A 57,671-nucleotide genomic window follows, 5' to 3' on the forward strand; every position below is an offset into this window, starting at 1 on the left:
ATGAATGGGATACAGAATCGAAATTAATCAGAGTTACCTGTTCGAGTTGTGGCTATAAAGTTACTTTGAAACCAATGCCTAAGAAACCTTAAAAATTGTAGAGTTTTTCTAAGCGGGTTTTTGCTTCTTTTTCTTCTTGGTCTTTTCTCTTTTTGAGTTCTGCATCCATTGGGATTATGTGATATTGTTTATCAGGTGGTTCTACATTGGCAAGAATCCACTGCTTTTCTGAATTTTTCAAACTTAACACCGTGCACAGGCTATAGCAGTATTTGCCGTTTTCCCACCAATGCTTATCCTCAATCTCCACAAATTCAAAGGTCGATTGCTTTGTCTGCACCGGTTTTACTTTCTTTTGGAAAGGATTAGGATTAAATAATTTGTGCTTAAAGACTTCTACGGGTTGTTTGGTTATAGGGTGAGGTATTGTTTTTGTGGGTGGTTTTTTTATTAATCGGCGATTTTCATAGTAGCAATCGTCCCATTTGTGGAAGCGAAAGCGTTTTTGGCTTGTTCCCGCGATGGTTGGCAAGTCGCTATTTTTCATTTTTTTATCCCAAACCTCAAGAACACGCTTCCAAGGAGTAATTTTTGGGAGTTCGTAGGGGTCATTTTTAGGTTGACGCATAGACCCGTAAATTTCTGCTATGTGATTGAAGGATTTTTTAAAGCCCTGATAAACCCATTGCCGACCATAACTCATGCGAATAACGGGCTGTTTAGCATAGTATTGTCCGACCATGTACATTGACAGACCGCGAGCGCTTGTTATGGGCACGTCTTTGATGTTGACTCGGGGCGAGTTCCATAGTTCATCCCACTGTTCTTGAAGCCACTTAAACGGGATTGGGGGTACGTTGTGGGCTTTTCTGAAAATAACGTGCAGTACCCCGCCACCCTCGGCAGTTTTCACCTTGAAATAGCGGAATTTGAATTTGAACATGGCAAAATCAAGCGGATATTTAACGGCTAATTTGTCTCCGTGTAGCTCATAGCCGTATATGACGGTGCCTTTTTTGTTGCGGTAGAACTCTTTGGCAGAGTAGTTTTTTCTGCAAAATTGCATGTACATTCTTTTTTGTAGGAAGCGTTCTATGCGCTTTCTTAGCACAATAAAGGCGTTATTGAGCATTTTAACTTTAGCAAAGCGGTTTTTGCGATTTGTTTTGTCGTAGCGGGTTGTTAGGGTCATAAAGGTTAGGCGTTCTTTTCGTGATGATGCCAGCTTCATACCACTGTGTAGGCGCATGTAGTGGCGTTTTTGTTTTTTAGTAAATCTGCCCTTCCGATAGTATTCTCCCGTGTCAACACAAAATAGTCTGCCGTTTGGAGCTACTATGTAGCGTTGATTATCGGGCATAAGGAAGGTTTCGGGTAATCCGACAGGTGCAGAATGGGTACTTTCCCACTTAATTGTCAATTTTTAGGCTAAAGAACGCTACTTTAAAGGAAAAAGGGAAGCTAATCGGTGAAGTAGTCACTTGTTTGAAGTTCAAACCCTGCTCTTGGCACCACACCATACTTTTGGCATAAGCTTAAGACAGGTTTCTTTTCTATTTTTAAGAATGTTATTTTCTATTGTGATGCAATAGTAGAGCAGACTGAAATTGGAGTCAGAGTCAGATTAATTGAACCTATGTGCAATTTTTTCGGCATTTTTGAAACCAAAAGACGTAACATACCCTAATTATAAACAAATAAATACTGTAAACGCTATAGAGCAATAGATAAGAGATGAGGGTTGGATTATTTGGCTTTGGCAGAGCAGGTAAAGCAGTTGCAACTGTTCTGCTGCAAAGTGAAGAAGTGTATCTTTGCTGGGTTATAAGAAAATCAAAAGGTCTACAGCATCGTTCAGTTTCAGAATTCCTAGGCATTAAAAAAGATGAAATGCTACAATGTGATGGACAAGGATTAATTTTTCCTAAAGACGAATGGACGCCCCAGCGGCTATTTGATGTACATCCCGTGGATGTTATAATCGATTTCTCCTCTTCAAACGCTATCTTAGCTTACGGTGAGGAAGCCGCTAAAAGAGGCATAGCCATCGTCACAGCAATATCGGCGTATCCCCCTGAAACCATTGCGTATCTAAAAAAATTGGCGTGTCAAACAAAAATCCTTTGGTCACCCAACATAACCATAGGCATCAACTTTTTGATGCTGGCAGGTAAAATCCTCAAAAACATTGCACCCTACACTGACATTGAGCTTATTGAAGAGCATTTCAAAAACAAAAAAGAGGTTTCAGGAACCGCCATAAAAATTTCAGAAACCCTTGCTTTGCCACCTGCTGACATCAAATCCGTAAGGGTAGGAGGAGTTGTGGGTCGCCACGAAATCATCTTTGGTTTTCCCTTCCAGACTGTGCGTTTAATTCATGAATCTATCCAGCGAGAAGCATTTGGTAACGGTGCATTGTTTGCTGCTAAGAATCTTGTCGATAAAAAGAAGGGTTTGTACTCCATGGAGAATCTGCTTATACCCTATTTCAACTTGGAATAGCCTCTTTTTTTCACCCTGACACTTTCTTGAATTATCGGCTGATTTGGATAGAAAAATATTTAACAATATGCTGTTTTCTAGCCTTGTTCTCAAATAATTCACTTCCAAGTGGGGGAGGACATGTTAGTATGATTGATAATCCAGACCGAGCAGTTATTCGTGGACTTAAAGATGTTGCCGCAGCAGAAACACGCATTAGTTACGTGGATTTCAACGGTGCACTTTACTATTTAGGCTACAACATTGATGATCTTGTTGGGAAAGTAACTTACGCAGAAGTGGCCTACTTGCTTTTGCACAAGGAACTACCCAACCGCCAAGAATTAAACAATTTCACAACTGAACTCGTTTCAAACATGATTCTCCCAAGCGCCGTTGTTGACAGTATAAAAGCCAGCCCAAAAAACTGTCACCCAATGGATATTTTACGTACTGAAGTTTCACATCTTGGCGAATTTGACTCTGACGGACAAAACCTCTCTGACACAGTCAACATGAAACGTGCAATGCGCCTAATCGCTCAAGTACCGGTTATAGTTGCCACAATTTACAGAAGCCGCCAAGGGCTTGAAACTCCTGAACCTGAAAAAGAGTTCAGCTTCACCAAAAACTATCTCTACCTCATCAGAGGCGAAGTCCCCGAAGAAAGCGAAACCAACGTTCTACACCGTTACATGACCCTACACATTGACCACGGCTTTAACGCTTCAACTTTTGCAGCTCGAGTAACCGCCAGCACAAACTCAGACATGTACTCTGCAGTAACCTCAGCTATTGGAACACTAAAAGGACCAATTCATGGAGGAGCAAGCGAGAAAGTCATGGAAATGCTAGATGATGTTAACCTCCAAGAAGAAGTAGACGAATATATTAGCGGCTTGTTGGCTGACCAGAAAAAGATTATGGGTTTTGGTCACCGAATATATCGTGCTCAAGACCCAAGAACCAAGCATTTACGGGGCATGGTTGAAGACCTATGTCATCGTCAACGCACACTGGGCTTGTATAATAAATGTGTACAAATCGAAAACATAGTATATAACCGCAAAAAAATCTATCCCAACGTAGACTTCTATGCAGCCGTAACCATGGACGCGTTGGGAGTATCTAAAGAGTTCTTCACACCTTTTTTTGCTTCCAGCAGAATTACTGGCTGGGTATCTCACATTATTGAGCAATATGAGGATGCGGTTCTGCTACGTCCAGATGCCAAGTATGCGGGTCAATTTAACCGAGAATTTATCCCAATCGAAAACCGCTAAACCCAATTTTTTATGCTAAAATAATTTTTTCCTTTTCATGCAAAATTTTTTGTTTCCCCTTTTTATTCGAAAAACATATCTACCCACCTATACTTCTAGAAAATAGACACTCTTGGCATTGTTAATTTGTTTAAGAGGCGAGTGAGGATTGACAAAAAAAATTGTGATCCTGATTGTAATTGCACTGTGCATAGTTTTGTTATCATCCTTTGTGCTGGCCAGCTATCTTGCACCGAACCCGAAAAAGACTCTTAAAACAGACTTCAATGTCGGCGTCATGTACTGCGGAGATACCATTGAAGGCGCCAAACTTATGATAGACAGAGTGAAAGGCTACATGAACCTGTTTTTACAGAGCAATTCGCAGGTTGCTTTCAATGAAACGGCGCTGACGGAGGTTTGTGATTACGCAACAGATGCAGGGTTAAACTTCATTGTTAACTTGGGCACGGCAACATATTTGACAAACACTTCTACTTTGCCTAAATGGACTTGGCAGTATGACTGGTTGGATATGGCTAAGGAACGCTGGGGTACCAAGTTTTTAGGTGTTTACTATTATGATGAGCCAGGCGGCATTCACACCGACGCAGGATGGGTTGAAAACGCGTCCAGCAGTGACATTTTGGATTATCATACAACCTCCGAGTTTTACCGTTGGGTAATAATGAATGACGCGGGAATTCAGGCATTGCATGCACGCAACATCACCGTTTTTACTTCGGATTACGCTCTTTACTGGTTTGATTATCAGGCAGGCTACGACGTAATTCTGGGAGAGTTTGGCGCGAATTGCAGTTGTGCGCAGACAACCGCGATGGTACGGGGAGCAGCAGACATGCAAGGCAAAGATTGGGGTATCACGATAACTTGGAATTATGATAACCCACCATATCTTGAAGGCGCCGAGGAAATGTACAGTCACCTACTAACCGCTTACGAAACAGGTGCAAAATATGCGTTAATCTTTGATTATCCAACATACCCTGAGGATAACCCTTATGGAGTTTTAACTGATGAACACTTTAATGCGTTGGAGCGGTTCTGGAATGACATCACGGATATGTCATCTGAATCATTTGGGGTAATCAAAGCTGATGTAGCTCTTGTTTTGCCAACTGATTATGGTTGGGGTATGAGGCACCCACATGATAAAATATGGGGTGCGTGGGGTCCAGATGAGCTGTCTCCTGTCATTTGGGACATTTCGCGGGTGTTACTTGCGCATTATGGTTACAGCTTGGACATAATTTATGATGACAGCGCGTACCCCATAGGTAACCAGTACCAGCAGGTTTACTATTGGAACCAGACCTATCCCTGATGAATGCTGGAAACTATATTAGCTAAAACAGTTTTTTCTTAGGGTATGGAGAGCTAAAAGATGGAACTTCAAGAATGCATTACAAAAAGAAGAAGCATAAGAGCCTTCACCGAAGAAGCTGTGCCAAAAGAGCTAATTGATACAGTTTTGGAAGCGGGCATTTGGGCTCCTACAGGCATGCACCGTGAACCTTGGCGGTTTGTAGTTATCGAAAACAAGAAATTAATCAAGTACGTTTCCGATGAAACAAAACAACTTGTCCAAAAATACATGCCACCCTTAGCCACGCAGTTCTCCACAGACCTTGACGTAGTGTGCTACAACGCGCCAGTCCTCATAATGATTTGCACAGAAAAAGACCCCCAATGGAAAGACGTAAACCTTCTCGACTGTGTTTTAGCATCACAAAACATGTTCCTAAAAGCGCATGAACTGGGCTTAGGAACCTGCTACATGGGCTTTGTAAACCTAATCAACAGCAAACCCGAAATCCTACGCAAACTTGGGATTTCAGAAAACTATGACATGATGGTGCCGTTTGTGCTGGGTTATCCTAAGAATCCTTTGGGCACAGGAAAAAGAAAAAAGCCTGTAATTTTAAACTGGGAAAAATAAACGCCATTTTTTTAGGCGTATTCCCTAAAAGTGTGACCACACTTGGTGCAACGCATAAACTGCGTGGATGCTTCATCTCCTCCGCGGGTTTGCACTTGCCACACGTAGACTTCGTTGTTTCCGCATTTTTCGCATTTCATTTTGATTGTTTGCATGGTGCTGATTTTCTGGTCTTCTTCTGTAATGACTGTGAGGGTTTCTTGCACTTTAGGCTGGAAAACCTTTGTTACTTTTAGTTCATCCTTTTTGTCTGCAGCCTGTTTGATGTAGCCGCACTTATAGCAGGACAAAACTGTGCCATCTCGGGTTCTTTTGGGCGAAAGAAAACAACCGCAGGTTGGACAAAATTCCATTCTAAAACCTCTGTACTATTGAATAACCCAAAGGTAATATCAGCATTCGATATAAGGATTTTTTTGCAGAAAAACAATGAATCAGGCAATCATGAAAGAACTGGTTTATAGAACATGAAAGTAAATATGCAAGCCTGTTTTAGGGCTTAGAGATGACAATAATGAGCACCCCCAATGAATGGCAAACTGTACAACACGCCCTGTCCTACCTGTCAAGAGCCGATAAGCTCCCTCACCGAACAGAAGGCGAAGCAGTACTACTTCAACAAATCCCAACAGGTGCTAAGCGGATTCTGGATTTAGGCACAGGTGATGGGCGACTCCTTGCTCTGGTGAAAACTGCGTGTCCAACTGTTGAAGGGGTAGCGCTTGATTTTTCTGAACCCATGTTAACCGAGGCAAAGAAAAGATTTGCTCAGGACACGAAAATCACATACTTCAATCATGATATGTCCAATCCCCTTCCAAGCGGGAAACTTGGCTGCTTTGACATGGTGGTTTCCAGCCTTGCAATTCACCATTTAACACACCAAAGAAAAAAGCAGCTTTATCAGGAAATATTCGACCTGCTGAACCCCAAAGGAACCTTCTGCAATCTAGAACATGTATCCTCACCAACACAAAACATTCATTTACAGTTCCTGCAAGCCATAGCCATTAAACCTGAAGATGAAGACCCCTCAAACAAACTGCTGGACATGCAAACACAACTTGAATGGCTAAAGCAAATAGGATTTGAAGATGTGGATTGCCACTGGAAATGGATGGAAGTAGCTCTGCTTTGCGGCGTTAAACCCTAAGAGTTTTGGATTTTTTGCAGCCAGTTCCTACAGCGTTGCTCGGTTAAGCCTGTGCCTGACTCCGCGTCGAGTCGTTTGCTGATTTTTCCGTTTTCAAAGTAAATCAGGGTTGGCACGGCTTCAACATTGTAGGTCACCCACATAGGATTATCGAAATCGTCAATGTTAACGTGGATTATGTGCTCAAAGCCGTAGTCGTTAAGGGTTTTGTCTGTGGTTGCAAGAAAGTTTCTGCAGTAGTGGCACCATGAAGCGTAGAAAAGCGCCAGAACCTTTGGATTTTCCTTTAATTGTTCATCCAATTGTTTCTGAGAATCTATCTGAATCAAAATTTTCACCTTAAAATACCCAATTGCGTTCTTCTTAAACTTAGTGTTCCGCAACAGTTCCCTAAAGAAGAAGGGGGATATTGGAAAATGTTGATAAACAAGCAAAACCAAATATGTGGCAAATTCGGTTGAGGAAAAATGGATAAGGCAGACAAAACCGTCATATTTGCCGTAGTTATACTGGTTTCAATTTGCGGCGCCATTATTATTTCAGGGTTACACTCAACCGTTGCCCCTTCAGATTACGTTTTGAAAGGTAACTTTACTGTTGCGTCCACTGAAAAGTACTCTGGCGGAACAACATACGTTGTTGTTTGGCATGGCGCAAACGCAACCTGTCAAGTGAACACTAACTTCTCATATACCTATCAGGAATTTCAAGTGTTTGAGGGCAAAAACTTTACAATACCTGTGACTGAGCCAATGCACCTCTACGAAAACTTTACTAAACTGTTAACGCTTTACCCATAGAAGAGATAATTATGCGAGAGCGGCACTACCTAGTTTTTACAATGATTTTTATGGTTATAACTTTGGGCGCAGTCTTATTCCTTAGTCTCAATGATTTAAACACTAAAGTCTATACCCGTCACGTTACCATCGAATCCAAATTCATGGAGAACGGCAATTACATGGTAAACTGTACAGACACAACCTTTGAAATACAAAACAGCAACGCAACCATCAACGAAAACCTGTATAATTCAATAATAGAAAACAAAACCTACACACTAAAACTCTCCTTTGACATCAAAAACAACATCTGGAACATACTAGAAGCAACACCAGCCACACCCTAACCATCTTTTAAGCAAACCAATTGTGGACAATTGCAGGTTTCCAAAGTAACAATCTAATACTTTAACACTGAATAAGTAGCAGTGAAGAACTTGGGTAAACCCTACAGACGCGGCTATGCAGTTGCAGTACTGCTGGGCATAGAACAAAACAGTGCAGCCACATGGAAAATTTTCAGCAACGTCGCCAAACCAGACAAAATCATCACCCTAACTGGCGAGCGCAAAGACCAAAAAGCACTCTACAACTTCCACGAAACTCTAATCAACGCACTACGCCCCAGCATCAAAGAAGGCACAAAAAGCATCGTAATCGCGGCGCCATCCAAAACCAGTTTTGCTCAAGACTTTCTTGGTCATGCCCGTTCGCATCATTCATGGCTATTCTCTGGAGAAGGCAAAGCAACGTTTTCTCAAATTACTGGTTCAGCTGTTACGCCGCCTCAGGTAGCAGCAATAACCCGAACAGCCCAGTTCAAAGAATTAATTGAGCAAACCACAATAACAGAAACCGAAAACCTGCAAAGCATAATAGAAAGGCGGTTGGGTACAATGGACAATTACGTCCTGTTCTCGCTACAAGAAGCAGAAAACGCCATATTCAACCCGCAAACCGTAGGCAAACCCAGCCCCGAGTACCTGCTGCTCACCAACAATTACCTTAAGGGCAGTCGCCAAAAAAACCGTGTGCACAGGCTCATGCAAATAGCCCAAAACAAGCAGATTAAAACTCGCGTCGTCAATGAAGACTCAGCCGCAGGTGCCCGCATAAATCAGCTCGGCGGCATCATTTGCCTTTTAAAGTAACCGCTCAAATTTCAAGTCGGCAACTGAGATTTTTCCTTCATGCAAAGCTGTAGCCAACAAAACCCCGCTGGCACCCAAATTTTCCAGTTCAACCAAATCCTCTATGGTTCTTATGCCGCCGCCGACATAAACGCTGGAACGTGTTTGTTCAATGATTTTTTTTAGGAAAACAGTATCGACACCTTCGTTGCTGCCTACCCGCGTCAAATCAAGCACAATAAATTCACTGATGCCCATGCCCTCAAAATCCGAAAGCAACGCCTGTGGGTCTTGTTTTTCGTTTAAACCCAAAATTGCCCCGTTTTTCATGTCTAAACTCACTACCACATTATTACGTCCCACTTCCCAAATTATTTCAGAAACAAAGTCTTTATGGGTCAGGGTTTCAGTTCCAACTATAATTTTGGAGACACCACAATTCAGCAGTTTCTGGGCGGCATCCAAAGTGGTAACTCCTGCATCAACCATCAGCTTGAGTCCTGTTTTCTGTACAATCTCGCTAAAAAGCGGGTAATTTGCAGTTTGATGTAAAATAGCGTCTAAATCTGCAACGTATAGCTCCCTAAAGCCTAAGCTCCTGAACACACAAGCAACCTCTAAGGGGTCTGCGGTTTTGCACAAGACACTTTTGAGCGGCTGGTACTCTTTACGGTTTCCACGTACTGCATGAACTGCAACGCCGTTTAGTATGTCAATAACGGGAATGATTTTCAAGCAGATATCACACTGAAAAATAGTTTTTGCTGATACAAAAACTTACCCTGTTCAGAGCAACATTTTCTATTTGCACCTATTCGAGTAAAGAAAAGGGTCGGGTGTTTAAGAGGGAAGTTGCTAACATTTTCAGTCTTAGGTCATGAACCTCTTTACGACCTCATAGAGCACACTGGTTCCAAAGACAAGGTTATCGACGGTTATGCGCTCATCAATGCCGTGCATACGTTTTTCCAGTTTATCTTGAGGCTCATCAGGAATCATAGGGTGAAAACCGTAACATACGCTACCAGCTTCCCTGAAATATCTAGAATCCGTACCGCCTGTCATCATCATCGGCGTAACTCCACAGTTTGGCTCCAAATCTTTTAGCACAGAAACTATGGCGTCATAGAGTGGTGTTTGCAGGGATGATTCAGAACCGTCATGCATCTGAAGAATCTCAAAAGACAACTTATCCAAACCGACATCAACCAGCAAACTCTTAAACAGCGCCAAAGTCTCATCTACGCTCTGACCAGGCAAAACGCGACAGTCAAAAACGGCTTCGCACTCTGAAGGAATAATGTTTGCTTTCACTCCGCCATGAACGATTGTTGGTGCAAGAGTCATTTTGATTCTAGGCTTAATTTCATGCGCCAACATTTCGCCTTGAGCTTCTAACTCATCAAGCACAGCTTCGCTTTCTTCAGGATTTGCCTGCATTTTAGCGAAGGGCTCGGATAATTGCTCATTGAATTTAGCGATTACCTCAAGGTACTGCTTAAGGGTTGGCACAAATTCAATTTTAGCACGATAACTGCTTAAAATTGAAATCACCTTATTCATGCGCAATACAGCATTGTCAGCCATGTTGGGCATGGAACCGTGACCGGGAACCCCTTTGGCTTTGATTTTGAACCATAAAATTCCCTTTTCAGCAGTTTGCACAGGAAACACATTACCCTTTTTTGTAGGAACCGCCAAGCCGCCACCCTCATTAATAACATATGGCGCCCAGACTTTCTCGCGGAAATTACGCAGCAAATACCCTGCACCTGCTTCTCCGCCGCATTCCTCATCCGCGGTTGCAGCCAGCATAACATCTCCTTTGAGGGGCACATTGTTACGTTTTAAAAGTTTAAGTGTCATAAGCTCGATTGCGGTCATGCCTTTCATGTCGTAGGCGCCGCGTCCCCAAACGTAGCCGTCTTTGACTTTGCCTTCAAATGGGGGAACACTCCACTCAGCAGGATTAGCAGCTACCACATCGATGTGAGATAGTAGAAGTAGATTGGGTTTTTGTCCTGAACCAGCGAGCCTTGTGATTAGGCTGCCTCGTGTTGGGGCAGATTCAATAATTTCGCATTGTATGCCATCTTCTTGCAAGGTTTGGGCTATGAATTTTGCAGCTGCAATTTCGTTCCCTGGCGGGTTTGTTGTGTTTATTTTGATTAGATTGCTTAGGAGTGTGGTGATTTCTTTTTCAGTTTCTTTAAGTAGTTTTATTGCCAATTTGGGATTACCTTTAATAGGTAGTTAATTGTGTGTTTTTCTGATAAGGTTATCTGAATGCTAACTCTTATGGGTTGACGCCGTTTTTTTACATTTTTTAACATTAGATTTATATATTGCAAAAAAATGCATATTATTCAAGATGAAGTATCATGAAGGGTTTAAAACCAATAGATTATAAGTTGCTATTTGAATTGATGAAAGATTCGCATAGAAGCGATAGGCAACTTGCAAGAGCAATCGGTGTATCACAGCCAACCGTAACTCGGCGCCGTGCACTGCTAGAAAAGAACTACATTGAAGGCTACACCGTCATACCCAAACTAGGACAAATCGGTTTTGAAATGGCGGCATTCAACTTCATAAAAAGCAAAGCCAAACTGACAACAAACAAAGACAAAGAAGAAGCCCAAAAGAAACTAAAAGAATGGTACCTAAAGCAACCAAACGTTATCATGGTTTCTGAAGGAACAGGTATGGGCTGGGACGCGATGGTTATATCGCTACACGAGAACTTTTCAAGTTACTCAGAATTCATCCGAACCCAAAATGCCGAATTAGCTGATTGGGTAGTTGAAAGCCAAACCTTTAATGTTGACCTTAAAACTGGAATTGTTCTAAAATCATTCCACCTAAAATATTTGGCATCATTAAAAGCAGGTAAAAACTAAACCATTCCTTTTCTTTTAGTTAATTCACCAATACCTTTTTTTAAGAAACCGCTCTATCAGCAACTTAGACCTTCTTTAGCGCATTGCACATAAAAACAACCCACTCAGGTTCCACTATAAATAGGAAACCTCAACAATGCAACAAGACCCCCAAGACCCAAAAGCTTCACCCCAGCCTCATGCTCACTACTAACCACAGAAATAGCCGCATTACGCTTCTCCACATCATGCATAAGCGTCTCAAGTTTCAGCCGTGTCTCATCAGGAGCATCCCGTAAGGTAATATCAGTAACAATTAAACGTTCAACCGCACCCATCATAACCGCGTTCTCCACAGCCTCAAACCCATACACAACCGTACCCTCACTCTTACCAAGGCGCTTCATGGCTTCCTCAACAACTTGGGTTTCCTCTACAATCCGAAGCTGATTCGCAGCCTTCAAAAGCACGCCTGAACGAAGAGCCTCATAAATCCCCGCGGGTCCGCCATTATTGACGCTTTTGATGTCAACAACAGATTTGCCTATTTCTCGGGCTTCTTCGGATAGGTAACTGGCAAAGTCAGTCTTTACGTAGCCGACGCCGACAATCACGATTGGGCTGTGGGTTTGCTGCCAAAGCTGATTTAGGCTGGTTTGAACGCGTTTGAAATAGCCCTTTGTGGCTTCAACACGTTTATCAGCATCGTTTTTCCCTGGAAGTTTGATGCGTTCTTCAACTTTTATTTCCACGCCATACTGCTTAGTTTCCGCAACCGCAAAACCCTCATCATCAATACTAAGAATAAGCAGAGGTTTTTCGGCTTCGCTGGCTCTCTGCAACCTATCCAGCAAATGTTTTGACCACTCTTTTTTCACGATGGTAACAGGCTGATTAAGCGCAATGCTAATCGTATGATGTGCGCCTGTTGGAATAATTTCTGGAGCATGACAAATCAAGCCGTGAACCCGCAGTTTCCCAAGAAACTTATCCCAACTCACCGACTCCACCGTTACCCCCATAAAAGCAGAAACTCGTTCAGCGCTTTTTGGTCTTGAGCATTCGGTGTCGGATTTTATGGCTCTGGAGGTGTAAGCGTAAACCTCATCACCCTTGTAAATTACGTTGTATAGGTGCCATAGGTCGTCTTGTGTGTCTGGGACCACTTTTAGGAAGCCTTGCCGCAGGTTTTTTTCAATTATTTTCACGGGGTTGCATCTCTGCAGTTAGTTTGTGTTTGGGCAGATAAAAATACGCCGATACAAAACCAAGCTGAAAAAGGATTTTTTAGCCTAAATTTTAAATGCGTTCATTACGCTATCAAAGGAAGTAACAACAAATAGCAACAAGGTAATATTCATGAGTAGTGAACAATCAGTCCTCAAAAAAAACACATCAAGCTTTAGCGCCCAAAAAATAGTAGGAGTAATCTCAGACACCCATGTACCATCAAGAGCAAGAGGACTACCCAAACAAGTTTTTGAAATATTTGAAAAAGCAGACTACATAATCCACGCTGGCGACATAGTAGAGCTTGCAGTGGTCGATGAACTGGAGCAGTTAGCGCCTGTTTTGGCTGTTTATGGAAACATGGATGGTCCAAGCGTTAGTGGCGCGTTGCCTAAGATGAGTTCGCTTAAGGTGTTTGGCTGGAAAATTGGGGTTATGCATGACCCCAGCACCGCGTTTGGAATGAACAAGATGCGGGAAATTGCCAAGCAGAACAGCTTTGACGTTTTTGTGTATGGGCACACGCATGTTGCCAATATTAAATGGGAAAACAAAATGCTATACATTAATCCGGGGAGCCCAACGGATTCGCCTTCTTTTGCTAAGCCATCGGTTGCTTTGCTTAGGGTTTCTGAGGGCAGTATTGAACCGGAAATAGTTCATTTTGAACATTAAAGATAGGATGGGCATTGGCACAGGCTACAAACTGGTTAAACCCCTAATCTTATGTTTTCGGAGAAATCCCCTTTAAGAGCAGACTTTCTCTCTTTCTAAAAGAGTGAGCTGTGACGCCGACTAATTTTAACGCCTAAAAACACAGTTACCGCCATAGCAAAAAGGAAAACAATTATTGGCAATAAGCTGTGCTCTGGAAACTTGGGAACAGATTCGGGAGAACCCATTGGGTCGTCCTCTATGATAGTGGGCGTTTGTGTTGGAGTTGAAGTTGAGGTTGGGGTCGGAGTTGATGTTGTTTTTGCTTTTCCGCCCCCTCCACCTCCTCCGCCACTGTTGGAGTTTTCGTTTTGCTTGGTTTCTGTGGGTTGAGGTGTTGGTGTGAGGGTTATTGTGAAGGTTAAACGTGCGTTTGAATCTGCCACAGTAATATTATGGGTGACTCCGGTGGGGGCTGAAGGAATAAGCGCAGTTCCCACAAAGCTTCCTGAGCTATCTGCTACGGCGGTGCCGATAGAAGCTGCGTTATCCCAAAAAAAAGACACAGGTCCCGGATGGAACCATTTGCCAGAAACGCTGATGCTTTGTCCTGCTTGTGCAGTGACGTTAGAGACAAAAACCGTGTTGCCCCCAATAAGCCCTGATGCAGTGTAGTTGCTTACGCATGTTAATCCTCTATGCATCTGGCTGAAAGGCGTGGTGGTTATGCAGGTTAAACCGTTGCTGACGTACTGCACTCGAAAAGCAATGTTAACTGAAAACTCGGGGTTGTCGCCTGCGGGGTTAACCTGCAATAGGTCTGCCACATTTAAAGGGTAGGTGAAATCATTTGTTAATGTTGTTATCGTTCCTATTGGCTCCCACACGTCTGTGAGGGGATTAAGATACGACAGCATCAACTGCGCGTTAGACGCAAAATTTACCCCAAAAAGAGTAACGGGGCAGGATGCTGCTCCATATGTTGGGGAAACTGTCAGCGTCGGCATCGCAGTGGAGTAATACGTTGACAGGTAAATGTGCTTACCCAGAACTGTTTGCATTGGCACAGCCGCAGACACAGTGTTTGCAACCGAGAAAAATGACACTGACCCAGCAGTCCCCGATTCGTAAATATCCAAAAAGAATTGCTGATTGTAAAAGTTTGGCATGTAACTTTTGAACTCTGATATGTCCAAAACCACATTATTGTCTCCGATAGGCAAAGAGCCGCCCATGATGAACTCGTTGAAACTTTTTAAGGCGATAGGCGCGGAAGGGTTGCCTAAGCCGACAGAGATTGCGCAGGCGCTTCTTGCATGGTTAATCTGGAATTTAGCCAGCAAACTAGGCTGGTAGTTCACATTATCACAGTAGAACATACATGCGCTGCCAAGGCTTACTCTTTGCTTCATTGCCTCGTAGGAAATCCAGTAGCATCCGTCTGGAACTTTTTCCCAGACGCCTATCCCCCACGTGTTCGCAATTTTAAACGCGCCATAATGAGTTACTCCACCCTCAAGATACGCTACACCATCATCATATCCAACTATGGTGGCTGCGTGATTAACGACGGGGTTAACGTAATTGTCAAGGGTTAAAACGTCATTGCTGGTCAACAGAGAAGCAGTGCTGTTTCGCAGCTTGTAAGCGTCCATAGCGATGATGGCAAGGTTGCCTGAGGCAAGCAAATCTTTAACGTTGCCTAAGCCCGCGTCTGTGTTGAGGTTTATGTATTGGTAGCCGCCGCTTCCACGGTTCAATGGTGCCTCCGCCCAAGCTGCTTCAGAAGGCCAAGTTAGAAAGTCTTCCTGATTATACGGCATACTAGCCCATGAGCACTCGCCAATTGAGCAGACCAGTTGAATGGCGGTTTGGAAATTAGAGCCGCCGTCTACACCATTATTAACGAGGTTATAAATGAATGCAGGAGACATAATTTTATCCTGATACTCAGGGGTTGGATATCCAGGTATGCCGCCTTCCATTTTCGCCGATGAAACTGCCCATCCGTGCTCTTTGGCTTCTTGGAAAGTTTTAACGTAGTAGCCCGTTGCCCAGCCCACGCAGGATGCTTGTTGGCCTTGGTTTCCAATAGGCGGGAAATATGGGGAGGTTGACCAGTCCACGCTTGCAGGTGATGCTCCCGCTGTTTTGTCCACGATGTAGGCGTTTTGGGCGATGTCGCTCCATTGCTGCTCTGTGGGTGGGCTCAGTCCCGTGCCGTATCCGCTGATGATTTGGCTGTAGTTTTTGCCCGGTTCGTATGTGCCGATGCTGATTTTTAGCTGCGCAAGCTCGCTTGGGGTAATCTTGTGAGTTTTAACTTGCGCTGTGTCCTCCGTGTTGAGGGGCTGGTTTGGGGGTTGTTTAGGTGAAACTTGAACATTAAAGCATACAAGAACAATCAAACAAATCAAGCAAAACGCTAAGCCAGCATGAACTGCTTTAATTGTTTCTTCCTCCTAAAATTTGCCCTACTTCAAAGAGGCTTTTGAAAAAACCCGTGGGCTCCAAAGAGCCAGTCTTTTTCCAGCTAAAACATGAACCAGTGAAGTATTAAATAATTAGTGATGGACAAAAGTTACAACAACCCAAAAATACTGCGCCAACAAAAAGGTTCCCTATGCAACGCTCATACTCACGCTTACTTGGCGTCATCGGAAAACCCAACACAGGCAAATCCACATTTTTTAGCGCCGCCACACTTGCCGCAGCAGAAACGGCAAATTACCCCTTCACCACCATCAAACCCAACCGCGGCGTCGGCTACGTCCGAACCAAATGCGTTCATGAAGAATTTAACGTCCAAGATAATCCCCGCAACAGCCTCTGCCTTGACGGAGCCCGATTGGTTCCTGTGGAAATTATTGATGTTGCAGGTATCGTGCCGGGCGCGTGGGAAGGTAAAGGATTGGGGAATCAGTTTTTGGATGAGATTCGCAGGGCGGATGCGTTGATTCATATTGTGGATGCTTCGGGTGGCACGGATTGTGAGGGAAAAAGCTGCAAGCTTGGCGAGCATGACCCCGTAGAGGATGTGCAGTTTTTGGAGCGGGAAATCACCATGTGGATGGTCACGATTCTCAAGAAGGACTGGGACAAAATCGCCCGCACCGCCGAAGCCGACAAGAAGGGCATCACACACCACTTAGAGGACCGATTAAATGGGCTCAGCATCAAACGTGTCTACGTTGGCGAAGCCGTCCGAAAAGCTGGGCTTAACATGGATAAGCCCGCGACTTGGACGGATGAGGATTTTTACCGCTTCGTGGACAACCTGCGCAGAATTTCCAAGCCCATGCTGATTGTTGCTAACAAGATTGATTTGCCCTCGGCTAAGGACAACGTTGAGCGACTTAGAAAGCTGGATTACATGGTTGTTCCCTGCTCTGCTGAGGCAGAACTGGCACTAAGGCGCGCGGCGGAGAGGGGCTTGATTGAGTACCGCCCAGGCGATGCTGATTTTAAAATTGTGCAGCCTGAGAAGCTCTCGGCGGGGCAAATTAAGGGATTAGAGTCAATTCGCGAAAAAATCATGCAGACCAACGGCTCCACGGGCGTGCAAGAAGCCATAAACACCGCGTACCTCAAACTGCTGGACATGATAACTGTGTACCCCGTTGAAGACGCCGAGCACCTAACTGACCACAACGGACGCGTCCTACCCGACGCTTACCTTGTCCCCAACGGCACCACCGCCCACCAATTCGCCTACATCATCCACACCGAACTCGGCAACAGCTTCCTATACGCCATAAACGCACGAGACAAACGCAGAATAGGAGAAGACACCACCCTAAAAGACAAAGACGTAATCAGCATCATAAGCACACAAAAAAGAACATAATTCACATCAAAAATTAAACTCACCCAAATTTGTGGGCGTCTATTGTAATAATTACTCACTCAGAAGGAGTTTGACTTATATCCAATAGACAATTATTTTCTCTAAAATAAATAGCAGATTTTGAAGTGGACAGAATGATTACTGAGGAACAGGTGGCTTCAAAAGTCTCGGAATTGCTGATTACACTTGATCACATCAAAAAGTACAATGCAATAGCCACTTCATTGAAAAAATTCATCATTATCGTCGGCAGTTCAATAGCCTTCTTTTTGGCGATTCTTACTGTGTTTGAAATTTACGAGTTAGAACATATTCTCACCAGTACAATGTTTTTTGTTGTAGCCTTCTTGATGTTGTTGATCCCACTGGCTGGACTTACCTGTGGTGTACTATACATACAAAAGCAAGTCAACGCTGTTAAAGAGGGTGAATGGCAGCCTGAAATTTCTAAAGGCTTTTCCTCCACCCTGAAATTATTGGTTGATATGGATTGGGAAAAGACCCTTGAAGACATCGCTATCGCAAGACTTGGTTACACAATTTACAGTCTCCTTAAGGCGGGAACCTATATGGTTGTCTCACTGGCTGCCTTTGAGCTTGCATGGAATAGCTTAACCCTGATAATTCTACATGAGTTGGTGCCGATTGGAGCCCTATTTTGGGGTTTTATCGCTATCTTAGTAGTAGCATTCGCGCTTGGTGATGACCTCTTGAAGCGTTACAGGGAATTGCGTGCTTTGGATATGTTGGTTTGGGAGTTGCGGTGGTTTAGCGTTGAGTTCGGGAGAGCAGAGTTCCAAGCTTGACCTCTACGTCATCGCCCGAATCATTGAGGCGCTGAAAGAGAAAAAGAACCTCAACAGGACAACATTGGCCACCGTTACGGGGCTGTCGTATGATCGTTTAGTTAAGTATCTCACGTGGATGTCTGGCAAAGGGTTTGTCAAGTTAGATGATGAAGGGATTGTTTATCTAACAGCTGAAGGCAGCCAAGCTTATAATGAGCTTGTTCGTTGGATACTAAAATACATCGGACAATTAAGGTTCGGCAGACTTGGACCAAGAACATAAGCCTGCAAGGGTTCGCGCTTTGTTGAACTCCTTCTGAGTGAGCGTGCCTTTTATTTTATGCACATATGGAAATGACAGGCGTTTCCAAAGTGAAGAGTTCTCGCGCACTCAAATTAATGAGCGATAACAAAAAATCTTTAGCGGTTTGCTTGGCTTTTCTTGTCGCTTTTCTCTCTATCTTATTTCTTAGAGATCATTTGAGAGTATTGGACCTTTCAGTCAACACTTTGGTGCCCACAATACAGTCAGGTTGGGCAACAACCATAGCCATTGGAATCTCTTATGCCTTTGACACTTACAGTTTACTTGTTGTGAGTTTAGCTATTGCAAGTTACCTCTTCTACAAGAACTATAGGCTTCAAAGTCTCTTACTGCTAGGCGCTATGGGCGGCGATGCCTTACTTGTTGTTGGCTTTAAAACATTGGTTCAATCGCCCCGACCTACAAACATGGTGATTTTTGATATGGGTTATTCTTTTCCAAGTGGTCATACTGTCGGGGGCATTGTCTTCTGCGGTTTACTTGCCTACTTTGCTTGGCAACATTGGCAAACCACTAGACCCCAAGCAGTGGTCATTGCTTTAGCCACCTTAATCGCTTCAGTGGTCGGCTTTGATAGAATTTACTTGAATGTTCATTGGTTTAGTGATGTTTTAGGTGGGTGTTTGCTGGGTATTTTCTGGCTTACCGTTTCTATCCTAATCTTTACGCTTCTAACCATTGATGGAAAACCGCCGTCAGAAAGGTTCAACAAAATATCCAGTATTCTTTTTTGTGTAGGTGTAATCGTTGCGGTAAGTTTGCTAATTTTACAGTTGTTCCCGCTTCATTTAGGGAGTTTTCCAGGGTTTGTAAATTTTGTAGTGATTACGTGTAAGGGTTGGATGGCAGTTTATGGACCCATTGGATTGTTTACCGCGATGATTATTTCTTCTGTGTTGTCGCCGATTCCAAATGAGGTTTTCTTAGCCTTCGCTGGAATGACAATGAATCCGCTTAGTGTTGCCTTCTTTGGAGCTTTAGGTTCAACTGTGGGTGCTGTAATCTGCTTCTACATCGCACGATTGGGCGGGCAACCTTTGGTAAAACGCTTTGTGAAAGAGAGCACTTTAGCACCTATGAACCAATGGTTTAACAAGTGGGGTTCTTGGGCAATCTTGCTTGGAAGACTTATTCCCTTAGTGCCATTTGATGCAGTCTCATATCTATCAGGTTTGACTAAGACTAAAGTTACCAAGTTCTCTGTGCTCACGTTTATCGGTGCGATACCAAGATGCCTGCTCTACGCGTACATCGGAGAATTAATTGCCGCATATAACTTGCCCTTTTTGATACTACTAGTGATTATTGTAGTGATTATACTTCTAATTTGGGAATACAGAAAAAGCGTTCTTGCTTAGTTTTTGTATTGGAAGGTGTAGTGTGTTTGTTGGTTGTTTTGGTGTTTTATAAAGCCCTTAAAGCCTGTTTGATTGAAGCATTGTTTGAATAGTTCGCGTTGCTGGCTGGGCGTCATGCCTGTTACGTTATACTGCTTGGCTTTTTGCTGGCTCACATGCGGTCTTCTCCTTTCATGGTTTGGGTTTTTGTTATTCGGATTAGGGTTTTGGGTTCTGTTAGGGTGGTTTTGCATTTTTGGCATGTTTCTGTTTTTATGGGCTGATACATGGGGATAAAGACTGCCACTTTTGTCTCTGGGCTTTTTTGTTCGACGAAGACTTTGTTTACTTCTATGCTGCTCCAGAAACCACAACTGGCACATTTTATCCTAAGCTTTATTTTCAGCCCTCCCAGCAAAAGTCTATCTTTTTTCGAGAATTGTTACTTTTTGGGTTTTCAGTAGCCAATCGCACTCGATGCTGTTGCTGATTTCTTTTTCAATTTGGCTGTTTGATGTTTCTTTGGCTTCTGGAACTAGGCTGATTGTGATTATGGCTATTTTGTTCATGATGGTCTGAGGGTGTTAATGCTTGTCCGCATACTTAAGGCTTCTGCTACTAAATTATGTACATAAATTATGCACTGGAAAGAAACTTGTGGGTAAACATTATGTACAAAGATAAGGCTACCAAAATGAAAAAAGGTACAGGAACATTCATAAACAGAAGAACACAAACAGGCAAAAAAACCTACGACAGATTCTTTTTCTACGTTCCCACTGAAGTCGCCAGAGACGGAACATTCCCGTTCAAAGAAAAAGACAAAGTGGAAATTGAAATCAAGGGCGAAACAGTGACAATAACAAAAGCCAAAAACAACATCTAAATCCTCTCACGTTTAGATACACGGAAACGAAACCGTTGCGTTTTTTGTTTGTTTGGGTGCGTTTTTCACCAACCTATTAGGCTCCAAATATTTGACATATGCAGATACCTTAGAGGGGAGAGGTAACAGGTAGTGTACGGGTTGTTTTTGCGTGCGTTTTTTGCAGCCTGCAACGAGGCAGAAATTAGCCAAACCGTATTTGTTTTTCTTTTGGGTTCTAAAACGTAAAACTGCAGAGTTACATCGCAAAACTTAAAACCCTCAACCCTCCGCTTTTTGTACAGATGTTGCCTTGAAGCTGCTGATAAGCCCCAAAAACGAGTCTGAAGCCCAAGAAGCCATTGCTGGAGGAGCAGACATCATCGACGTCAAAAACCCCCAGGAGGGACCTTTAGGCGCGAATTTTCCGTGGGTTATAAAATGCATAAAAGAATCCACGCCAAAACCTCTGGAAACCAGCTGCACCATCGGCGAAGCCCCCACTGTTCCCGCTTCCATGGCATTGGCGGCTTATGGCGCTGCATCGTTGGGCGTGGACTACGTAAAAGTTGGCTTATCAAACCTAAAAACCGCAGCTGAAGCTTCGGTTTACTTGGAAAAAATTGTGAAAGCCGCTAAACTTTGTAACCCCAACGTCAAAATAGTCGCCACCGGATACGCCGACTCAGAAAGGGCAAACTCCATTAATCCAGTGCTGGTTCCACAGGTAGCACAGGCGGCTGGCGCAGATGTTGCAATGTTGGACACGGCGGTTAAGGATGGCAAAAGCACATTTGACTTTTTATCCGTGGCACAGTTGGAGCAGTTTGTTAAGATTGCTCACGAGTTTGGTTTACAGGTTGCACTGGCGGGGTCTTTGAAAGCAGAGGACTTATGCAGAGTTAAGGCTTTGGGTGCTGATATTGTGGGCGTGCGGGGCGCGGCATGCACGGGGTGTGACCGCATAAAAGGCAGCATAAGCCGAAAGCAAGTTCAAGCTCTTTTAGAGATTGTCCAGGTGACGCCCTAATGCAGCAAAAGGGACAAAACCAAAACCGTGTCCTTGACGAATTAAAAATATTGCAAGCCCAAAACCAAACCTACACTGATGGCAAAATCCTATGCTCCATGTGCACCAAACCCTTACCCATAGCCAAAGAAGCCTACCAAATGTTTCTAGACTCAAACCTTGGCGACGCAGGACTTTTTCCTGGAAGCGCAGAACTGGAGAAACGTGCCGTAAAGCAGTTAGCATCTTTGCTTGGCGGCAAAGAAAGCACAGCAGGGTTTATTGTGAGTGGAGGAACCGAAGCAAATCTGATGGCGATGCTTGCGGCACGCTCAAAAAGCCACACAGATACACCAGAAATAATCCTACCCAAATCCGCACACTTCTCATTTACTAAAATCTGCAATGCCCTAAAAATCAAACCAGTCTACGCAGGTTTAGACAGACAATTCCGCGTTGACCCCCAAGCCGTGGATAAACTGGTCAGCAAAGACACTATCGCGGTTGTGGGCACTGCTGGAACTGTTGAGTTGGGCGCAGTTGACCCAATTGATGCACTCTCAGAGATTGCCCAAAAGTATGGGTTGTTTTTGCATGTTGACGCGGCGTTTGGCGGTTTAGTTTTGCCTTTTTTGGAGAATCCATCCCGTTTTGATTTTCAATTGTCTGGTGTACAATCCATCACTGTTGACCCCCACAAGATGGGGATGGCACCTGTCCCAGCCGGTGGAATCCTATTTAGAAACAAAAACGACATAGAGGCACTCAAAGTCGAAACACCCTACCTCACACAAAAATACAGCTACACGTTTACGGGCACACGTAGCGGCGCCTCAGCCGCGGCAGTATATGCAACCTTTGCAATGCTTGGAAGGGACGGTTACAGGAAAATTGTGGCGCAGTGTATGGAGAACACGGCGTTTTTGGCTGAAAAATTAGTGGCATTTGACTTTTGTTTAGTTGTTGAACCTACGTTAAACATTGTCGCGTTCCGAAGCAAAAACACTAAACAGTTGTTTGAGAACCTACAAAGAAAAGGCTGGCGTCTTTCATACGTGCCTCATTTGGACTGCATACGTATTGTTGTTATGCCTCATACACAGAAAGCGAACTTATCTGCTCTTCTACTTGAGTTGAAGCAAAATTTTTAAGAACTACTCCGCTTTTTCTTGGAGCAGGAGAATGAATGTGAAGACACTGATTTACGAATATGCTAGTGGTGGCGGAGCAAAACCTGTTTCATCTAACGTTTTATGTGAAGGCTTTGGTATGTTGCGTACTTTAGTGTCTGACCTTAAGTGTGCAGGGCATCAAGTTACGGTTTTACTGGATGATAACATATCCAAATTAAACCCGCCCATAAACGCCGACTTTGTTGTGCCTATGTACTCACCCGAGGAACCCCACAAGTTTCTTGCCGCTTTAGCAGCCATTAACAATTCTGTATATGTTGTGGCTCCGGAAACGAGACAAACCTTGCAGTCTCTTGTTAAAATAGTTGAAGAAACAGGAAAAACCGCATTTAACAGCACATCTGATGCAATAGGGAAAACCGCAAACAAAACAGCTCTAAATGATTACCTTAAAACACACGGGTTCCCAACACTTAAAACTCTAACCCTTAATGCAACAGACAGTTTAGAGAAAAACACGCAGGCAATTTCAGAGTTGAATTTTCCTGTCGTACTCAAACCACTAGATGACGTCAGTTGTGGGGGAATCTGCCTAATCAAAAACATCAGTCAAATTGAGGCAGCAATAAAAAAAACTAACGCAGACGTTTTCATTGCTCAGGAATACGTTAAGGGCGTAGATGCTAGCGTTAGCCTGATTTGTACTGGAAAAGATGCTTTGCCCATAAGCTTGAACCAGCAAGAGGTGATTTTGGCTACGCCTGAGGCTGATTCGAAGTATGAAGGTGGTCTTGTGCCATTTAATCATCCGCAAAAAGAGGTTGCGTTTAGGGTTGCGCGGGAAATTGCTGTTTTCTTTGGTTTTTGTGGGTATGTTGGGGTAGATTTTGTTTTGACTGATAAAGAGGTTTTTGCGGTTGATGTTAATCCGCGGTTGACAACCTCGTATGTGGGTTTAAGCGGGGTTGTTAATTTTAATGTTGCACAAGCAATAGTTGATGCAGTATTAAACGGTAAACTTCCCAGTGAGCCTGCCTTTAATGGGTATTTCTGTTTTTCCAAAGTAGAAACAGCAAATCCAAAAATTGAGGCCCTCAAAGAAATCTTCAAAATGCCCACAGTTGCTTCACCGCCGTTTCCAGATGCTTCAGGAAAAACTCATGCTCTAGTTTTTTGCAAGGCCTCTTCATTGGAGAAAGCCAAGTTAGGTGTGCAAGAAGCTAAAAAGGAACTCTTACGCATTATTGATAGGGGAAACTGATTTGGTATGTGTGCTTGGCTTAGATATTGGCGGTGCAAACACAAAAGCAGCCCTTATAACCGTAAATAAAGGTGAGCTGCAAAATGTTTCTGTTGTTAGTCAGTATTTTCCTGTTTGGAAAAACCCTGAAAAACTCGTAGATGTATTGTTAGAGCTTAAAGAGAAATTAGGCGGCGAACCTGAAGCAGTAGGCATAACAATGACTGCGGAACTATCAGACGCTTACCAAACCAAACGCGAAGGCATAACCCACATCTTCTCCTGCGTCCAAAACGCTTTCAAACCCCTGCCCGTTTACGTTTTAACCGTTGACACAGAAGTCCTATCCCCCGACATTGCCCTGCAAAATCCACTAAAGGTTGCCTCAGCAAATTGGGCAGCAACAGGTTGGCTGGTAGCACAAAAAATCAGAAACTGCGTTGTTGTTGATGTGGGCAGCACCAGCACAAGCATAATTCCCATTATTGGCGGCGTGGTTTCTGCGGTTGGCAAAACAGATTTAGAAAAACTTGTCTGTGGCGAACTGGTTTATACTGGCAGTATACGCACAAATATTGCTGCAATCGTGGGCAAAATCCCAACTAAGGCAGGTGTTGCCAAGGTGTCCTCGGAACTGTTTGCGCAAAGCGGGGATGTGCACTTGATTTTAGGCAACATAACGCCTCAGCAGTACACAGCTGACACGGCAGATGGCAGAGGCAAAACCGTACCTGAAGCCTTAGCACGGCTTGCAAGGATCGTGTGTGCTGACACAGACATGCTTTCAGAAAAAGAAATCATTGACATGGCGCATTTCATTTATCAACGACAAATTGTGCAGGTGTCTGAAGGCTTAGGCAGAGTTTACTCTCGGGTTAAAGCAGTTGCCGAAGGGGTGGTTCCTGTTGTGGTTACGGGGCTTGGGAAAGAATTTCTTGCCAAAGAAGCCACCAAAAAAATCTGTGCTGACCAAACCGTGAATTTGGGCGGTGTTTTGCAGGAAAACTTTACGCTGGCAACCCCTGCTGTGGCTGTGGCTTTGATGACTGCACAAAAAACTTTTGGAGGACAAAACTCATGGACATAACAGTGGTCAAAGTCGGCGGCAGCTTAGCAGAAAAACCCGAAAGCCTGCATGTCCTGTGCAAGAAACTGGGTGAGTTGTCCCTGAAGCAGAGTTTGGTTGTGGTTGGAGGAGGAGGCGAATTTGCTGATGTTGCTCGAACTCAGGATAAACGGTTTAATTTGTCAGCTTTTACGAGTCATCGCATGGCAATTTTAGGTATGGATGCTTACGGACTTTTGTTGGCTGATTTGACGCCTAACTCATGTATTGTGGACAGTTTTGAGGATGCAGAGCAGGTTTTGTCTGAGGGGAAACTGGCGGTTTTTCTGCCCTCATGCTTCATGTTTTCAGCTGATCCATTGGAGAACTCGTGGGATGCAACATCGGATGCCATAACCGCATGCATTGCGGAAAAACTTGAGGCAAAGAAAATTCTGCTTTTAACCGATGTTGACGGCATCTACAATGTTGACCCCAAAAAAAATAGGGATGCCAAACTAATCCAAAAAATAACCCCCAAAGAATTGCTGGCGCAAAATCAGCGATCCAGCGTAGACAAGATTCTGCCAAAACTGCTTTCACAATCCAAAATTCCCTGCTTCGTGCTCAACGGGCTCTACTCTGAACGTATCGAGGCTATTTTGAAGGGTCAAAAAACTATTTACACCTTAATAGGCGGTGTTAAAATTTAGCTTCAATAGCGGGGGTATTGCTTTTTTGTCTGTTTTTTGGATATGGATTTAGCGGTCATAAACAAGTTATATGGCTTTTGCTAATTGTGTGCTGTAAATGGAGGTTTGCATGTGAAACAAGATATAATATTGGACAAGGGAAGAAAAGAGCTAGAGGAAAAAATGTGCAGCATTTTCGGAGGCAAAATAAGCAAATTGCCGACAGAATTGCAAGAAATATTGATAGATGACATGGTCACCGCATTCGAAAATAGACTAAAAGTGTTAACCCGCACCAACCAATAAAGCACGCCTAAAAATGTCCTCATGGAAAAAATATGGATTTCAAATACATAAACCCTTTATATTAAAACGTGGAATTAACATAAAAAGGTCTTAGATATGCGACGATCAAAACTTGAAATGTACGTTGACATCCTCAAGGTGCTTGCACACCGTGGTCCCCTTAAATTGACCCACGTGATGTACAAGGCCAACGTAAACTGCAGTGTCCTCAAAGAATATTTGGACTTTCTGCTAAAGCAAGGTCTGATTGAAGAGAGGATTGTTGACAAAACACGCGTTGTCTACGCTATTACGCAGCACGGCATAAAAGTTCTTAAGTCATTTAGGGAACTTGAACAAGTTCTTCCAATTGTTGAAGAGTCTCGAAATCAAGTTTTTATTCCCTAACCTTTCTCCTCCTAAATTTTAAGAAACTATTGGTTTATGCAGTCTTTATTATTACGTTTTCTATTTTTTGTTCTTAACAATATGGATCATAGTGTCGTAATACTTAATAAACACCTTTTTGAACTGTATATGTGATAAACACAACATCAAAGAGGGAACCCAGTTGAGCAAAGATGAAATCGCAGGCAAAAAACCCCTACTGGTTCTAGAAAAAATCAAGGAAAACCTTGAACGCTTAAACCAGAAAATGGAAGTTATGATTGAAATACAAAAAACTGGGAACCAAAAAAGCAGCAGTCCACTAGTACCTGACGCTTCACTTGATGTTATGACCCTACTTTCAATGCCTGATCACCTGCGCAAAACTGCCATGACTATTTGCCGAAACGGCAGAGCAACTGCAGAAGAAATCGCCGAGCAAACTAATCGTGCACGTGCTGTTGAGAGTGCTTACCTTAATCAGTTGGTAATTATGGGTTATCTTAAAAAGGAACGAAAAGGTAGAAAAGCCTACTTCTACATTGAACGAGAAGGTCAAAGGGACTAATCATGAAAAAAATTATTGCAGTTCACTCATACAAAGGCGGAACTGGAAAAACCCTTATGTCAGTAAACTTAGCTGCCACCTTCGCAAAGCAAGGCAGAAAAGTTGCGCTCTTTGACCTGGACTTTCGTGCTCCAAGCCTGTTTGCAATCCTCAAAGCACCCAACCGCGAATTCTGGTTAAACGATTACCTAAATAACGCCTGCGACATCGACAAAGTCCTCTGGGACATAAGCGACCGAGTCTCAAGCAGCGGTAAACTATACGTGGGCTTGGCTAACCCATCAACAGAAGCCATCCGTGACATGTCTTCCAAAGACCGCAAATGGGAAATGCGCGCGTTGGGCAGAATTTTGGCTTTGAGAAATACGTTACTTAATGATCAAGATTTTGACTATATAATTTTTGACACCAGTCCAGGACTGCAATACTCATCCATTAATGCCATTGTAGCCGCGGACTTCGTGGTGGTAGCAACAACCAGTGACAAATCTGACGTTGACGGCACAAGACGCATGCTAAATGAACTATACAACCTGTTCGAGAAAAAGACGGGTTTAGTCATCAATAAAGTGCTTGATAGTTCCCGCGCTAAACACGCTGAACTTGAAGGCAGAGTTAAAGAAGTCTACCATGTTCCGATGTTGGGTATTGTACCTTGTTTCTGCGAGATTCTGCGTGCTGAAGGTGGTTTAGTTTTTATCCAAGACAAACCAGACCATCCGTTTAGCAAGATTCTGCTGGAAATGACACAAAGCATAGAAAACAACCAAGTCAACTAAATCTGTTTCTCTGAAAAATCTATAAGCATATTATCAAAGTAGCGTAGCCAATTTTTGGTTTGTGAAATGCGGCATTGGGGCTCTACCCCTCTATGGTTTCTGCATTGAATTTCTAATAGGAACCAAATATGATTGTTTGATAATATCGATTTAGGCAAAGTTGTGGTACAATTTATAAAAGCCAACAGGGTTGTTTTTTGGCTGGAGAAAACAAGGCATGGTTTTAGCTGTTGCCGCAGTTGGGGTTAGTGGTTCAGGCAAAACTACCACGTTGGAGTATTTAACGGGACGTTTCTCAAGCGAAGGTTACCGTATAGGCGCCATCAAGCACATTCACCATCAAGGATTCACCATTGACACGGCGGGCACTAACACATATCGTTACGCACAGGCAGGCGCAAAAATCGTCGCGGCAATATCACCTAACGAAATCGACATCATCAAAAAAAGCCAGATGGAACTAAATAACCTCGACCAAGTTCTCTCGCTTTTGGAAAAAGAAGATTTGGACATCATATTTATCGAAGGCTTTCATGGCTTAATCAAAAACCGAGGTGACATCCCAAAAATCGTCACCGCAAAAGACCAAACGGGACTGGAGCAGGCTCTACAAGAGACAGAACCACCAGTTTTAGCCATCTCAGGCATCGTTGCACTACACGCGAATCACCCCAGTTTTGAGGGGACGCCATTTGTTGCAATTCCTGCTGATGGGGATAAACTGGTTGAAATGATAAAGAATCAGCTACAGAAAAGGTGAAGTCATGGTTAAACGGGCTGCGTTGATTTTGGCAGGGGGGCAAGCGCGAAGGTTCCAGAGTCGCCAGCCGTGGCAAGACAAAGCATTAGCAACGCTTGAGGGCAAACCCATGCTGGTTCACGCAGTGCAAAACGTGAAGCCTGCAGTTGATGAAGTTATTGTTTGCGCCAATGTTGAATCGCGAAGAGAACTTTATGCGCGGACACTCAGGGAGTGGAGGTTGGAGGCGCAGGTTGTGGTGGACCAGAAAGTTGGGCACGTCAGCGGTCCAGTGATCGCGATTTTAACGGGGTTGAAGGCTGCAAATGCGGATTTGTGTTTTACGTTACCCTGCGATATGCCTCTTATGCAGGCAGCGGTGGTGGATTACCTGTTTGGGTTAGTGGAGGATGTAGATGTGGTTGTTCCAATGTGGCCAAACGGCAGACTTGAAACCTTAGTCACGGTGATACATAGACAAACGGCAATGGAGGTTGCGGATGCGCTTTGTCAGCTTAAACGTGCAAGGGCAGATGACATGTTCAGGGGCACCCAGAAAATCATGTTCACCTCGCCAGTTACCCAAATAAAGGCGCTGGATCCAGAACTGAAAAGCTTCGTCAACATAAATGCCCCAAAAGACCTCACTGAGTTACCCACACGCCAAACCCAAGGCACCATAACACAAAACATGAAAGTAAACATCAGCACCCACAACATGCGTGACCTACAAAACCTAAAAGAAGCCGCAAAACTTCGCCGTCAAAACAAAAAAGCTCAGGCTGCAGACCTGTTTTCTGTGTGGGCGGGACGTTTTGAGAGGGAAGACTCATTTTTTTGGGCTGCTTTAGCGCGTGAAAACCAAGCTGATGTCTTGCAGAGTCTTGGCGGTTTGGGTGTTGAGGCTAAAGCGGCGTATATGCATGCAACAGAGGATTACAGGTTGGAGGCGGGTATGCATGAGCAGAACAACTGCAAGCTTCTCTCCGAGCGTGCCTTAGGTGACAGTTTATGGTGTAGTAGTCAAGCGGCAAGACAAGGTTAAGAGAAAAAACGCCTAAAAACAGCTTAACCTTAGCAACGGTCTTGGCTACGTAGTGTGATTTTTTGTTTTCTCCTATAAACAAATGTTGTTACAAGAAGTATGCTTAGTATAATCGCTGTTACAATTCCGCCTATCAATATCGGTGAAAACGGTTCTTCTGAAGCCGCAAAATCAATCTTGACTTGATGCATATTTTCAGGGGCAGCAAACGTCAAAATCCAAAAATCATCACTTGAGAGCACTTGATAGTCTACCTGTGCATCATCCAAGTAAACTCTTAGATGGCTAGTGTTAGAGAGATAGCTTTTAGCTATTGAAACATTCACAAAATCAGCTGCCCCTTCAATGTTAAAGGTGAGCAAAGAGTTTTGGCTGTCAAAATCAAAAGCAGAAACGGTACTGGTTGAGTTCACGTTAATAATTCTTGGAGGCGTTCCTGTAGCAGTGGCATACAAAATACTGGCAGAGTGCCAATGAATTTGCTCAGGTACAACTCCGCGAAAACTTATGTGCGGAATACCCTTGGAGTCAACTGCTAAATAACAAGGCCCATCAATAAGGCGAACAGGCGTGCTTGTACCATTTTGAAGAACCCACTCTGTACCCGTCCAATCAACCACAGGCGTGTCTACCGCTATAGCTTGAATACTCCAATCAATGCCCGTCCAAGCAGCATACATCAAATCTGTACCACCCTTTGAAGAATTATCAACTGTATAAACGATACTGGGAAAATCATAAGCGTCTAAAGCCAAAAAACCCCTGCTGCTCAAATCGACATCAGAAACCACTGTCTGTGTGTTCCAGGCAGCTCCATCCCACTTAACATACAAAATTGTGCTAAGAAGATAGATTGTGTTTTCAGCAACACCCAAATACTGACTCTTTAGAGCAAGAAAATGTAAATTGCCTTTTGAATCCAGAACCATATTCCAGCAGTCGGTTAAATTTAAAGCGTTAAGGACAGGTTCAATATTCCAAGTGGAATTTTTCCATACTGCAAGTTTGACATCTGTCAAGCGCGCTCCGCCTATACTGCTGTTTACATAAGTGGAAGATGGCGTTGCATACATTATGTATGGAACATCGTTTTTGTCTAAGACTAGAGAAAATTGAAAAGAAACCTCTGAATATGAATCGTCTACGGTTTGAATGTCCCAATTTGATCCTGTCCAGCTTGCATATTTTAAACCTTCACCGTAAGTGTAGGTTATGTGCGGATTGCCAGATGTATCTAAGGCAAGGGCTGCGTAGACGATGTTGTGTCCCAATGTTGAGGGTATGGTTTGAGTTTGCCACTCGGTTCCTGTCCAACGCGAATAGAATAATGGTCCACGAACTCCTTGCGTTGTAAGTACATGCGGATTATTGTTAACGTCCAATTTAAGGTCAGTTAAACCACCATTAAATCCGCCCCTGATACGCCAGTCTGAACCATTCAAAAATGCATACCCAGTGCAGCCTATTTGGGGATTATATATTCCACCATATCCTATATGCGGAATACCATTTGAATCCAGTATGATAGCACCATACCCGTTGCCAACGGCAGCAGCGTTTGGGTCCACAATTTCAACATCCCAAGATAAATCTGCACAAACAGGCGCTACCAAGCTACAAATTAACAACAATGCCAGCGAAATTATAGTTAAGCCAGCACAAACCTGCTTTTTTTGCATCCTTAAAGCCCCTAGTTAAGGGGTTTGCACTTTCTATAAAAGTATTTTCAAAGTTCACTGGTTAGTTTTGAGGTTACCAGATTATGCGTTCGGGGCAAGTGTAAATGTTCATGCGTGAACCCCTAACAAACCCCACCAATGCCATGTTCGCCTTCTCAGCAGACGCCACACCAGAGTTAAGCACCGCCGCCACGGATGCCAAGATGGGCAAGCCAACTTTTGCAGCCTTAAAAATCATGTCCCCTGGAACCCTGCCCGTAATAATCATGAAACATTGACCAAAATCCACACGAGCAAGCGCAGCTTCCCCGATGACCTTGTCCACCGTGTTATGCCTACCCACATCCTCAGAAAACGCAACCATTTCACCCTCCGCCGTAAAAATCCCTGAATCATGCAAGCCTCCTGTTTCTTTAAAGCCCTTGGCTTTAGTGTTCATTTGGTTGATGGCATCCAGTAGGGTTTGGGCTTTGATTTTAAGCGGAGATTTTACCCGCGGAAGTTTCTCGTCTTTTTGATATGCGGATGTGCTGGGTTTGAGCAGTGGTACGATGCGGGTGCTTTTGCGGCTGTGTTTCATGCGTTCGTCAAGGTTTATGCCTGCTTTGAGTTGGATTTTGCAGGAAATCGTTTTTTCATCAGATTCGATTGATTCTATTTCGTCTACGGAACGCAAAATGTCTTCTACAATCATGTAGCCCACAGCAAGTTCCTTGAACTGATGCGGACTGGACCAGATAACAAATGAGTAAGTGTTATTGAGTGTGATTTGCAGCGGAACCTCTTCTGCAACCCAGTCCTTTATGTGCTGGGCTTTGCCTGTGGAGAGGTCAAGGCGTGTCATGTCAACTTGCCGCAATCCATTCACCGCTCAGCGTTCAAAAGTTGTTGGAAACTGATAAGTCATTCGGCTAACTAACTGCGTTTAGAATGAACAAAAAATAATTAGCCTAAAAAAGGGCTAAAGGGTTTAGAGATATTTTTCATAAGATTTCAGCGCTGGATTATTTGCTTTGTTGACGAAGAGTTTGCCTGTGCCGTGTTCTGCCATGTCGCCAAGGAACACGTAGAAGGGTCCCTGCACAGATGTTTCTTTGTTAATTTTGACTTTAGGTTTAACGCCGTCAATTGTGAATGATGGCAGGAGTTCTTCTACTTCGCCGCCTAAAATGATTTTGCCTCCAGTCATGCATGCGCCGATGCGGTATTCGGTTTGTTTTTCAATAAAGATTACGCCATCAATCATGTGGTAACCGAGGAATCTACCTGCGTTACCGCCAACTTTTATGAGTCCACCACGCATGTAACCGCCAACTTCTGTGCCTACATTACCAGTGACAATTATTTGTCCGCCTTTCATGCCAGTGCTTGTGCCTCGATATGGTGAAGCAGTATAATCGCCTGCATCCCCGTTAACTTGAATAATTCCACCTTTCATTTCGCTACCAGTCCAGTCGCCTGCATTGCCGTTGACAGTGATTTTTCCACCGCTCATTTTTTCGCCTGTGTGCATGCCTACGTCACTGTTGATGACGATTTCGCCGCTGGTCATGCCTTGCCCAATGCGTTTGACACGTGATACATCTGCGTTGATTGTAATTGAGGGTGATTCGGTTTTGTCTTCAACGATTTCAAAAAGGTCGCCCAAGGTGAAGTTTCGGTTGCCTTCTGTTAAGGGTAGCTTGGCTATTTCGGAGCGTTTTTTGCCTTGGAATGTGTCAGGGTTTATGCATGGTGCTTGGATGGGTGCGTCAAATTTGCGTTTTGGGGTTAGAGTTATCATTTTTAGACACTTGCCTTTATTGTTAGTTTATCGGAAACCTTCACGTAGTGGTCGGTTACTGGGTAGTTTTCATATTCAATTGTCCAGTACTCTTTAAATTTGCGTTTCATGTCATCGGTGATTCTGCAGGCATCTTTGGTTTTCACATCAACCCACATGGTTCTACCCCGCACACCACTGTCAACCACTTGACCATCTTTAGAAACGATGACACCATCTTTGATCGTGTAAGCTGAATCCGTGAGCGCTTTGCGTGCAGTACGGAACTTTTGGGCAATATCCAAAGTTTCAGGATTCAAATTGTAAATAGCTACGTCCGCATCTGCGCCTACGCCGAGGTGACCCTTATTGGGCAAACCTAAGGCTTTAGCAGTACCTGCGCGAGTCATGATTGCGATTTCGTAAAGTGTTAACTCGCGATCAATTGAGGGAAGCAAGCTCTTTCTGCGGGCGCTTTTGTGGCATTTTGCAAGGGTAGCGTCGCGAGCTTTCTTGCTGTAGAGCCAAGCTAATACTTTGGGGTAATCAACAAATGGTCCACCGTTGGGGTGGTCTGTTGTCATGAAGATTTTCCATGGATCCTTAATCAAAAGCGCAATTTCTAAACCAATAGACCACTGTAACGCATTGACTGGGCTGTTTTTCTTGTAGTGGAAAGGTATGATACCGCCGCTGCTTTCAGTTTCGATGTCACTGTTAACCCATTTGTTGTGTCCACCAAGCTCGTATAGACTAAACTCGAAGGGACCATCTGCAGTCATGGTTGTGGTGTCAGCAAAAGTGACTTGACCCATGTCCAATGTCATGTGAGTATGAGCGTTCATGTAGTTGGCGATTTCTTCTGCACCGGATTTGAATTTACCCCAGTTTTCGCCTTTAAATGAAGCAAATTGAATGTGGGTGATGTGGGCAATTGGTTTGTCACCTGTTTGGAGGTCTTCGAGGGCTTTCATGGTGTCTAAAGTTGTTTGGTAGTTACCTGGAACTCCGAGGTTGTTAGTGTGAAGGTGAATCGTGTGAGGTAGGTTTAGTTTTGTGTTAACTTTGACTAGCCCACGCATGATTTCTCTGGGTGTAACACAGAAGTTAGGAACTTGATCGTCGATGCTGTGTACATTGTGACCAAATCCCCAAGATTCCAAGCCACCTGGGTTAACGATTTTGATTGCATACCCCCGTGAAGCCCTCAGAAGCCAAGCTACGAGACGCGCACATTCATCTACATCGCCCTTAGCAAGGTTTTCCAGTACAAGCCACCAGTCACCCGTTAAAACGTATGTACCTTTATCCATTAATGGAATATCGTTTAGTTCTTCGTGAGCGTGTTTTGCTTTCAGTGGCGCAATAGAACCGTTGAAGACAGAAGTGTAACCCATTGTTGAGTAGCGGTAACCTGTAACGAAGGTTGAGGGAATGGAGTAGCCTGTGCCTGCACGGGTGATGGCGGTTTTCTTCACGACATCTTTGACGTGGTCTTCTGGGCGAATCATTCGGCCCATGTTAACTTCTGCGCCTGCAACGTGACTGTGAATATCTACTCCACCAGCCATAACAGTCATGCCAGAAGCGTCGATGACTTTGGCTTTACTGCTGACTTTGTTGACGATTTTGTCGTCTTTGATGGCTATATCCATCTTTTCACAATTAATCTTGTTCAGAGGATCAATTACAAAACCATTTTTTATAAGAATCTCAGTCATTACGCAGCCACCTTCTTTTTCACTACTTTCTTAGGCTTAGGTTTAGTTTTAGCTTTAGGACAAACCTTTTCAGCTTTTTCCTTAACCAAGTGTTCAGGCAGTTTAACTTCTGCTTGCTCTACCATGTCACCCCGCTTCACTTTGATAGCACGAATCTCGTCAAGAATACGTGTTAAGAGCTGCTCATCACTTAAGATGCCCTGAGGTGCATCGACCACTTTTTTAAGTGAAATTGGAACAGCATCCATACGATAAGCTGTGCCCTCAGATTCTATACCGCACCACTGTGTCGGAAACACGACATCACCTAGTCTTGAGATTGCGTTCCAATCGGGGTTAATTGTGATTAATGGATGCTTCATCATATTTTTGACCGCAGCTTTGGGGAAGTGCGCACCTGGGTCTGCTGAGATTACTAGTGTTGCGTCGTTGTCGCCACGTTTGAGCAAGTCAACTGCCGTGAATTCGCCAGGATTATACAGCGGGTAACCTTGTGTGAAGTCAAGCGCGTATGGATATCCTGTTGACCAAGCAAACACAACGTTTGCGCCTGTAACGTTAAAGTGTCCACGCATAGGGGAAATTACGAATTTTGTTTTCCTGTTTAGATCACGAGTTAGGGCGATTGCAAGTTCAATGTTGCGGAATCTGCCTGCGCTTTGGGTCATGCCTAAGCCGAAGTAGATTACGCCAAAATTGCAGTTCACCATTGCATCAGCAACATCTCGCAGGTAATCAACTGAGACACCCCCAACTTTTTCAACGTCCAGTTCTTGGTCGCGAACTAAACATCTTAAGGCTTCAATTATTTCGTAGTCCTTGTTTGGTTGAACCTGAATAAAGTAGTCTGCTGCTTCCGCAGTCATGGTTTTGCGCACGTCAACCACAATCATTTTACGCCCTTCTTTTTGGATGGTTTGTGGTGGCGGGTTAACGGTACAAACATCTGGGCGGATTGGTGGGCGGTAACCTGGGAGAATTCTACGTGACGCTGCCTCAACTTTTTTGCGGCTAGCTCCACCCTTCATTTTTTCTAAGTAAGATTTCCATTCGCTTGCTTCGAAGCGGCCCTCTGTGAAGGCTGTATATCGTTCAACATGACGGGGATGAGAAGTCCACGGATTGCATGCCCAGTAAACAATTAAGTCTGCACGGTGCCTGATTTGCCCAAGAGTTGCGGTTGGAAGACCAATTTCTTGCGTTGCCATAACTGATGGACCGTGGCATACACTGCAACAGTTATCAAGGGTTGACCCTAATTCTTCAGCTAACATTACACCAATGCGTTGTGCTTCACTGGTGGAACTGGTCCAACCGAAAAGCAAGGGATATTTGGCGTCTGTTAGGATTTCTGCTGCTCGGTGAATTGCCTCATTCATTGTAACTGGTATAAGTTTGCCGTCTTTGCGTATGTGAGGTTGCAGGATGCGTTCGTCACTTTTGTATCCGTGAACCATTTTAGCTTCGCATACAGAGCAGCCATTTTTCATTTTTACAATTTCATTGTTTTTCACGGTTACTTCTAGGTCATCACAGAGGCAACCGCAGATTGGACAAACAACAGATTTTACTTCTGTGGTCATACTGTTTCCTTCCCAAACTCAACTGTTAGAAGTTCATTTAATGTAAGAACATTTTCTTCTGTGGATTCAACTTCAACGGGGAAGCCTTTGAAGAGGGGCATGCCCATGCTATAAGTGTCATCGCCACAAACCGCGTTTGCCCACGTTCCACATGGAATGAAAACCATTCCGGGCATGTTGCCGTATGGATATTTTCGTGCTCTTACGACAACTGAGCCAAATTTGGATGTGACTTTTACTTTTGAGTTTCCTCGTAATCCCAGTTTTGCCATGTCAACTGGGTCCATAAAACATACCGCGGCGCTGTCAAAGTATTCTTGTGATCCTTTACCCATTTCTTTTCCAACGCCTTGATCAATCGTTCTACCAGTAATTAGAGTCACGCGTAATTTTTTCTCCACCATGGTCTCCGACCTACTGATAAAGGTAACCATCATATATTTAAGAGTAAAGTTCAAAAAAATAAAAAAAACTCCATGAACAATACGTATTATGAAGCAGGAATTGCCATAAAAAACACTGCTTCAAAGATAGGACATTAAACACATAAGAGCTAAAATTAATTTAAATTAAAGTTTTGCATGCTCAGCATTAAAGGTTGCATTGTATGTTCTCTTGTGTGTTTTTGGGTCTTCTTCACAGGTAACCTGCCCATTAAACGTGACACCCCTCATGCGCCTTAGGTCTTTGGTCATGTCAGGTTCTGTATCGTCAAACCAGCAAACCACGTAATGGTCCGGTATGCCTTCTTTTGTGATTAAATAGTCTACGTCACCCATTAAAGTAAAAAAAGCCTCAATGTTGCCTGCATATTTTGGTTTTTCTCCAGCGGTCACGGTTAGCTTTTTTGCTCTAACAACCACAAAGGGGTCAGATTCAGGGTTCACAGAGCGTTCCCGAAAGATACTTAAAACAGGTTTATTGTACACAAATTCAGACATGATTAATCCTTCAATTACTAGTTAAAGAATTATTTTAACTTTAAAGACTTAAAAGCGCTCAAATGCATCTCTGTAACCATGAAGACGTCTTTTAAAATAGGCTCAATATGGAAAATCCCCATAGAGCTACACATCACATTCATACTGCTAATTTTAGCCATACTGGTACTCTCGTACCCTAACTTTTACAATTTCTCGTTGGTTCTTTTCCTGTTTGTCTTCGTATTTTTCCATGAACTCGCCCACTCAGTTGTCGCAAGACACTACAAAATAAAAGTCAGAAAAATCATCCTCTATCCAATCGGCGGAGTCTCCGAAATCGAAGAAATCCCCGAAAACCCAAAAATTGAATGGAGAATGGCCATTGCTGGACCGGCAACTAGCCTTGCAATCGGCGCTGTTCTTCTTGCAATAAATCAGCTTATTTACGCACCCTCAGCGTCAACAATAATTTCCAATGTGCTCTCTATTACTGGAAATCTGCTCTTTGACTTGGCATTTCTTAACCTGATATTGGGTGCTTTTAACTTGATTCCAGCGTTCCCGATGGATGGTGGAAGGGCTTTCAGGGCATTACTTGCTGAAAAAATGAAGTTCTCAGACGCCACCAAATATGCCGTTTATCTTGGCAAAGGCTTCGCAGTTGTTATGGCTGCATTTGGGGTTCTTTTCAATTTCTGGTTTATAATAATAGGCATTTTCATCTATATTGGAGCAAATGAAGAAGCAGAACAAACAATTATATCCACAGCACTTGCGCGGGTGAGAGTGAAAGATGTTATGCAGTTGCAGTTCGGCTTTGTTAGCCCAGAACAAGACCTATCTGAAACCGTGGAAATCATGTTCAAATCTCGTTACCATGACGCTTTGGTCATAAAAAACGGTGAATATCAGGGTATTGTACAGTGGGGTGAAATAACCAAAGTGATACCTGAAAAGAGAAGTCAAATCAAAGTTGGGGATATGCCTCTTAAGAAAATCGGGGTTTTTGAGGATGAAGCAATCCTTGAAGCATACAAGATAATGAGCAGAGAAAAAATTGATTTACTTCCTGTCATTGACCACGCCAACCCAGCCATGATTGTGGGTGTACTCACCAACGAGGCAGTGGCAAGCGCTTATGAGAAAGCAAAAAACATGCGTTAAAAGACTGAGGCGGCGGATAATTCATCGAGATGTTGTCGCCTTCAAAGTTGTTTATAACAATCATGCTGTCAGGATTAACTCGTACCAAGCAAAATCTGTACCCTCCCCAGCTAAAATGAACTATAAGAGAATACATAGTTTGAAAAAAAATGGGAGAAGCTATTGTTTCTATGTAAAATAATCTTAATAAAAAGACCTAATAAGAAGAAAAGAGAGAAAGGAGAAAAACAGTGCACCCAATAAAAATCATAATTATCATATTAACCTTTACGATTTCAGTAGCTGCAATAACAAGTATTGGTTATGCGGGTACTGCCGCAAGCGTTAACAAGGCGTGGGCAGGCGTAAACTATTATGACGACAGCGGTCAAGTTAGCTTAGGCTCCACAGTCAACATTTACTGGACGGGCGTGGTTGCGTCCTCACAGGGCGACACCGTTGACATTACAGTAATCGACCCCGACGGAAACAACATTACAAACTGGATGGACTTAACTCCAACAGACTCAGGCAACGTCTCATTTGTGCCAGACAAGACTGGTTCTTACGCAGTAATCTTTGACGGCCACCCAACGTACTATCACTTCAGCACGGTTGTTGCGGTTTCATCAGTTTTTGTTTTGCCAGAAAGCTTCTTAGGTACACTCTTAGCACTGAGCACAGGGTTTACTGCCATTGGTGTTTTTAGGGTATGGAAAACTAGAAAACATTACAACCCAATAACCAACAAAACCCAGCTCAGCAGAGGATAAAGCGCCGCTACCAGAAAGAATTAAATCAACAGCCTTTACTACTATGCGTATGAGTGACTTTCTAGATTTCTGCAAAGAAGAAAACATGGCGTTATTCACGGATTTCTACGAGCTAACCATGTGTGCAAGCTATTTTGACCACAAAAATTTTGAAACAGCCACGTTTGACCTTTTCATACGTCGCTTACCTGAAAACCGTAGCTACATCCTCTTTGCAGGGCTTGAACAAGCAGTGAAATATTTAGAAAACATCAAATTTACCGAGCCACAACTGGCTTATCTTAAACAGCAGGGTTTTAAAGATGATTTTCTTGATTACCTACGCAATTTTAAGTTCACTGGCGAGGTTTGGGCTGTTCCAGAAGGCACAATAGTTTTCCCAAACGAACCCCTAATCCGAGTAACCGCCCCAATAATTGAAGCACAAATCGTCGAAACCTTCCTACTAAACACCATAAACCTGCAAACCACCATGGCAACCAAAGCATCCAGAGTAGTACATGCTGCCAAAGGCAAAGCAGTCATCGAGTTTGGGCTACGCCGAGAACAAGGTATTGACGCAGGAATGAAAGTGGCAAGATGCAGCTATATTGCAGGTTGCAAAGGCACGTCAAACGTGCTAGCAGGACAAGTTTTTGGCATCAAAGTTTTTGGCACCATGGCGCACTCCTTCATTATGTCGTATCACAAAGAAATAGATGCCTTTCGAGCATTTGCCAAAACATTTCCCCACAACTCCACCTTGCTCATAGACACTTATGATGACATTGCAGGAGCAGAAAAAGCCGTGGAGATAGCCAAAGAAATGGAGACTCAGGGTTATCGCCTGAGTGGTGTGCGATTGGACAGCGGAGATTTGTCACAAACCAGCAAGAAAGTTCGCGCAATCCTTGACGGTAAAGGCTTGGGGTATGTGAAGATTTTTGTTAGTGGTGACCTTGACGAATACAAAATTGAGGAACTTCTTGCGGCGGATGCACCGATTGACTCGTTTGGTGTGGGAACAAAAATGGGAACCTCAGCTGACAGGCCATACATTGACGCTATCTATAAACTCTCAGAAACAATGGAGCCAGATGGCAGTTTTCAGCCCATCATGAAACTCAGCAAAGACAAACACACTCTGCCCGGAAGAAAGCAGGTTTACCGATTCAAGGACATACAAGGCAATTTTGACCATGATTTAATTACGCTTGACAACGAAAACGTAACTGGTGAACCCCTACTGGTTAAGGTCATAGAAGGGGGCAAACGGGTTTACAAGCTACCATCTCTTGAGCAAATCCGCGCTAACGCCGCAGAGAACCTTCAGAAACTCCCAGAAAAATATCAAACTTTAAGGGACGCACCCGTTTTTCCTGTTGAGTTAAGCAGTAACCTGCAAGAATTGGTTGTTTTGGTTAAAAAACAGTTAACAGAAACGGAAATTGTCCCTTGCTAAGGCTTTAGGCAGTATTATTTATCGTAGGATATTTCTGGGTGGATATGGCAAAGCCTTAATAGTCTTTTTTTAAAATTGTTAAAGTTATAATTGGAGTTAATATTATGCAAAACCGCCCAGCTATTGTTGCTGTTGGTCGAACAAAATTCGGAGAACACTACGGCAAAGAACCCGAAAAACTCATCGAAGAAGCATGGCTGGCCGCCTCAAACGAATGCGGCATCGAACGCAAAAACCTGCAAGCCTGCTACATGTCCGACTGTTTTCTGCCAATCACAAACAAGCTTGGATTAGAGGAAGGCTTTCTCTCAGAACTCACCGAGTTACATGTTCCCATGGAAGTCACGCGCTCATTTAGTGCTGCCATGTGGGCTGCTTGTCACGCTGTTCAATCAGGAATCTATGACACGGTTCTTGTTGGCGGTTTAGAGAAAATGACTGACCGCTGGGACAAAATCCGTGATGACCTAATGCTCCTAGACGACCCATGGAGCTACTATGCAGGCGGCACACCAGAATCTAATCATGAACTCATGCTTAGAGCATACATCAAAAAATACGGCATTCAAGGTGCTGATTTAGACGAACTGAATCTGGCTTTAGCAGAGATTTCAGTAAAAAATCATGAGAATGCCACAAAAAATAATTGCGCTCAGTTCCAAAAGAAAATCAGCGTTGACCATGTTCTGAATGCACGCAAAAAAGAACAGAAACCCTTGGGACTTTTTGATTTTGCACCCGTCAGCGATGGCGCGTCAGCATTGGTTTTAACCAGCGAAGAGAGAGCCAAAAAAATGCATGATAATCCCGTTTATGTTCTAAGCTGTATTTCATCCACGGACTTTCTTAATTATCCAGCCCGTGCAGATTTAACTCATTTTGTTTCAGCGCAACTTGCTATGGAAAAAGCTCAGAAAAAAACACAAGTTAAAACAAGTGACATGCAAATCGTTGAACTCTATGACCAATCTACAATTATGCAGATGGTTTCTTTGGAAGATTTGGGTTTCTGCAAACCTGGAACCGCCTGGAAAAGCATCCGTGAAAGCAACACAAAAGGTCAGGAGCTCATGGTGGAAGACAAACAAATTTACATTAACACTAACGGCGGCTTAAAAGCAGACGGCAACCCTCTGGGAGCCACCGGCGGCGCAGAAATTTTTGAAATTTATCGTCAACTCCGTGGTGAAGCAGCTGAACGACAAATTCCCAGCCCGCCAAAGTTTGGTTGCGCCTTAGAATTTGAAGGGTTTGGAACTAAAGCGTATGTTAGCATACTTGGGAGAGACCAATAATGAGCAGTGAACCAATAGAACGTAGAGTCAGCTACCTTGGCGACAGGTTAAGAGCTAGCCGTTGTCAATTGTGCGGTAAAGAATACTTTGAGGTTCGCGATTACTGCGGTGACTGTGGAAGAAAAAGCTATGGTAAAATGAGCAGCAACGACCTCTTCTACGAGAAAGGAAAACTGGAATTATGCACATTAATCAATGAACCCACAAACAAGTTCACAAAACTGGGAAACTTCATTTACGGCATAGTCAGCTTCCATGACGGAAAAGTTCGTGTTCCAGCAAGAATCACTGACCAGCTTTTGTGCGGAGAAAAAATTGATTTAGACAGCCTCGAAGGACGCGAAGTAGTTCCAAGATTCCGAAGGCGCTACTCAGTAGGAAAAAGCGAGGTTGTCCCAACTATTTCGTTAGCTTTCACTTTGGCAGATGAGTATTATCCACACCAAGAATACAAAATTGTTCAGCCAAACAAAGAGTATGAGCTACCAGGAATCGTTGGCTACGGCGTTTACACATCCAAATTCCGCATAAAAGACGGAAGCATTGAACGCGCTGTCCCATTCATTGATGAAGACTCAATCACCGCAGCGGTTGAAGCAGGAAAACTCGCACTTATCCACTCAGCATTAGACAGCAAATTAATCGGCAAAGTCACCGTGGGCTCAGAATCTAACCCATACGCAGTGAAACCCATCGCCAGCAAAGTCGCACAGGTTTTAAAACTTGGCGAAGAAGAAGGCGACATACAAGGCGTAGACGCAGTCGACACAGAGTTCGCCTGCAAAGCAGCAACAAGCACTTTCAAAGATGCATGTGCACTGGTAAGCTATCCCCGTTCAGGCATCAGATTTGCCATGAGCATCGGCGCAGACAATTCTCAAGCAGCCCCCCGCGGTTGCCCCGGCGGCGAATTAGACCAGTTTGTCGGCTACGGAGGAGCAGCATACATTTTTGGCAAACAAGACGTTATCGCTGAAATAGAAGGCTGGTACAGCTGCACATCAGACACACCTGACTTTTGGCGCAGAGACGGTGAACAGTTCCCCATGCACGGCGGCAGATTCACAGGCGACCCCGCATACTTTAAGCACATTCGCAAAGCAGCAACCAAACTCATGGAACAATTCAACCTCCAACCCAGCGACATAACATACTTTGTCCCACACCAACCCAACCCCGCATTCCCAGTAAGAATCGCAAAAGAACTGGGCTTTAAAGACGAACAATATATGCCTTCACTGCAAATCAACAAAATCGGCAACACCTATTCAGGATGCGCACTTATCGGTTTAGGAGCAATTCTAGACATTGCCAAACCAGATGACCGCGTTTTGGTTGCAAGCTATGGCAGCGGAGCAGGAAGCGACGCATACTTGCTACGGACAACAAGCCAACTTCCAGAGAAGCGTGCACGTCAAAAGATGACAGTGAAGTTTCAAACGGAAAACCCATTCCGCCAATACCTTGACTACAACACATACCGACGCCTAAAGCTCGGAATGTAATTTTTCCTTTTTTCGGGTTAATTTTTTAAAAACCCGTCCATGTTAATTTTCAGTAAATCATACAGAATAGCCAACTCTTGAGGGTTTAATTAAAGGTTTTATCTTCATGCAAGCGCAAGAATAATATAGACAGTTGTCAAATTATGTCTCTGTGAGGGTGTGTTTCAATCCAAAATAAAATCAGCAGCATCGGATATGTAAACAAAATTCAGGAAAACATTTTAAGTATAAGAAAACGCGAGCTCGCCCCGCTATATGAAGACCTAAAAGCTGCTGACTGCGTCATCTGCGGCGGTTCAGGTAGAAGCCTCTACTCGCTAAACACTGCCATGAGCCAAATTGCGCTTTCAACCGCTGGGTGGCGCAACAAAGTTGTACTCACACCTGACGACCCTGGTTTTCCAGGTAAAAACATGTACGATGCCGCCTCTGATTTGCAGAAGCGTTACAAGAAAATTCTGCTTTTGATGAATTCAGGTAGTGGGTACTCAGATGACCCGTTAGTTATGGCACAGGACTTAGCCAGATTCATTGAAGAAAAGAAAACCAACACGTTTTCAATGGGGCTTTTAACTTCCGCAACTGACTCCCCCTTAGCGGAGGTAACTCGTAAACACGGCAACCTTGTCCTTCTCAAAGGCAGAGGCAAATCCAAACCATCCTTTGAATACAGCGAAACAGGCATGATGGGCGACATTTTCGAGTTGGGCACGCTGGAACTAATGAACAGCATGATTGAAGCAATTTATCGCAACTTGGAAGTTGATGATGTTTTCAGCTTATGCTTGGATGAGTTTGAGAAAATCGGCAGCATCATTGACTCAAACATTAACTCAGAAACCTACACCAAGCTGGTAGACTTAATGGAGAAGCGTACTAACGTGTTTTTGGGTGGAAAAGGAACCGCAAATGAAGTCGCTAAAATGACAGGCGTTAGGCTTTTCCACATTAAAAGCTTCCTTGGTGATAACGTATATGTTACTCGCGGGGTTAACACTCCTCACCCAAGAGCGGGTGACCTTGAAATTTTGATTTCCTGCTCAGGCGAAACCCGACCAGTAATTATCTGGGCTGAAGTAATCAAGAAATTTGCGGGCACAGTTTTCTCAATAACCAGTAGCAAAGACAGCATGCTTGCCAAAAAATCCGACCTCGCCATTATCCTGCCCGAAGATGCCAAACCAACTATGCCAAGACGCTTCTACACACGAGCAGCCTACGTACTCAGCCCCTTACCAGTTAAGCTGGCAGAGCGGCTTGCACAAAGAGGACTAAAACTTCCAGAATACATAATCAGCTGGTATCACTCAGTAACACAGTAAACCGCTACCTACTCTAACAGTTAGATTTAAAGCACCTAAAGGCAAGGGTTACTGAAGACCACTAATGGACCTACTGCAATCAATAGTTCTTGGCTTAATCCAAGGCTTCACAGAATGGCTCCCAATATCCAGTACGGGGCATCTTCGGTTGGCAGAGCACTTTTTTGGTTTATCCGTGCCGCTACTGTTTGATGTGACATTGCATGCGGGAACATTGTTGGTTACGCTTCTTTACTTCCGAAAAGACATAATCAACATTCTCTCCTCGCTGTGGCATCGAAACCTAAAGTCCCAAGACGGCAAACTAATCCTGCCAATCATTGCAGGTTCCATACCAACCGCCCTAATCGCGTATCTCTGGGGCAACGAGCTAGATGGATGGTTTAACACGCTTTCGCTTTTGGGTGCAGGATTAATTGTCAGCGGCGCTCTACTGGTTACCTCAAAATTCACCAAAGAAACCAAGAACCACATAAGCTACCCCGTAGCGGTTTTAATAGGCATAATGCAAGGATTATCTATTATTCCAAGCATTTCCCGAAGCGGCATAACCATCGCCGTGATGCTACTGCTGGGCATAAAACGCGAGTTAGCCTTCAAATTCTCGTTTTTGCTCTCGATTCCCGCAATAATTGGCGCATTAGGGTTAACGCTGTATCAGGAGCATGACGCTTTTGTGATTGCAGGCATAAGCCCCCTTGAAGTAACCGCAGCTTTGGTTGTCACTGTTGCAGTTAGCTTTTTGGCTTTGAAGATTCTGTTTAAATCATTGCAGGCTAGAAAGTTCTGGATGTTCTCAATTTACTGCTTAGTTTTGGGAGCTGCACTGGTGCTGTTTAGCCTAATCGGTTAAGGGTTAGCGGTGTATCGGTTTGTGCGAAAACCTAACAGTTTCCCCAAAAAGTACCCCATTAATCCCCCAACAGCGGGAGCAACTGTGAAAGCAAACACCATAAACCACAAAAAATTGTCACCCACCAACATTTTCCGCGAACTCAACACTGGACCAAAAACAAAAAACACAACAGCACTACACAACCAAGCACCCAGCGCAATGTAAGCTATCTTTCCTAATTTTTGGGTATCCTGCTTTCCTGAGACTGTTTGAGGCTGGTTTTGGTGTTTTGTTTTTTCATTGATAATTGCAAAGCTCACAAATGAAAATAAGACGGGTATAGATGCAAGAACAAGTTTTGTCCAATCAAAATATTCCAAAAGAAATAGTACAAAAATTATGATAACGTAGCAAAAGGTAACGATTGCAAGGAACCGAAGTTTTTCCTCTCTTAAAGGACTTGTTCTAACCAGGTACACCCCCTGAATAGTAGAGAGGGTTTCAATAAAAATTTTCTTATAACCAAAAAGGCTTACCTGAAAGAAAAACAGTCAAAAACTCAGCAAACCCAACATCATCACTATAAACATCTGCAATCTGCTCATCAACCAAAACTTGCAATTTTTGCACTACAGACTTAGCAATTAAATCTGCAACACCAACGCTTTTCCCGCCATCCGCAAGCTTATCTCTGAGCAGTGCTGCTGCATCGGTGGCTTTTCTTGGTAACTCAACCACCCATTTACCCTCCTCAATGCTTGGTCCAGAAATCACCGCTGGATTTTGGGCGTATTTGGAGAGGAATTTTTGGCATTCTGCGTTTCGTTCAAGTGGTGGACCAAGATGTTTTTTGACGTTTGGCAATTTCGCTGTTTCAAGCTCGAATAGGAAGACGCTTTGTGTTTTTTCGTTGCTCCAAACTGCGTCTTTTAGGACTTTGAAGTCGGCAAGTTCAAGCAGTTTTCTAAGAGAACGCTGTGTCCTGTAGAGTTGTCCCCATAGCACGTCAGGAACAGCTTCTAACTGGTCAACAACTACAAACATCAGTGAGGAACCCCGATGCTCAAGCTGCTTCATCAATTCCTCTGAGGGTAACGCTTCTGTTTTTGGGGGATAGAAGAATTTTTTGTCGGGTTCTTGTAGGAATGCTCTTGAGGCGGCGATTAGTGTGTAGAGTTTTTGGGTTTGCACAGGCGAGGCTACGTTGCGGGCTTTGTCAACGGGGTCAATGACTACGAACGGTTCAGGGAAGAGCAGGTTTAGGTCGCGTTGGTTTTGGCTGAAGTAGCCTTCAAGGTCAATAACTGTGCGCCTGCCAAAATCCACGAAAGCCTTCACTACACCAGCAAAAGACTGATACTGCATAATTAGCAGCTCGCATAGGTAACCGCTAAACCCGCCGATTTTCACTTCTGCCCCATAAACGCCGATGCCCTTCATGAACTTCTTAAGCAACCTAACCTCCCCAAGCAGGGCGGGATTGAAGTTTTTCTTGATGTAATCGGTATGGAAGGGGGTGCGGTCGGTTGCGCTTTGCCACTGACCCCGCTCAACGTTGTAGCATGGAACAATGTCGATTCGCATATCATCTTGGATTATTTGAAGATAAGGATGCTCAGCGAACCGTTCAATTTGCTCTGCGTTTCCAGCAGCGGACTTGGCGATTTTTAAGCCGACATCGCCGAGGTTCGCTCTTGGAATATTCTTGGGCAGTTTCATGAAAACATCGATATCAGGGTTCTCCGTTAGCCACGTATCCTTGGCAACGCTGCCCTCCACCCGCACAACCGCATCAACACCCTCTTTTTTGCAGGCATCCACAATTTTCTGTTCCAGCTGCAGGCTTAACGCTTGAATTTTTGCTCTTTGCGCTTCTGTGGGCGTGATTTCTCTAAGAATCTGGCTTGTTATCGCGTTTATTTTTTGCTGCATGAACAGTTCCTTTTTAGTTTTGTTGTGCGTGTGCTTCTTTTAGTGTGAAATAGGTTGGTCCTTTGGGTGAGAGTTGACTTTGTTTTAGTTTTAAGCAGTCAAGGTGGATGCTACCGAAGTCGTCGTGTGCTTTTTTGGTGACGTACTCGGCTAGTTGCTGCTTGTTTCTGCCTGAACGCACCCGTGCTATGGTTAAGTGTGGGCTGAAACCGTTTTTGTCCGCGGCAAATCCCAAAGCTCGTATCGGGGGTTCTAACTGATTGAAGATGTTTTTGAGTTCTTCTGCACCGCTGGTTATTCCTGCCCAAACCACGCGGGGATAGTTGAGGCTGGGAAAAACTCCTAAACCGTTAAGTGTGATTGTGAAGGGTTTGAATTTGACCTGTTGCATTGCCCCATAAACCCGCTCAACCATAGCGGGGGATATGTCACCAAGAAACCTCAGGGTAATGTGAATGTTTTGCAGTTCCACCACTTTGAGGTCGGCGCCTGTTTGGGTTAAGCTTTTTTGCGCAAATGCCAGTCGGGTTTGAACGGCTGGTTCTTGCATGTCAAATGCGATAAATGCACGTATAGACTGGGACAATGCTGTTTCCTCAGCATAAAGTTAGGTTTTTCTCAGATAAATCCTTTCCAACGGTGCCCTAAATTATAGGGGTTAATTTTCTTGACTAAAGGGGCAATCAAAAATTCAACAAACTAATTACCAAGAAATCAACCATTAGTGGCTCTCCCCTCTATGGTTTCTGCATAGGTTGGCTATTAGGAGCCTAATAGACGGCAAATAGGTTGGTTAGGTGGTTTTCCAACTGGTTTTAATGGCGTCCTGCTCGCAAGCTATTGTGCAGGGGGTTTTGCTTGATTCGGGTTTGCAGGGGCTGCAGGTGTAGCGGAGTTTTTTGCGTTCCTGCTCCGTGACTGAAGCCACAGTTTTATCGTCAAGGTCGATGAGCATGGTTTCCAGTTGCAGCGCGCTGTTGGGGCAGGCGGTGACGCATTTTCCGCAGCCATTGCATTTGTCTGCATCTATTACAATGTAGTATTCGCCTGAACCATCACTGTAACCGTAATACGTAATCACACGGGTTCACCAATTATGCTTTTTGTGCCTTGTCATAGAGTGCCTTAGCCAGTAGTGCCGCGCCGATTGCACCAGCAACCATTGGGTCTAAGCCGCCCTCGCGCCAGTTAGGCGTGGGAAGACACTTAAGATTAAGAATAGTTTCGATTCTTTTAACGATACCGACGTTCTTAGATTGCCCGCCCGTAATCACGAGTTCACGTTCTAATCCGACACGGTTAATTAGGTTACTCATGCGCACAGCCATCGCCCTCGTGTAAGCCGCCATGACTTTTTCTTTAGACCAGCCCTTACGCAACAAATTCATAGCTTCGGTTTTTGCAAACGCCACACATGTGCAGCTGACTGGTGGGGGTTCCTCATCAACTTTTAGAGACATTGCACCGATTTCCTCGATGGGTACCTGTAGTAGGTCAGCAAAGACTTCCATGCCTCTTCCTGTTCCCGCGGCGCATTTATCATTCATCAAAAAGCTTGTGACTTTGCCTGTTTCATCGATTTTTATGGCTTTAATGTCCTGTCCACCAACGTCAAGCACTGTTCGCACGGTTGGTCCCCAGATGTAGTTGGCGCCTTTTGCGTGGCAGGCGATTTCTGTAATGGCTTTGTTTGCCATGGGAACGTTTACGCGTCCGTAGCCTGTGCCTACAATGTATTTGAGGTCGCCTGTTTTGAGTCCTGTATCGTCCAGTGCCATGCCTAAGGCTTTGTTTGCGCTCTCAGGACTGTTGGAACCAGTGCGTGTGATGCCGTATGAGTAGATTTCACCGTTAACCGCTACTGCCGCTTTAGAACCCACAGAGCCAACATCCACACCCGCAGTGATTATGTCGCCGTTTTTCCATTTTTTGCCTTCGACAATGCGGTGGTACTCTTGCCAACGCCAAAACTCCACGCCGTTTCCATTGCTCATTTTGACGCCTCCTTAGCTGCTCTGCTCGCTGCAACCAATGCTGCACCTAACGCGCCCACATACTCGGGAAACTCTGGAATAACAATGTCAATGTTCAATTTGCGTTTAAGTGAGGCTACAAAGCCCACATCGTTAGCAACGCCGCCAATTAGCACAACTGTGGGGTTTACACCAAGACGGTGCACCATGCTGGATACGCGGTCAGCCATTGCATCAAAAACGGCTCTTGCGATTTCAGGTTTGGATTCTTGACGATGAATAAGCGAGACCACGTCAGATTCGCCAAAAATTACGCAGGTGGCGTTGATTGGGCTTGCACGCTCTGCCTTAAGTGAAAGAGGTCCCATTTCGTCGATTTTAACTTCTAATGCTCTTGCCATTGCCTCAATAAAAGCTCCAGCACCTGCGGCGCAACGTTCGTTAACTACAAAATCAGACATGATACCGCGCTCGTCACATTTTACGGCTCGGGCTTCTTCGGCTCCAACGTCGATGATTGTGCGAGCTTGTGGGACAAGATATACACCTGCTTTGGCATCTGCGCCCATCATGCTAACTGTACTGGTTTTGTAGGGGGCGATTTCCATGCCTGAACCTGTCGCAACAAAATTAGCGACGTCACTTAGGGTTATGTTTGCTTGTTTGAGTGCTTCTTCTACGGCTTGCTCTGCTGCTTTGGTTGGGTCGAATCCGCAGAAGATTTTGGCGCGTCCAAGCACTTGCCCGTCTTTGAGCACGACAGCTTTGACGCTTTGGGTTCCTAAATCCATTCCTACACTAATCACTAATTTGCACCTTTTTCTATATGTCGATGTTTGCGTTTAGCATTTCAAGGAATGCTTCAACGCGGGTTTTGATTTGTCCAACATCCTCTCGGGTGTACTCGGTATCTAAGTAGTAAACGGAAATCTTGTTTTGGTCAAGGGCTTTCTTGACGCGGGTGTACTCCATCGCATACAACATGCAACCACGCACGACACAGTAAATTACACCCTGTACTTTCCATTCTTTAACCTTGTTTAGTAGCCAGTTGATGCGGTCTTCGTTGCCATCATCAGAGCTAAAGCAGGGGCACGTGGAAGCCATCAAGTAACGTTCACCAATCGCGTTAAGCATGTCATCCATGCTCCACTCATCCACACCCACGGGGTCATAGGCGATACGTTCACTTGAGCAGAGCTCATCAGCGACGATGACGCCTTGGGGGTTGCCTTCCTCAATTAGGCTGGGCAGTTTCCAGTTATCAGGCCAAAGCATCGGGGTACCCGTAATGAGTACACGGGGAGTGTCAGGTGAACAAACCCATTCCTTGCATTTGATTTTTTCTTCAAGCTCATTGCAGAGTTCCTCGGTTTTCTGTGTCCACCGCTCAATATCATCCCACATGTAAGTCTGATTAACCAACATCGCGTCCCTGCCCATGATTACGGGGTTGCCTTTACGCAGGTCTTGGAGACGACGGAAGGCTTTGGTGGCTTTCTGGGTTTTCTCAATAGCGGCTTTGAGGGCGCCACGGCTGATTTTGTTACCCGTCAACTTTTCGATGTGTTCTTTTACAACTTTGATTTCCTGTCTCCAATACGCCAACGCCTGTGGAGAATCCTTGTGGCGGGGAATTGCCATTTGCCAAACAGGCGTGTAATCGCTTAGGATTTCGCTGAGTTTAGTACTTCCATCACATGTAAGCGGCATAATTAGAGCATCGCTCATTTCAAGGAATGGCGAGAGGCTAACCATTTTTGCTCCGATGGTTGAGCGTACAACTGGGCAGACCTCCACGGGTACTATGCGGTCGCCGATTTTTGAGGGGTCATACCATCCTGAGTTAACGCGGACAGGAATCGCGTCGGCTGCCAAAACAAGCTCGATTGGCGCGAATAGGCAGGTGTAGCCGATGATTTTTTTGCCGTTTTCTTTGGCTTTTTGTAGTTCGGTTTGGCGTTTTCCGAAGAGGTCGGCGATTTCGTCAAAGTATGCCATGGTTTTGGGGCGGTTGGGGGTGTTTTTCATGCGTTCTATGTTTTCGGTGATGATTTTTTTGGAGGCAGTTTGGATGGTGTTTTTTAGGTCAGTAGCTTCTTGTGGGTTTATTTGTATGTTATATTTTTTTTCTGTGGTTTGGTTTCCCATGCTCTTTCCCTTCTTCTCTCCCGATTACATGATTACCGTAAGGGTGTTTATGATGGTGCCTACCCCAAGCACAATGAGCAATAATGCTCCTGCTATTGATATATACCTTCTAAATAAAGGTGCTTTATTTAACAGCCAACCCGTTAATCCACCCGCCAAAATGATAAACGGCGAAATTGCAGTACCTAACCCAAATAGAACTGCCATCGTTAAACTACTTAGGGGTGCAGTAAACGTTGCAGAGTAACCCAGTATCAGAATCAGCGGTGGACAAATAATTAAACCTCGTGTTAACCCCAGCGTGAAAGCTTTAACGTCAAATCTGCCCCGTAACCCCTTAGAATCAGAGAGAGCCACGGCGTCTTTGATGCCGCAGTCATGAGAGCCACGACGAGTTTTTATGAGAATTTGGGCTCCAATGATTATGGTAACTATGCCAAAGAAGATGCTTGAGTAAACACTAAAGGCTGCGCTCTCAGAGATAGCTGCATCAGTGAAATACTTAATTAAACCACTAACAGCACCAACTAAAGCACCAATTAAGGCATATGAAACCAGCCTGCCCGAATTAAAAATCAGTGTAACTTGGACGCCTTTTTTAAATCCCGCCCCGATTCCCGCTATGTAACTGGCTATGTAGGGCAGACAGGATGCTGTGCAGGCGCTTATGCCGTAGATAAAGCCGAATACAAACACTGACAAGTACGGGTTTGCAAGCTCAGGAATAAACGACATGGTTCCCAGTTCACTTTAAGCTAAATTATGGTTGAATAGGGAAATTTAAAGATTGCAGAGAACACCACCTTAAAATCAGGGTTAGAAGGATATCATTTCAAATCATTTTTCAAACCAGAAATCAGGCATGATAACTTTTGGTGCTTTACCCTTTTTGACACTAAAATTTAAAACTGCCTTTACTACCTCAGTTTCAAATTTCATAGTGAAGTCGTGCCCACCAATTAAGCCGCCATTATTTAACAAGGGATAATAATTTTCTAAATCTCGGAAACACTGCTCAAACGTGTGCACTCCATCAACATACACAAAATCCAAGTTATTCGGAAGAAGCTTTGCAGCTTCATCGCTTGTGACTCCAAGAAAGGATATTTTGTTATTATTTTTAAGAGCTGAGTAAAGATTTAGTTCGTTAACATGAGTATTTAATTTTCCTATATAAGGGTCCACACAATAAAGCCTTCCGATATTGAGACACTCGAGTAAACTCTTGGCATTTTTACCATAACCAAAACCGATCTCGCATCCAACTAAAACTTTGTTCCCAAAATGTTCCTTCAAAAAAAGAGTGAACGGTCTTGGATTTCTATTAATAAAATCATCTGAACACATTTTTATCTCTTCATATAACTTTGGAGCAACCATTTTCGCAACCGCATAAACAAAATTATGTCTGATAGATGTTATCTTGACTTTTGAAACGGACATATCCAATTTAACGACCATCCTTGCACAAAGAAGGAATCTTTGTATTTTCTTAGTGCATACAAGCGTATAGAAATCAAAACGATTTAAAGATTATTAATGAGTGTAGTGCTCATTCTGACCAAAATATGATGCCTCATTAGAATTTTGGTAGTTATAAGAATGAAGGGGAACGTTGAACCTTTCACTTTTCCATTTTCTAAAAAGCGATTTTTGGACTAAACTTTTATCATGGAACTAATAAGCGACCTAATTCCGAGTCCACTTTAAGCCTTAAAATCTGGCGTTAGGTGGTGGGCATTTCCTGCTCGTTTGCAGGACGCAACCAATCGCGGGACCGAAAGAGGGTTTTACCGCCAAATTTCACCTTGAGAGTGTCTTGGTAGGGGCACATTTCTACGCAGCGGAAACAGTTCATGCACATGGATGTTTTGATTTTGCCGCCCTTTTGTTCGTAAACTTCAGTAACTTGCACTGGGCACACTCGCAGGCATATACCGCATTTGGGGCATTTCTCCTCATCCTTATCAATATACATCATAGGCAGAGCCTTTAAGCCGACTTTGTTTAGGCAACCCGCGGAAGCGCCTGAAGGACAGAACCTACACCAGAATCTGCGCACCAAAAAAGAAGCCGCCAACATCACCGCCACGAAACTGACAACAGCAAACAGTAAACCTCCTGAGAGGCTCTCAACGGTGACTGCATTAGCGGCAATGCCAACATCTGAAGCATAACTGCCAGTGCCATAATGAATAATATCTGAAACATACGGGAACCCAAAGTTTAAGCCACCCAGCGAAAGACTGCTTTCCCATGGAACAATAAGGGGTTCAAGTGGAGCCAGCAGAATCATCCAAAACCGATAGGACCCTCTCAGAATTTGCATCCACACCCAAGAATTAAATTGGGAACCACCAATCACAAACGGCAACACAACAATCACGCCCAAAATCACGTATCGTAGGCGGTTGAGAGTGTTGTTGAGTTTTTGAGGCAAAAGTTTGTAGGGGATTTTTAGGGCTTTGCGGATTGCAGTTACTATATCCATGTAGAATCCGAAGGGGCAAATCCAGCCGCAGAAGAATCTGCCCAGAAAAATCGTGGCTAAGAAAATGGCGAGGAGCACGTAGAGGTAGAATTTGGTGACGCTGTAAATGTAAAATATGGCTATGACTGAGATTAGCTGGATGTAGAGGCGTAGGTAGCTGACTTTGGTGGATAAACCTTTTTTCCAGATTTGAATAATGAGCACGCCCGCTAAGGCTAAACCCGCAATTATAACCAGCAGCAGTAGGTTACCTAACAGGTCTATATCCATACGTCCCTCTCCCTAAACCTAACAAGTCAAGTAAGAAACAAGAAAAAAGGTGACGCGGCGCGCTCATGGCGGATTGATAACCCTTGTGTTCCATTCTCTAAGATACGCCAAGTGCGCCTCATCATACGGGTAGCTTTCCGCCGTTGTGTACGGGAACCCGCTCATGCCAATAAACGGCAAGGGGTCAACTGTGAAGGGGAAGCCATAGCCCCAGTTGCCATCTATGTCTTTGAACCAGTCTGCCACAAACACGAAGTAGTCACGAACCATTCCTGGGGCAGGCGGTGCTAAATCATCAGCAGGGAACAGCAGTTCTATTTGGTCTGCTTGGCGTCCAATCACGTACATGTTGTCTGCTTCTAGTACCAGTGGTGTTACGTCGCCGAGTTTGGTGAAGTTGCCTGATGCAGCTGATGGAGTGTCATACAATGAGGTCAGGGTTGCGATTGGGTTTATCCGCTGGATGGTTGTTGGTGCCTGATTGCTTATGTCTACACCGATGTAATCGTAGGTTACGTTCCAGAAGTTGTTAATTCGTAACTGATAATCGGTTATGCCTTCGGGGAATATGCCTGTTAGGTTTACTGCGAAGGTTCTTGCCACGTAATCCGCGGGGATAGGCATGGCATCAGAAGAAACACGTACCCAATTGCCGGTTGCATCCATGACTTCCAAGTATGGCGGTGGAGTAACAGGTGTGCCGTCGGGAACTATGCCCTGAGCTACTGCCTCATCAAACAGGGCAAGCCACTCATAATATGTTTCAGCAGGACCCCAATCCACGATGCCGTTAATTACCAGTTTAATTTGCTCTGCCTCTGATAGGTCGCCTAAGTCAAGAGTTAAGCGGTTCCACTGTAAATTGTTCCATGCGGGGCTTTCTGTTCCGCTGGTTCCAGGCGAAAATACGCCGTCTAAAGCGTAAATTGTAGATAGCACGTTTTGTCCTTTCTCGTTAACTGCAGAAAGGGGATGTCTGATTGAGTATGTGTCTGTTGTGTAAATTGTGTCAGTGTAAACGGGATTCATGTAGTTTGCCAGTGAAGCATACGCGTCAGTTCCTACGGGGTGGTCAACAGCTAACATGTACGCTGCATCTAAGTATATGATTTCGTTCCAACGCTGTAGCAGAGTTATATCAAAATAGTTTGACCCATTAACTTGCCGTGGCACCAACTCGGCGCTACTGATTTTTGCGTGGTCCCAGGGGTTTCCGCCGACAAAAGTTGTTGTGCCGTCATGGTTAATGTAGCCGATGTAGCCAAGCCAGCCGCCGTGGGAGATTTCAGCGACATACACGTTTTCCTGCCCGTTCCAGTAATAAAGTGAGGGACATGAGGAGCCGCCTTGGTAGTATGCGTTTAGGTCCATGCGGTCTTGCAGGTTGATTGTTCGGGTTGGACTAGACGCGGCGTAGTCACCCCAGTTGATGAAGGGGTATGTGCCTGTTGGGTCTGTTTGTGGCAGAACAATGAGGTGTGGACCAGCATCAAATAGTTGGGTAACAGGAGTTGTATATGGTACGCCGTCTATGGTTATGTCCGCGGCCACACCTATTTGACCGTAACAGTGAATGCTAAGGGTGTGTTTTCCTTCTGGAACAACATCAAAACCGCCCTTCAAACCGTTAACCTCAACAGAATGCCAACCTAACGTGTCAGCGGACACTTGGATAGGCATAGGAATAGATTTTCCCGGTAAAATGGTGTAATTTTTATCCTGAACAACAACACCATCAACTGAAACTAACAGGTTATATGACCCCGCGGAGCCACCAGTGTTAGACAGCTTAACTGTAACAGTAACAGTCTTACCAGGCCACGATTCACGGGGAGATACAACCAAATCGCGAATGCTGATTTGTGCGGGTCTTGCATTGGGGTTTTCATCGGCTGGAAGAATCGTAAATGAGCCTGATGCTCCTCCAAATTCCACGGTGTACTCGCCAACTTCGCTGCCAGTTACAGGTAGCTCAACGGTGGTGCTGTTTCCGCCGTTTAAGTTACCTGTTGAATTGTCCACAGTTTCATCATTTATTTTAAGTTCGATAGAGTAGTCACCTGCTACATCACCAACATTTGTTATGGTAGCGGTGAGTGAGGCAGATTCGCCAAGTTTAATCTCGGCGGGGGTGATTGCGAGGTTGGACACTTCAAAAGCGGGGGGTTTGATGGTGTCGCCCGTGTTTGTGGTTTGGGTGAACTGTGGATATAACTGCAAGTATGCTGCAGCGGCTAAGCTGATAACAATAATGTCAATGAGAAGAATAACTTGCAACTTCGTGATTGCTCTACGTTTTTGCATACTAAATTAAAAAAGCCTCAATTATAAATAATTTTCCAAAACCTAAAAAATATTTATCATTTGGTGGACTGAGCGGGATTTGAACCCGCGACCTCCACGATGCCAACGTGGCGATCATACCAGGCTGATCTATCAGCCCACAAACTAAACTAAGCATGAACCAAAACCATTTAAGCATTATGCATCCTAACAAAAAATTAAAACACAAGTTTTAAAAAAACAAGAAGAGCATAAGTTTAGCCCTTCTTTTTGGATTTATTCAAGACTTGCAGTATCTACTAGATGTGCTGTGCCATCAGGACAATAAACTTTGCCGCCCAGAGCAACTTTTTGGTATCGGGTTATGCAGCTTTTTTGCAGTCCGCAACCATCACAATCACGAGAAATCATCCTTTACTTCCCCTCCTACTTTTTTGCGAACTTGTATACTAGTGGGTTTTGAGGATTTAAATTAATTTACATTTAATGGCTATGTCATGTAAGGTAGTTTAAGGTTACACTTCAATTGATAGCAGAGCTTAATCAAAATGGTTAACATATTGGGAATTGAATCGTGAATTTTGTGCCTTTGCCTTCTTTGCTTTTAAAACTGATGGTTCCTCCATGTGCTTCAATCACGCGTTTGCAAACCGCCAATCCGAAGCCTTGCCCACGGGGTTTGGTGGTGAAGAGCGGCGTGAAAATCTGGGGGCTAATCGCGTCTGATATGCCTATGCCTTGGTCTTGAACAGTAACGGAAACCTCGTCATGATTTATTATTTGTGCTTTTATGATAAGTTTTCCTTCTTTGGGCATTGCTTGCACAGCGTTAGTTACTAGGTTAATCATGACACGTTTTAGCAGTTGAAAGTCAACTTTAACCAGTGGGAAATTACGGGAAAAATGAACCTGAACCTTAATGCAGTCAGGAAATGCGATGATTTCTAAAACATCTTTAACCAGTTTTTTTA

Annotated in this window: 62 protein-coding genes and 1 tRNA gene (1 of these 63 running past the window's edge); 33 read left to right on the plus strand and 30 right to left on the minus strand. The window is 44.1% G+C overall.

Annotation, left to right across the window (positions count from 1 at the left end; genetic code table 11):
- Positions 1–88: 88 nt before the first annotated feature.
- Positions 89–1,420, minus strand: a complete 1,332-nt coding sequence (locus NWF01_09140; GenBank protein MCW4025182.1) for a hypothetical protein — start codon at positions 1,418–1,420, stop codon at positions 89–91.
- Between the two features lie 314 nt (positions 1,421–1,734).
- Between NWF01_09140 and NWF01_09145 the strand changes: the two genes are divergently transcribed.
- The 4 genes from NWF01_09145 (at position 1,735) to NWF01_09160 (ending at position 5,706) form a co-directional block, all read left to right on the plus strand.
- A complete protein-coding gene (locus NWF01_09145) occupies positions 1,735–2,505 on the plus strand; it encodes a dihydrodipicolinate reductase (GenBank protein ID MCW4025183.1) in 771 nt (256 codons plus the stop codon).
- Positions 2,506–2,633: 128 nt separating this feature from the next.
- A complete protein-coding gene (locus tag NWF01_09150; protein ID MCW4025184.1) occupies positions 2,634–3,767 on the plus strand; it encodes a citrate synthase in 1,134 nt (377 codons plus the stop codon).
- A 148-nt stretch (positions 3,768–3,915) separates the two neighbouring features.
- Positions 3,916–5,091 (plus strand): hypothetical protein, encoded by a 1,176-nt coding sequence (locus tag NWF01_09155; protein ID MCW4025185.1) that lies wholly within the window; start codon positions 3,916–3,918, stop codon positions 5,089–5,091.
- Positions 5,092–5,151: 60 nt separating this feature from the next.
- Positions 5,152–5,706 carry a nitroreductase family protein gene (locus NWF01_09160; protein ID MCW4025186.1) on the plus strand — a complete coding sequence of 185 codons (555 nt, stop codon included), beginning with the start codon at positions 5,152–5,154 and terminating at the stop codon, positions 5,704–5,706.
- Positions 5,707–5,717: 11 nt separating this feature from the next.
- Here NWF01_09160 and NWF01_09165 read toward each other — a convergent pair whose 3' ends face one another.
- Positions 5,718–6,059 (minus strand): transcription factor S, encoded by a 342-nt coding sequence (locus tag NWF01_09165; protein MCW4025187.1) that lies wholly within the window; start codon positions 6,057–6,059, stop codon positions 5,718–5,720.
- A gap of 161 nt (positions 6,060–6,220) precedes the next feature.
- On the opposite strand from NWF01_09165, the gene NWF01_09170 reads away from it, so the two are divergent.
- Positions 6,221–6,859 (plus strand): class I SAM-dependent methyltransferase, encoded by a 639-nt coding sequence (locus tag NWF01_09170; GenBank protein MCW4025188.1) that lies wholly within the window; start codon positions 6,221–6,223, stop codon positions 6,857–6,859.
- Here NWF01_09170 and NWF01_09175 read toward each other — a convergent pair.
- A complete protein-coding gene (locus tag NWF01_09175; GenBank protein MCW4025189.1) occupies positions 6,856–7,188 on the minus strand; it encodes a thioredoxin family protein in 333 nt (110 codons plus the stop codon). The two genes, NWF01_09170 and NWF01_09175, sit on opposite strands and share 4 nt — an antisense overlap.
- Positions 7,189–7,326: 138 nt before the next feature.
- On the opposite strand from NWF01_09175, the gene NWF01_09180 reads away from it, so the two are divergent.
- The 3 genes from NWF01_09180 to NWF01_09190 all read left to right on the plus strand — a co-directional run bounded on the left by NWF01_09180 (position 7,327) and on the right by NWF01_09190 (position 8,792).
- Positions 7,327–7,659, plus strand: a complete 333-nt coding sequence (locus tag NWF01_09180) for a hypothetical protein (GenBank protein MCW4025190.1) — start codon at positions 7,327–7,329, stop codon at positions 7,657–7,659.
- Positions 7,660–7,670: 11 nt separating this feature from the next.
- On the plus strand, positions 7,671–7,988 hold the full coding sequence (locus NWF01_09185; GenBank protein ID MCW4025191.1) for a hypothetical protein: 318 nt from the start codon (positions 7,671–7,673) through the stop codon (positions 7,986–7,988).
- Between the two features lie 90 nt (positions 7,989–8,078).
- Positions 8,079–8,792: a hypothetical protein gene (locus tag NWF01_09190; protein MCW4025192.1), complete on the plus strand. Its 714-nt coding sequence runs from the start codon at positions 8,079–8,081 to the stop codon at positions 8,790–8,792.
- On the opposite strand, the gene NWF01_09195 is transcribed toward NWF01_09190, so the two are convergent.
- Together NWF01_09195 and NWF01_09200 are read right to left on the minus strand one after the other, a co-directional pair.
- Positions 8,784–9,506: a HisA/HisF-related TIM barrel protein gene (locus tag NWF01_09195; GenBank protein MCW4025193.1), complete on the minus strand. Its 723-nt coding sequence runs from the start codon at positions 9,504–9,506 to the stop codon at positions 8,784–8,786. The genes NWF01_09190 and NWF01_09195 overlap by 9 nt on opposite strands.
- 135 nt (positions 9,507–9,641) lie before the next feature.
- Positions 9,642–11,000, minus strand: coding sequence for a M20/M25/M40 family metallo-hydrolase (locus tag NWF01_09200; protein MCW4025194.1), 1,359 nt, complete (start codon positions 10,998–11,000; stop codon positions 9,642–9,644).
- A 152-nt stretch (positions 11,001–11,152) separates the two neighbouring features.
- Between NWF01_09200 and NWF01_09205 the strand changes: the two genes are divergently transcribed.
- Positions 11,153–11,671 (plus strand): Lrp/AsnC family transcriptional regulator, encoded by a 519-nt coding sequence (locus NWF01_09205; protein ID MCW4025195.1) that lies wholly within the window; start codon positions 11,153–11,155, stop codon positions 11,669–11,671.
- Positions 11,672–11,775: 104 nt separating this feature from the next.
- On the opposite strand, the gene NWF01_09210 is transcribed toward NWF01_09205, so the two are convergent.
- The gene (locus tag NWF01_09210) at positions 11,776–12,858 is read right to left on the minus strand and encodes an mRNA surveillance protein pelota (protein ID MCW4025196.1); all 1,083 of its coding nucleotides are present in this window, start codon (positions 12,856–12,858) and stop codon (positions 11,776–11,778) included.
- A gap of 151 nt (positions 12,859–13,009) precedes the next feature.
- Here NWF01_09210 and NWF01_09215 point away from each other — a divergent pair, with 151 nt between their 5' ends.
- Positions 13,010–13,555 (plus strand): metallophosphoesterase, encoded by a 546-nt coding sequence (locus NWF01_09215; GenBank protein ID MCW4025197.1) that lies wholly within the window; start codon positions 13,010–13,012, stop codon positions 13,553–13,555.
- 95 nt (positions 13,556–13,650) lie between these two features.
- On the opposite strand, the gene NWF01_09220 is transcribed toward NWF01_09215, so the two are convergent.
- Entirely contained in the window at positions 13,651–15,942 is a 2,292-nt protein-coding gene (locus NWF01_09220; protein MCW4025198.1) for a C1 family peptidase, read from the minus strand.
- A 215-nt stretch (positions 15,943–16,157) separates the two neighbouring features.
- Between NWF01_09220 and NWF01_09225 the strand changes: the two genes are divergently transcribed.
- From NWF01_09225 to NWF01_09240, 4 genes are all read left to right on the plus strand, one after another.
- The gene (locus NWF01_09225; GenBank protein MCW4025199.1) at positions 16,158–17,381 is read left to right on the plus strand and encodes a redox-regulated ATPase YchF; all 1,224 of its coding nucleotides are present in this window, start codon (positions 16,158–16,160) and stop codon (positions 17,379–17,381) included.
- 134 nt (positions 17,382–17,515) lie between these two features.
- Positions 17,516–18,187: a hypothetical protein gene (locus NWF01_09230; protein ID MCW4025200.1), complete on the plus strand. Its 672-nt coding sequence runs from the start codon at positions 17,516–17,518 to the stop codon at positions 18,185–18,187.
- Positions 18,156–18,452 (plus strand): winged helix-turn-helix domain-containing protein, encoded by a 297-nt coding sequence (locus NWF01_09235; protein ID MCW4025201.1) that lies wholly within the window; start codon positions 18,156–18,158, stop codon positions 18,450–18,452. The genes NWF01_09230 and NWF01_09235 overlap by 32 nt, the downstream gene beginning before the upstream one ends.
- Before the next feature lie 206 nt (positions 18,453–18,658).
- Positions 18,659–19,852, plus strand: coding sequence for a VTT domain-containing protein (locus NWF01_09240; protein MCW4025202.1), 1,194 nt, complete (start codon positions 18,659–18,661; stop codon positions 19,850–19,852).
- Here NWF01_09240 and NWF01_09245 read toward each other — a convergent pair.
- From NWF01_09245 to NWF01_09255, 3 genes are read right to left on the minus strand one after another with little or no spacing between them, the layout of a single operon-like run.
- Positions 19,849–20,007, minus strand: a complete 159-nt coding sequence (locus NWF01_09245) for a hypothetical protein (protein MCW4025203.1) — start codon at positions 20,005–20,007, stop codon at positions 19,849–19,851. The genes NWF01_09240 and NWF01_09245 overlap by 4 nt on opposite strands.
- Positions 20,004–20,249, minus strand: a complete 246-nt coding sequence (locus tag NWF01_09250; GenBank protein ID MCW4025204.1) for a hypothetical protein — start codon at positions 20,247–20,249, stop codon at positions 20,004–20,006. Before NWF01_09250 ends, NWF01_09245 begins: the two co-directional genes overlap by 4 nt.
- A 4-nt stretch (positions 20,250–20,253) precedes the next feature.
- Positions 20,254–20,400 (minus strand): hypothetical protein, encoded by a 147-nt coding sequence (locus tag NWF01_09255; protein MCW4025205.1) that lies wholly within the window; start codon positions 20,398–20,400, stop codon positions 20,254–20,256.
- Between the two features lie 101 nt (positions 20,401–20,501).
- On the opposite strand from NWF01_09255, the gene NWF01_09260 reads away from it, so the two are divergent.
- The 11 genes from NWF01_09260 to NWF01_09310 all read left to right on the plus strand — a co-directional run bounded on the left by NWF01_09260 (position 20,502) and on the right by NWF01_09310 (position 29,618).
- Positions 20,502–20,717: a hypothetical protein gene (locus NWF01_09260; protein ID MCW4025206.1), complete on the plus strand. Its 216-nt coding sequence runs from the start codon at positions 20,502–20,504 to the stop codon at positions 20,715–20,717.
- 292 nt (positions 20,718–21,009) lie between these two features.
- A complete protein-coding gene (locus NWF01_09265; protein ID MCW4025207.1) occupies positions 21,010–21,726 on the plus strand; it encodes a hypothetical protein in 717 nt (238 codons plus the stop codon).
- Positions 21,726–22,856, plus strand: a complete 1,131-nt coding sequence (gene mfnA, locus NWF01_09270) for a tyrosine decarboxylase MfnA (protein ID MCW4025208.1) — start codon at positions 21,726–21,728, stop codon at positions 22,854–22,856. The genes NWF01_09265 and mfnA overlap by 1 nt, the downstream gene beginning before the upstream one ends.
- A gap of 31 nt (positions 22,857–22,887) precedes the next feature.
- Positions 22,888–24,099, plus strand: a complete 1,212-nt coding sequence (locus tag NWF01_09275) for an ATP-grasp domain-containing protein (GenBank protein ID MCW4025209.1) — start codon at positions 22,888–22,890, stop codon at positions 24,097–24,099.
- A 10-nt stretch (positions 24,100–24,109) separates the two neighbouring features.
- Positions 24,110–25,165 carry a H4MPT-linked C1 transfer pathway protein gene (locus NWF01_09280; GenBank protein ID MCW4025210.1) on the plus strand — a complete coding sequence of 352 codons (1,056 nt, stop codon included), beginning with the start codon at positions 24,110–24,112 and terminating at the stop codon, positions 25,163–25,165.
- Positions 25,156–25,836: a delta 1-pyrroline-5-carboxylate synthetase gene (locus NWF01_09285; GenBank protein ID MCW4025211.1), complete on the plus strand. Its 681-nt coding sequence runs from the start codon at positions 25,156–25,158 to the stop codon at positions 25,834–25,836. Before NWF01_09280 ends, NWF01_09285 begins: the two co-directional genes overlap by 10 nt.
- A 381-nt stretch (positions 25,837–26,217) precedes the next feature.
- Positions 26,218–26,508 (plus strand): winged helix-turn-helix domain-containing protein, encoded by a 291-nt coding sequence (locus NWF01_09290; GenBank protein ID MCW4025212.1) that lies wholly within the window; start codon positions 26,218–26,220, stop codon positions 26,506–26,508.
- A gap of 163 nt (positions 26,509–26,671) precedes the next feature.
- On the plus strand, positions 26,672–27,055 hold the full coding sequence (locus tag NWF01_09295) for a helix-turn-helix domain-containing protein (GenBank protein MCW4025213.1): 384 nt from the start codon (positions 26,672–26,674) through the stop codon (positions 27,053–27,055).
- Positions 27,056–27,057: 2 nt separating this feature from the next.
- Positions 27,058–27,834 (plus strand): ParA family protein, encoded by a 777-nt coding sequence (locus tag NWF01_09300; protein ID MCW4025214.1) that lies wholly within the window; start codon positions 27,058–27,060, stop codon positions 27,832–27,834.
- 217 nt (positions 27,835–28,051) lie between these two features.
- Positions 28,052–28,594: a molybdopterin-guanine dinucleotide biosynthesis protein B gene (mobB, locus tag NWF01_09305; GenBank protein MCW4025215.1), complete on the plus strand. Its 543-nt coding sequence runs from the start codon at positions 28,052–28,054 to the stop codon at positions 28,592–28,594.
- 4 nt (positions 28,595–28,598) lie between these two features.
- Positions 28,599–29,618: a molybdenum cofactor guanylyltransferase gene (locus NWF01_09310; protein ID MCW4025216.1), complete on the plus strand. Its 1,020-nt coding sequence runs from the start codon at positions 28,599–28,601 to the stop codon at positions 29,616–29,618.
- A gap of 29 nt (positions 29,619–29,647) precedes the next feature.
- Here NWF01_09310 and NWF01_09315 read toward each other — a convergent pair whose 3' ends face one another.
- From NWF01_09315 to NWF01_09345, 7 genes are all read right to left on the minus strand, one after another.
- Positions 29,648–31,297, minus strand: a complete 1,650-nt coding sequence (locus tag NWF01_09315) for a hypothetical protein (GenBank protein MCW4025217.1) — start codon at positions 31,295–31,297, stop codon at positions 29,648–29,650.
- Positions 31,298–31,370: 73 nt separating this feature from the next.
- Positions 31,371–32,156, minus strand: a complete 786-nt coding sequence (gene fdhD, locus NWF01_09320; GenBank protein MCW4025218.1) for a formate dehydrogenase accessory sulfurtransferase FdhD — start codon at positions 32,154–32,156, stop codon at positions 31,371–31,373.
- A gap of 111 nt (positions 32,157–32,267) precedes the next feature.
- Positions 32,268–33,080 carry a formylmethanofuran dehydrogenase subunit C gene (locus NWF01_09325; GenBank protein ID MCW4025219.1) on the minus strand — a complete coding sequence of 271 codons (813 nt, stop codon included), beginning with the start codon at positions 33,078–33,080 and terminating at the stop codon, positions 32,268–32,270.
- A gap of 2 nt (positions 33,081–33,082) precedes the next feature.
- The gene (locus NWF01_09330; protein MCW4025220.1) at positions 33,083–34,780 is read right to left on the minus strand and encodes a formylmethanofuran dehydrogenase subunit A; all 1,698 of its coding nucleotides are present in this window, start codon (positions 34,778–34,780) and stop codon (positions 33,083–33,085) included.
- The gene (locus tag NWF01_09335) at positions 34,780–36,363 is read right to left on the minus strand and encodes a formylmethanofuran dehydrogenase subunit B (protein MCW4025221.1); all 1,584 of its coding nucleotides are present in this window, start codon (positions 36,361–36,363) and stop codon (positions 34,780–34,782) included. Before NWF01_09335 ends, NWF01_09330 begins: the two co-directional genes overlap by 1 nt.
- Positions 36,360–36,764 (minus strand): molybdopterin dinucleotide-binding protein, encoded by a 405-nt coding sequence (locus NWF01_09340; GenBank protein MCW4025222.1) that lies wholly within the window; start codon positions 36,762–36,764, stop codon positions 36,360–36,362. Before NWF01_09340 ends, NWF01_09335 begins: the two co-directional genes overlap by 4 nt.
- A gap of 168 nt (positions 36,765–36,932) precedes the next feature.
- On the minus strand, positions 36,933–37,304 hold the full coding sequence (locus tag NWF01_09345) for a hypothetical protein (GenBank protein MCW4025223.1): 372 nt from the start codon (positions 37,302–37,304) through the stop codon (positions 36,933–36,935).
- A 78-nt stretch (positions 37,305–37,382) separates the two neighbouring features.
- On the opposite strand from NWF01_09345, the gene NWF01_09350 reads away from it, so the two are divergent.
- The 8 genes from NWF01_09350 to NWF01_09385 all read left to right on the plus strand — a co-directional run bounded on the left by NWF01_09350 (position 37,383) and on the right by NWF01_09385 (position 45,825).
- Entirely contained in the window at positions 37,383–38,450 is a 1,068-nt protein-coding gene (locus NWF01_09350) for a site-2 protease family protein (protein ID MCW4025224.1), read from the plus strand.
- Between the two features lie 230 nt (positions 38,451–38,680).
- On the plus strand, positions 38,681–39,202 hold the full coding sequence (locus tag NWF01_09355) for an emp24/gp25L/p24 family protein (GenBank protein MCW4025225.1): 522 nt from the start codon (positions 38,681–38,683) through the stop codon (positions 39,200–39,202).
- Between the two features lie 49 nt (positions 39,203–39,251).
- Positions 39,252–40,643 (plus strand): nicotinate phosphoribosyltransferase, encoded by a 1,392-nt coding sequence (locus NWF01_09360; GenBank protein ID MCW4025226.1) that lies wholly within the window; start codon positions 39,252–39,254, stop codon positions 40,641–40,643.
- A gap of 104 nt (positions 40,644–40,747) precedes the next feature.
- On the plus strand, positions 40,748–41,938 hold the full coding sequence (locus tag NWF01_09365) for a hypothetical protein (GenBank protein ID MCW4025227.1): 1,191 nt from the start codon (positions 40,748–40,750) through the stop codon (positions 41,936–41,938).
- On the plus strand, positions 41,938–43,443 hold the full coding sequence (locus NWF01_09370) for a hydroxymethylglutaryl-CoA synthase (protein MCW4025228.1): 1,506 nt from the start codon (positions 41,938–41,940) through the stop codon (positions 43,441–43,443). Before NWF01_09365 ends, NWF01_09370 begins: the two co-directional genes overlap by 1 nt.
- Positions 43,444–43,772: 329 nt before the next feature.
- Positions 43,773–44,765: an SIS domain-containing protein gene (locus NWF01_09375; protein MCW4025229.1), complete on the plus strand. Its 993-nt coding sequence runs from the start codon at positions 43,773–43,775 to the stop codon at positions 44,763–44,765.
- Between the two features lie 64 nt (positions 44,766–44,829).
- Positions 44,830–45,618: an undecaprenyl-diphosphate phosphatase gene (locus tag NWF01_09380; GenBank protein MCW4025230.1), complete on the plus strand. Its 789-nt coding sequence runs from the start codon at positions 44,830–44,832 to the stop codon at positions 45,616–45,618.
- 21 nt (positions 45,619–45,639) lie between these two features.
- On the plus strand, positions 45,640–45,825 hold the full coding sequence (locus tag NWF01_09385; GenBank protein MCW4025231.1) for a hypothetical protein: 186 nt from the start codon (positions 45,640–45,642) through the stop codon (positions 45,823–45,825).
- Between the two features lie 291 nt (positions 45,826–46,116).
- Here NWF01_09385 and cca read toward each other — a convergent pair whose 3' ends face one another.
- From cca to NWF01_09450, 13 genes are all read right to left on the minus strand, one after another.
- Complete coding sequence (gene cca / locus NWF01_09390) at positions 46,117–47,532, minus strand: CCA tRNA nucleotidyltransferase (protein MCW4025232.1); 1,416 nt, start codon at positions 47,530–47,532, stop codon at positions 46,117–46,119.
- Between the two features lie 13 nt (positions 47,533–47,545).
- The gene (gene thpR / locus NWF01_09395; protein MCW4025233.1) at positions 47,546–48,118 is read right to left on the minus strand and encodes an RNA 2',3'-cyclic phosphodiesterase; all 573 of its coding nucleotides are present in this window, start codon (positions 48,116–48,118) and stop codon (positions 47,546–47,548) included.
- A gap of 207 nt (positions 48,119–48,325) precedes the next feature.
- Positions 48,326–48,613, minus strand: a complete 288-nt coding sequence (locus tag NWF01_09400; GenBank protein ID MCW4025234.1) for a 4Fe-4S binding protein — start codon at positions 48,611–48,613, stop codon at positions 48,326–48,328.
- 13 nt (positions 48,614–48,626) lie between these two features.
- Positions 48,627–49,526 carry an acyl-CoA dehydratase activase gene (locus NWF01_09405; GenBank protein ID MCW4025235.1) on the minus strand — a complete coding sequence of 300 codons (900 nt, stop codon included), beginning with the start codon at positions 49,524–49,526 and terminating at the stop codon, positions 48,627–48,629.
- A complete protein-coding gene (locus NWF01_09410) occupies positions 49,523–50,311 on the minus strand; it encodes an acyl-CoA dehydratase activase (GenBank protein ID MCW4025236.1) in 789 nt (262 codons plus the stop codon). The genes NWF01_09405 and NWF01_09410 overlap by 4 nt, the downstream gene beginning before the upstream one ends.
- A 16-nt stretch (positions 50,312–50,327) precedes the next feature.
- A complete protein-coding gene (locus tag NWF01_09415; protein ID MCW4025237.1) occupies positions 50,328–51,656 on the minus strand; it encodes a 2-hydroxyacyl-CoA dehydratase family protein in 1,329 nt (442 codons plus the stop codon).
- Positions 51,657–51,680: 24 nt separating this feature from the next.
- Positions 51,681–52,391 carry a sulfite exporter TauE/SafE family protein gene (locus NWF01_09420; GenBank protein ID MCW4025238.1) on the minus strand — a complete coding sequence of 237 codons (711 nt, stop codon included), beginning with the start codon at positions 52,389–52,391 and terminating at the stop codon, positions 51,681–51,683.
- Positions 52,392–52,493: 102 nt separating this feature from the next.
- Positions 52,494–53,099, minus strand: a complete 606-nt coding sequence (locus NWF01_09425) for a class I SAM-dependent methyltransferase (GenBank protein MCW4025239.1) — start codon at positions 53,097–53,099, stop codon at positions 52,494–52,496.
- 283 nt (positions 53,100–53,382) lie between these two features.
- Entirely contained in the window at positions 53,383–54,417 is a 1,035-nt protein-coding gene (locus tag NWF01_09430; protein MCW4025240.1) for a 4Fe-4S binding protein, read from the minus strand.
- Positions 54,418–54,480: 63 nt separating this feature from the next.
- The gene (locus tag NWF01_09435) at positions 54,481–56,721 is read right to left on the minus strand and encodes a hypothetical protein (GenBank protein MCW4025241.1); all 2,241 of its coding nucleotides are present in this window, start codon (positions 56,719–56,721) and stop codon (positions 54,481–54,483) included.
- Between the two features lie 61 nt (positions 56,722–56,782).
- Positions 56,783–56,860 (minus strand) — tRNA-Ala (locus NWF01_09440).
- Positions 56,861–56,976: 116 nt separating this feature from the next.
- Positions 56,977–57,111 (minus strand): hypothetical protein, encoded by a 135-nt coding sequence (locus NWF01_09445; GenBank protein ID MCW4025242.1) that lies wholly within the window; start codon positions 57,109–57,111, stop codon positions 56,977–56,979.
- A 141-nt stretch (positions 57,112–57,252) separates the two neighbouring features.
- On the minus strand, positions 57,253–57,671 hold the 3' portion of the coding sequence (locus NWF01_09450; protein ID MCW4025243.1) for a PAS domain S-box protein. It continues 736 nt past the right edge of the window; the window shows 419 of its 1,155 coding nt (coding positions 737–1,155); the start codon falls outside the window, past its right edge; its stop codon occupies positions 57,253–57,255.

The sequence above is a fragment of the Candidatus Bathyarchaeota archaeon genome, from assembly GCA_026014585.1.
Lineage (GTDB): Archaea > Thermoproteota > Bathyarchaeia > Bathyarchaeales > Bathycorpusculaceae > Bathycorpusculum.

Excerpts from the sequence above, each read along its gene's own strand:
- NWF01_09145 (MCW4025183.1), top strand. The coding sequence starts at position 1,735 with ATGAGGGTTGGATTATTTGGCTTTGGCAGAGCAGGTAAAGCAGTTGCA.
- NWF01_09150 (MCW4025184.1), top strand. The coding sequence starts at position 2,634 with ATGATTGATAATCCAGACCGAGCAGTTATTCGTGGACTTAAAGATGTT.
- NWF01_09160 (MCW4025186.1), top strand. The coding sequence starts at position 5,152 with ATGGAACTTCAAGAATGCATTACAAAAAGAAGAAGCATAAGAGCCTTC.
- NWF01_09165 (MCW4025187.1), bottom strand. The coding sequence starts at position 6,059 with ATGGAATTTTGTCCAACCTGCGGTTGTTTTCTTTCGCCCAAAAGAACC.
- NWF01_09170 (MCW4025188.1), top strand. The coding sequence starts at position 6,221 with ATGAGCACCCCCAATGAATGGCAAACTGTACAACACGCCCTGTCCTAC.
- NWF01_09180 (MCW4025190.1), top strand. The coding sequence starts at position 7,327 with ATGGATAAGGCAGACAAAACCGTCATATTTGCCGTAGTTATACTGGTT.
- NWF01_09185 (MCW4025191.1), top strand. The coding sequence starts at position 7,671 with ATGCGAGAGCGGCACTACCTAGTTTTTACAATGATTTTTATGGTTATA.
- NWF01_09205 (MCW4025195.1), top strand. The coding sequence starts at position 11,153 with ATGAAGGGTTTAAAACCAATAGATTATAAGTTGCTATTTGAATTGATG.
- NWF01_09215 (MCW4025197.1), top strand. The coding sequence starts at position 13,010 with ATGAGTAGTGAACAATCAGTCCTCAAAAAAAACACATCAAGCTTTAGC.
- NWF01_09225 (MCW4025199.1), top strand. The coding sequence starts at position 16,158 with ATGCAACGCTCATACTCACGCTTACTTGGCGTCATCGGAAAACCCAAC.
- NWF01_09230 (MCW4025200.1), top strand. The coding sequence starts at position 17,516 with ATGATTACTGAGGAACAGGTGGCTTCAAAAGTCTCGGAATTGCTGATT.
- NWF01_09255 (MCW4025205.1), bottom strand. The coding sequence starts at position 20,400 with ATGAACAAAATAGCCATAATCACAATCAGCCTAGTTCCAGAAGCCAAA.
- NWF01_09260 (MCW4025206.1), top strand. The coding sequence starts at position 20,502 with ATGTACAAAGATAAGGCTACCAAAATGAAAAAAGGTACAGGAACATTC.
- mfnA (MCW4025208.1), top strand. The coding sequence starts at position 21,726 with ATGCAGCAAAAGGGACAAAACCAAAACCGTGTCCTTGACGAATTAAAA.
- NWF01_09275 (MCW4025209.1), top strand. The coding sequence starts at position 22,888 with ATGAATGTGAAGACACTGATTTACGAATATGCTAGTGGTGGCGGAGCA.
- NWF01_09285 (MCW4025211.1), top strand. The coding sequence starts at position 25,156 with ATGGACATAACAGTGGTCAAAGTCGGCGGCAGCTTAGCAGAAAAACCC.
- NWF01_09290 (MCW4025212.1), top strand. The coding sequence starts at position 26,218 with ATGCGACGATCAAAACTTGAAATGTACGTTGACATCCTCAAGGTGCTT.
- NWF01_09300 (MCW4025214.1), top strand. The coding sequence starts at position 27,058 with ATGAAAAAAATTATTGCAGTTCACTCATACAAAGGCGGAACTGGAAAA.
- mobB (MCW4025215.1), top strand. The coding sequence starts at position 28,052 with ATGGTTTTAGCTGTTGCCGCAGTTGGGGTTAGTGGTTCAGGCAAAACT.
- NWF01_09310 (MCW4025216.1), top strand. The coding sequence starts at position 28,599 with ATGGTTAAACGGGCTGCGTTGATTTTGGCAGGGGGGCAAGCGCGAAGG.
- NWF01_09315 (MCW4025217.1), bottom strand. The coding sequence starts at position 31,297 with ATGCAAAAAAAGCAGGTTTGTGCTGGCTTAACTATAATTTCGCTGGCA.
- NWF01_09325 (MCW4025219.1), bottom strand. The coding sequence starts at position 33,080 with ATGATAACTCTAACCCCAAAACGCAAATTTGACGCACCCATCCAAGCA.
- NWF01_09330 (MCW4025220.1), bottom strand. The coding sequence starts at position 34,780 with ATGACTGAGATTCTTATAAAAAATGGTTTTGTAATTGATCCTCTGAAC.
- NWF01_09335 (MCW4025221.1), bottom strand. The coding sequence starts at position 36,363 with ATGACCACAGAAGTAAAATCTGTTGTTTGTCCAATCTGCGGTTGCCTC.
- NWF01_09345 (MCW4025223.1), bottom strand. The coding sequence starts at position 37,304 with ATGTCTGAATTTGTGTACAATAAACCTGTTTTAAGTATCTTTCGGGAA.
- NWF01_09350 (MCW4025224.1), top strand. The coding sequence starts at position 37,383 with ATGAAGACGTCTTTTAAAATAGGCTCAATATGGAAAATCCCCATAGAG.
- NWF01_09360 (MCW4025226.1), top strand. The coding sequence starts at position 39,252 with ATGAGTGACTTTCTAGATTTCTGCAAAGAAGAAAACATGGCGTTATTC.
- NWF01_09365 (MCW4025227.1), top strand. The coding sequence starts at position 40,748 with ATGCAAAACCGCCCAGCTATTGTTGCTGTTGGTCGAACAAAATTCGGA.
- NWF01_09370 (MCW4025228.1), top strand. The coding sequence starts at position 41,938 with ATGAGCAGTGAACCAATAGAACGTAGAGTCAGCTACCTTGGCGACAGG.
- NWF01_09375 (MCW4025229.1), top strand. The coding sequence starts at position 43,773 with ATGAGCCAAATTGCGCTTTCAACCGCTGGGTGGCGCAACAAAGTTGTA.
- NWF01_09380 (MCW4025230.1), top strand. The coding sequence starts at position 44,830 with ATGGACCTACTGCAATCAATAGTTCTTGGCTTAATCCAAGGCTTCACA.
- cca (MCW4025232.1), bottom strand. The coding sequence starts at position 47,532 with ATGCAGCAAAAAATAAACGCGATAACAAGCCAGATTCTTAGAGAAATC.
- NWF01_09405 (MCW4025235.1), bottom strand. The coding sequence starts at position 49,526 with ATGAGCAATGGAAACGGCGTGGAGTTTTGGCGTTGGCAAGAGTACCAC.
- NWF01_09415 (MCW4025237.1), bottom strand. The coding sequence starts at position 51,656 with ATGGGAAACCAAACCACAGAAAAAAAATATAACATACAAATAAACCCA.
- NWF01_09420 (MCW4025238.1), bottom strand. The coding sequence starts at position 52,391 with ATGTCGTTTATTCCTGAGCTTGCAAACCCGTACTTGTCAGTGTTTGTA.
- NWF01_09425 (MCW4025239.1), bottom strand. The coding sequence starts at position 53,099 with ATGTCCGTTTCAAAAGTCAAGATAACATCTATCAGACATAATTTTGTT.
- NWF01_09430 (MCW4025240.1), bottom strand. The coding sequence starts at position 54,417 with ATGGATATAGACCTGTTAGGTAACCTACTGCTGCTGGTTATAATTGCG.
- NWF01_09435 (MCW4025241.1), bottom strand. The coding sequence starts at position 56,721 with ATGCAAAAACGTAGAGCAATCACGAAGTTGCAAGTTATTCTTCTCATT.
- NWF01_09445 (MCW4025242.1), bottom strand. The coding sequence starts at position 57,111 with ATGATTTCTCGTGATTGTGATGGTTGCGGACTGCAAAAAAGCTGCATA.